The 57,671-nt window shown below is 73.1% G+C and carries 36 protein-coding genes (1 of these 36 running past the window's edge); 24 read left to right on the top strand and 12 right to left on the bottom strand.

From position 1 onward, the window contains the following. The 3 genes in view from ABH927_RS22965 to ABH927_RS22955 are tightly spaced (at most 12 nt apart) and all read right to left on the bottom strand, a layout consistent with a single transcriptional unit that may run on beyond the window. On the bottom strand, positions 1-552 hold the 5' portion of the coding sequence (locus ABH927_RS22965) for an SIS domain-containing protein (RefSeq protein ID WP_370024338.1). It extends 237 nt beyond the left edge of the window; only the first 552 of its 789 coding nucleotides appear in the window; it begins with the start codon at positions 550-552; its stop codon lies off the left edge, out of view. A 12-nt stretch (positions 553-564) separates the two neighbouring features. Next, positions 565-843, bottom strand: a complete 279-nt coding sequence (locus tag ABH927_RS22960) for a HypC/HybG/HupF family hydrogenase formation chaperone (protein ID WP_370024336.1) — start codon at positions 841-843, stop codon at positions 565-567. Beyond that, on the bottom strand, positions 840-1,454 hold the full coding sequence (locus tag ABH927_RS22955) for an SIS domain-containing protein (protein WP_370024334.1): 615 nt from the start codon (positions 1,452-1,454) through the stop codon (positions 840-842). The genes ABH927_RS22960 and ABH927_RS22955 overlap by 4 nt, the downstream gene beginning before the upstream one ends. Before the next feature lie 224 nt (positions 1,455-1,678). Between ABH927_RS22955 and ABH927_RS22950 the strand changes: the two genes are divergently transcribed. After that, on the top strand, positions 1,679-2,299 hold the full coding sequence (locus tag ABH927_RS22950; protein ID WP_370024332.1) for a hemerythrin domain-containing protein: 621 nt from the start codon (positions 1,679-1,681) through the stop codon (positions 2,297-2,299). Positions 2,300-2,524: 225 nt separating this feature from the next. Here ABH927_RS22950 and ABH927_RS22945 read toward each other — a convergent pair whose 3' ends face one another. Beyond that, entirely contained in the window at positions 2,525-3,415 is an 891-nt protein-coding gene (locus ABH927_RS22945) for a BTAD domain-containing putative transcriptional regulator (RefSeq protein ID WP_370024330.1), read from the bottom strand. A 208-nt stretch (positions 3,416-3,623) separates the two neighbouring features. Between ABH927_RS22945 and ABH927_RS22940 the strand changes: the two genes are divergently transcribed. Continuing rightward, on the top strand, positions 3,624-3,941 hold the full coding sequence (locus ABH927_RS22940) for a hypothetical protein (protein WP_370024329.1): 318 nt from the start codon (positions 3,624-3,626) through the stop codon (positions 3,939-3,941). 25 nt (positions 3,942-3,966) lie between these two features. Here ABH927_RS22940 and ABH927_RS22935 read toward each other — a convergent pair whose 3' ends face one another. Next, positions 3,967-4,770: an alpha/beta fold hydrolase gene (locus tag ABH927_RS22935; protein WP_370024327.1), complete on the bottom strand. Its 804-nt coding sequence runs from the start codon at positions 4,768-4,770 to the stop codon at positions 3,967-3,969. 110 nt (positions 4,771-4,880) lie between these two features. Here ABH927_RS22935 and ABH927_RS22930 point away from each other — a divergent pair, with 110 nt between their 5' ends. Genes ABH927_RS22930 through ABH927_RS22900 form a run of 7 tightly spaced genes read left to right on the top strand, consistent with a single transcriptional unit; the run spans position 4,881 to position 21,313 of the window. Then, a complete protein-coding gene (locus ABH927_RS22930; RefSeq protein WP_370024325.1) occupies positions 4,881-5,810 on the top strand; it encodes an ornithine carbamoyltransferase in 930 nt (309 codons plus the stop codon). Next, entirely contained in the window at positions 5,807-11,062 is a 5,256-nt protein-coding gene (locus ABH927_RS22925; protein WP_370024323.1) for an amino acid adenylation domain-containing protein, read from the top strand. Before ABH927_RS22930 ends, ABH927_RS22925 begins: the two co-directional genes overlap by 4 nt. A gap of 10 nt (positions 11,063-11,072) precedes the next feature. Then, positions 11,073-16,538: an SDR family NAD(P)-dependent oxidoreductase gene (locus ABH927_RS22920; protein ID WP_370024321.1), complete on the top strand. Its 5,466-nt coding sequence runs from the start codon at positions 11,073-11,075 to the stop codon at positions 16,536-16,538. Then, positions 16,535-18,769: a lantibiotic dehydratase gene (locus ABH927_RS22915; protein ID WP_370024320.1), complete on the top strand. Its 2,235-nt coding sequence runs from the start codon at positions 16,535-16,537 to the stop codon at positions 18,767-18,769. The genes ABH927_RS22920 and ABH927_RS22915 overlap by 4 nt, the downstream gene beginning before the upstream one ends. Then, the gene (locus ABH927_RS22910) at positions 18,766-19,749 is read left to right on the top strand and encodes an ABC transporter ATP-binding protein (RefSeq protein ID WP_370024318.1); all 984 of its coding nucleotides are present in this window, start codon (positions 18,766-18,768) and stop codon (positions 19,747-19,749) included. Before ABH927_RS22915 ends, ABH927_RS22910 begins: the two co-directional genes overlap by 4 nt. Next, positions 19,746-20,513 carry an ABC transporter permease gene (locus tag ABH927_RS22905; protein ID WP_370024317.1) on the top strand — a complete coding sequence of 256 codons (768 nt, stop codon included), beginning with the start codon at positions 19,746-19,748 and terminating at the stop codon, positions 20,511-20,513. The genes ABH927_RS22910 and ABH927_RS22905 overlap by 4 nt, the downstream gene beginning before the upstream one ends. Continuing rightward, positions 20,510-21,313 (top strand): ABC transporter permease, encoded by an 804-nt coding sequence (locus tag ABH927_RS22900; RefSeq protein WP_370024316.1) that lies wholly within the window; start codon positions 20,510-20,512, stop codon positions 21,311-21,313. Before ABH927_RS22905 ends, ABH927_RS22900 begins: the two co-directional genes overlap by 4 nt. Positions 21,314-21,348: 35 nt before the next feature. On the opposite strand, the gene ABH927_RS22895 is transcribed toward ABH927_RS22900, so the two are convergent. After that, positions 21,349-22,419, bottom strand: a complete 1,071-nt coding sequence (locus ABH927_RS22895; protein ID WP_370024315.1) for an ornithine cyclodeaminase family protein — start codon at positions 22,417-22,419, stop codon at positions 21,349-21,351. A gap of 34 nt (positions 22,420-22,453) precedes the next feature. Further along, on the bottom strand, positions 22,454-23,530 hold the full coding sequence (locus ABH927_RS22890) for a pyridoxal-phosphate dependent enzyme (RefSeq protein ID WP_370024314.1): 1,077 nt from the start codon (positions 23,528-23,530) through the stop codon (positions 22,454-22,456). A 101-nt stretch (positions 23,531-23,631) separates the two neighbouring features. Here ABH927_RS22890 and ABH927_RS22885 point away from each other — a divergent pair, with 101 nt between their 5' ends. Genes ABH927_RS22885 through ABH927_RS22850 form a run of 8 tightly spaced genes read left to right on the top strand, consistent with a single transcriptional unit; the run spans position 23,632 to position 45,185 of the window. Continuing rightward, entirely contained in the window at positions 23,632-29,046 is a 5,415-nt protein-coding gene (locus ABH927_RS22885) for an SDR family oxidoreductase (protein WP_370024313.1), read from the top strand. Beyond that, complete coding sequence (locus tag ABH927_RS22880; RefSeq protein WP_370024312.1) at positions 29,043-29,252, top strand: MbtH family protein; 210 nt, start codon at positions 29,043-29,045, stop codon at positions 29,250-29,252. Before ABH927_RS22885 ends, ABH927_RS22880 begins: the two co-directional genes overlap by 4 nt. After that, positions 29,249-30,229: an LLM class flavin-dependent oxidoreductase gene (locus ABH927_RS22875; RefSeq protein ID WP_370024311.1), complete on the top strand. Its 981-nt coding sequence runs from the start codon at positions 29,249-29,251 to the stop codon at positions 30,227-30,229. The genes ABH927_RS22880 and ABH927_RS22875 overlap by 4 nt, the downstream gene beginning before the upstream one ends. Further along, positions 30,226-30,978, top strand: coding sequence for a thioesterase II family protein (locus tag ABH927_RS22870; RefSeq protein ID WP_370024310.1), 753 nt, complete (start codon positions 30,226-30,228; stop codon positions 30,976-30,978). The genes ABH927_RS22875 and ABH927_RS22870 overlap by 4 nt, the downstream gene beginning before the upstream one ends. A gap of 2 nt (positions 30,979-30,980) precedes the next feature. Continuing rightward, entirely contained in the window at positions 30,981-37,535 is a 6,555-nt protein-coding gene (locus tag ABH927_RS22865) for an amino acid adenylation domain-containing protein (protein WP_370024309.1), read from the top strand. Next, on the top strand, positions 37,532-43,447 hold the full coding sequence (locus ABH927_RS22860; RefSeq protein ID WP_370024308.1) for an amino acid adenylation domain-containing protein: 5,916 nt from the start codon (positions 37,532-37,534) through the stop codon (positions 43,445-43,447). Before ABH927_RS22865 ends, ABH927_RS22860 begins: the two co-directional genes overlap by 4 nt. A 20-nt stretch (positions 43,448-43,467) precedes the next feature. After that, positions 43,468-44,757, top strand: coding sequence for a diaminobutyrate--2-oxoglutarate transaminase (locus ABH927_RS22855; protein WP_370024307.1), 1,290 nt, complete (start codon positions 43,468-43,470; stop codon positions 44,755-44,757). A 32-nt stretch (positions 44,758-44,789) separates the two neighbouring features. After that, positions 44,790-45,185, top strand: a complete 396-nt coding sequence (locus ABH927_RS22850; RefSeq protein WP_370024306.1) for a DUF2809 domain-containing protein — start codon at positions 44,790-44,792, stop codon at positions 45,183-45,185. A 36-nt stretch (positions 45,186-45,221) separates the two neighbouring features. Here the strand turns inward: ABH927_RS22850 and ABH927_RS22845 are convergent, their stop codons facing one another. Beyond that, the gene (locus tag ABH927_RS22845) at positions 45,222-45,575 is read right to left on the bottom strand and encodes a substrate-binding domain-containing protein (RefSeq protein ID WP_370024305.1); all 354 of its coding nucleotides are present in this window, start codon (positions 45,573-45,575) and stop codon (positions 45,222-45,224) included. 108 nt (positions 45,576-45,683) lie between these two features. Here ABH927_RS22845 and ABH927_RS22840 point away from each other — a divergent pair, with 108 nt between their 5' ends. Together ABH927_RS22840 and ABH927_RS22835 are read left to right on the top strand one after the other, a co-directional pair. Continuing rightward, the gene (locus ABH927_RS22840) at positions 45,684-46,112 is read left to right on the top strand and encodes a DUF4342 domain-containing protein (RefSeq protein WP_370024304.1); all 429 of its coding nucleotides are present in this window, start codon (positions 45,684-45,686) and stop codon (positions 46,110-46,112) included. Positions 46,113-46,243: 131 nt separating this feature from the next. Next, positions 46,244-46,738: an HPP family protein gene (locus ABH927_RS22835; RefSeq protein ID WP_370024303.1), complete on the top strand. Its 495-nt coding sequence runs from the start codon at positions 46,244-46,246 to the stop codon at positions 46,736-46,738. A 341-nt stretch (positions 46,739-47,079) separates the two neighbouring features. Here the strand turns inward: ABH927_RS22835 and ABH927_RS22830 are convergent, their stop codons facing one another. The 3 genes from ABH927_RS22830 to ABH927_RS22820 all read right to left on the bottom strand — a co-directional run bounded on the left by ABH927_RS22830 (position 47,080) and on the right by ABH927_RS22820 (position 48,626). Beyond that, positions 47,080-47,664: a hypothetical protein gene (locus tag ABH927_RS22830; protein WP_370024302.1), complete on the bottom strand. Its 585-nt coding sequence runs from the start codon at positions 47,662-47,664 to the stop codon at positions 47,080-47,082. Positions 47,665-47,835: 171 nt separating this feature from the next. Beyond that, on the bottom strand, positions 47,836-48,318 hold the full coding sequence (locus tag ABH927_RS22825) for a hypothetical protein (protein WP_370024301.1): 483 nt from the start codon (positions 48,316-48,318) through the stop codon (positions 47,836-47,838). Continuing rightward, positions 48,294-48,626 (bottom strand): hypothetical protein, encoded by a 333-nt coding sequence (locus ABH927_RS22820; RefSeq protein WP_370024300.1) that lies wholly within the window; start codon positions 48,624-48,626, stop codon positions 48,294-48,296. Before ABH927_RS22820 ends, ABH927_RS22825 begins: the two co-directional genes overlap by 25 nt. 352 nt (positions 48,627-48,978) lie before the next feature. On the opposite strand from ABH927_RS22820, the gene ABH927_RS22815 reads away from it, so the two are divergent. The 3 genes from ABH927_RS22815 (at position 48,979) to ABH927_RS22805 (ending at position 53,010) form a co-directional block, all read left to right on the top strand. Then, entirely contained in the window at positions 48,979-49,638 is a 660-nt protein-coding gene (locus ABH927_RS22815) for a CBS domain-containing protein (protein WP_370024299.1), read from the top strand. Between the two features lie 130 nt (positions 49,639-49,768). Next, positions 49,769-50,767, top strand: coding sequence for an Acg family FMN-binding oxidoreductase (locus ABH927_RS22810; RefSeq protein WP_370024298.1), 999 nt, complete (start codon positions 49,769-49,771; stop codon positions 50,765-50,767). 110 nt (positions 50,768-50,877) lie between these two features. Next, complete coding sequence (locus tag ABH927_RS22805) at positions 50,878-53,010, top strand: NACHT domain-containing NTPase (RefSeq protein ID WP_370024297.1); 2,133 nt, start codon at positions 50,878-50,880, stop codon at positions 53,008-53,010. A gap of 26 nt (positions 53,011-53,036) precedes the next feature. On the opposite strand, the gene ABH927_RS22800 is transcribed toward ABH927_RS22805, so the two are convergent. Further along, positions 53,037-55,553, bottom strand: coding sequence for a GNAT family N-acetyltransferase (locus tag ABH927_RS22800; RefSeq protein WP_370024296.1), 2,517 nt, complete (start codon positions 55,551-55,553; stop codon positions 53,037-53,039). A 131-nt stretch (positions 55,554-55,684) separates the two neighbouring features. On the opposite strand from ABH927_RS22800, the gene ABH927_RS22795 reads away from it, so the two are divergent. Then, the gene (locus ABH927_RS22795) at positions 55,685-57,403 is read left to right on the top strand and encodes a GAF domain-containing protein (protein WP_370024295.1); all 1,719 of its coding nucleotides are present in this window, start codon (positions 55,685-55,687) and stop codon (positions 57,401-57,403) included. A gap of 143 nt (positions 57,404-57,546) precedes the next feature. Further along, positions 57,547-57,671: hypothetical protein (locus ABH927_RS22790; RefSeq protein ID WP_370024540.1), on the top strand; the 125-nt coding region annotated here is incomplete at its 3' end.

Genomic DNA, 57,671 nt, shown 5'->3' with positions numbered 1-57,671 from the left:
CAGCCCGACCGTGATCATGCCGCGCCTGTCGGCCTCCTCGAAGGCGGCGATGAGGTTGCGCGAGTTCCCGCTCGTCGACAGCCCGAACGCGATGTCCCCCGCGCGGCCGGACGCCGCGAGCTGACGGGCGAACACCACCTCGAACCCGATGTCGTTCGACAGGGCCGTCACCACCGCGATGTCCGCGGTCAGGGCGAACGCCGGCAGCGGCCGGGCCGCAGACCCCGCAGACCCCGCAGCCCCCGTGCTACCCGCGCTCCCCGGGTCTCCCGGGTGCAGGTACAGGGCGGCCACGTCCTGCGCATCGGTCGAGCTGCCGCCGTTGCCGAACGCGAACAACCGCGCGCCCCGGCTGAAGGCGGCGGCCATGGCCTCGGCGCAGGCGGCCATCCGGGCGCCGTCACGGTCGAGCACGGTCTGGCGCAGCGCGACGATCTCGTTCGCCTTGTCGACGGTGGACTGACGGACCGCCGTGAGAACGCGGTCGAGGTCGGCGGAGGCCGAGTAGAGGAACGGGTACAGCGACTCCATCGAGTCATCGGGCCTGCTCACTTGGTCACCTCCTCACCGTGGCGTCTCAGCAGGCATCTCGGCTGGCTTCTCAGCCGGCGATCCGAGCACGGCGATCGCCTCCTTGGCGTGGACGAGGACCGTGTCCCCGACCCGGGCCTCCACCAGGGCGACGCTCACCTCTTCCCGGCCCCGCCCGGTGTCCACGACCGCGAGATCCGCCCCCAGCAGGCTGACCACCGTCACCGGCACCGCCTCATCCGAGCAGGTCACGCAGACCTCGGCGTGGCACATCACGTTCGGGTCCGTCCTGGTGGGGTCATGAGCGGTCATGCCACCACCTGGGGATCCAGCACGCCGGGCTGCTCGAAGAACACGTGCACCAGCTCCCACAGGATGTGGTAGGTGGTGACGTGCACCTCCTTGGTGACACGAGGGTCGCCGGAGGGGGCGGTGAGGACGTGGTCGAGGGCCGGGCTCCGCGCGATCTCCCCGCCGTCCCCGCCCACGAGCGCGATCGTCAGCAGGCCCAGCCCCTTGGCCGTCTCCAGCGCTCTGAGCACGTTCACGCAGTTGCCGTACGGTGAGACGCCCAGGGCGATGTCGGCCGGTGCGGCGAGATGGCGGAGCTGGTGGGCGAAGACGTCGCCGAAATCGGTCTCGGCGGCGACCCCTGTGATCGTCGCCACGTCGCTCGTCAGGGAGAACGAGGGCAGTGCCCGCTTCCCGACGATCACCGGATGGACGAACTCCACCGAGATGTGCTGGGCGTCGGTGGCCGCCTCTCCGTTGCCGAAGACGATGAGCCGCCCTCCGCGGTGGAACCGCGTCGCCATGGCGTGACAGGCCCGGGCCACCCGATCGGCCTCGGCGGCGAGGCTGCGGGCCGGCCCCACGCGGCGTGCGAAGATCTCCGGAACAGAAGCCAGGACTGCCTGGTCCATCACGGACCACTTCCCCAGGTGATGCCCCCGTTGGTTCCCCTTTCGGGGAGACTTCCCTGCTATCGACCGTACATACGGGCAAGACGGTAAAGGGCAACTGATGTCCGTAATTTCGCAAAGATCGTCTTGTGGAGGCCGAGACGACGTACGCAGCGTAACGGCATGTTTTATACGTGTATGTCTCCTTTGGCCGGGTACGGCCTGCCGACGAGGGGGAAAGCGCCATGACAGACGTCATCAGCATGATCAAGACCGACCACCGTGAGGTCGAGGCCCTGTTCGACAGGCTCAGGAAGGACATGGACAACCGTCCGGCGCTCCTCGCGGAGCTGGCGGCCAAGTTCGTCGCCCATTCGCGGGCGGAGGAGGACCTGGTCTATCCCGAGATCGCCAAGGCCGTCCCGGCGGAGAAGGGCGAGGTCCGCGAGGGGGCGAAAGAGCACCACCAGGCCGAGCAGTTGCTGCTTCGGCTGCTCGACGCCAAGGCGGACGACAAGAACTTCGACACGCTCCTGCACGAGTGTCTCCAGGCGATCAACCACCACGTCCAGGAGGAGGAGAACGCGATCCTGCCGGGATTCGCGAAGGCCGTCCCAGCGCAGCGCCTCACCGAGCTCGGCCGGGCCTTCAGCGAGCACAAGGCGCGGGACCTGGTCATCAGCGTGATATCCACCGGCGGCCCGATGAAGGGAAAGGCGAAGTCGTCCGGGCGCGGCGGGCAGGACGTCTCCGAGATGAGCAGGGAAGAGCTCTACCAGCGCGCCCAGGAGGCGGACATCCCCGGTCGCTCGGGAATGTCGAAGAAGCAGCTCGCCGAGGCTCTCCAGAAGAGCGGCAAGCGCTGACGGCGAAGACGAAGACCGAAGGCCGCGACCCACTCAAGGGGCTCGCGGCCTTCACACGTGCGCGATTGAAGCCGGCGCGGCGTCACCTCGTCGTTTCCGACGGGAAACGATCGTCGTCAATAGTGCCGGTATTCCTCCAGCGAAACGCGGAGGGTGTCGGCGAAATGTGACGAGAACGTCATTCGGCTTCCGGGAGAATTGATCGTCCTGGAATGGCGCTCGTTTTCATCGAACGAAAGTCCGGGCATCCGGGCCGGCGTCCATGGCCATCCGGGTGAATGCCGGGACGGGGGATACGCCTCGCCCGCCGTCGCTCGCCAGGATCAGCTGGTGGAGACGGCGGAGCTCGGGCCCCGGCTCCACGCCGGCGTGCTCCACGAGGCAGGCCCGGGCCCTCGCGTAGGCGGCGAGGGCGTCCGCCCGCCGCCCCGACTCGTGCAGCGCGATGAGCAGCCGGGACCACATGCGCTCGTGCAGCGGAAACTCGCCCACCAGGCGCCGCAGCTCGGCGACGGCCTTGGAATGCAGGCCGGCGGCCAGCAGGATGTCCAGTGCCTGCTCGGTCCCCATCAGGCGGCGTTCTTCGAGCCAGGCGATGCTCGCGTCGAGCAAGGCGCCCCCGGACACGTTCTCCAGCGGTCGTCCTCGCCACATCCGCAACGCCTCGTCGTAACGGGCGCTCGCCTCCGCCAGGCGGCCCTGGGCGTGCAGGAGCTCGCCCTCGGCCGTGAGCGCCTCGAACTGGAGGAGATCCAGCTCCTCGGGCCCGACGATCAGGCGGTAGCCGGACGGCACCGTCTCCAGCCGGTCGCCGGAGCCGGGCTCCGCCTCGTCGAGGCGGCGCCGGAGATGCGTGGCGTACGTGCGCAGGTTGGCCGTCGCCGAGGCGGGCGGCTCCGTCCACAATGACTCGGCGAGGCGGGTAAGGGTAACCGGCTGTCCCGCGTGGAGCAATAGCGCGGCCAGGAAACTGCGGGTCCTGAGTCCGCCGAGATTGGCGCGGCGGTCTCCCACCTGCGCTTCGAGATTACCCAATATGCGGAACTTCATCTCGGCGTCCTCCTTGAACGTATGCCGCGCGGACCAGCGGGGAGGCGAGATTTCCCGATGCGACATGTTGTTGGTAGTAGGTCGAGTTACCCTTGTCAACCCTTTAGTAACAATTGTTCCGGCAGTCCGAGTCTCGCTCACGTTTCTTACTCGGGGTGTTTATGCGAAATCTATGCGGCAGCCGATGCGCGTTTGCCACGCGAGCGTGTAGAGGTCCGCGGCTAGCGTCGGGCGCAGCGGTTGGAGGCGCGTGTCCGGCGGAAGGGGAAGCACGGTGGCCCTGCCCTCGCCCCACGACCTGGGTCGTGCCCCGGCCCCCGACCTGTCCGCGCCGCCGCGGCTACGTCCGATCCTGGAGGAGTTGCTCTCCGGCGTGCCGGACACGACCGCGAGCCGTCGGCTCAACATGTCGGCTCGCACCTACAGCAGGCGGGTGGCCGAGCTGCTCGACTATCTCGGGGTGGACACCCGTTTCCAGGCGGGCGTGGAGATCGTCCGGCGCCGGTGGGTGGCCGCGGCGGCCGGACCCGTCTCCCACCGGACGACCCCGCTCAGGACGGCCCAGCCCCCCGATCACATGCCGTTCCGCTGAGACCGGCCCCCCGGGTGCCCTCTCTTCACTCCATCTCCGCCAGGAAGTCGAGGAGCACGCCGTTCACCTCGTCCGGCGCCTCCAGGAACCCGAAGTGCCCGGCCCCCGAGATCTCGGCGTACCGGCAGTACGGGACGGCCTTGGCGACCTCCCGGCACATCGCGGGAGGGGTCACCACATCCTCCCCGAATGCGACGACGAGGCAGGGGCGCGTGATGCCGGCCAGCGCCGGCGCCCGATCCGGGAACACGGTCGCCTCGTACTGCGCCGCGGCCCCGGCCCCCCGCATCGGGAACCGGCGCAGCACGGCGAACCAGTCGGCGGCGGCCCGGTCGTCGGCGAGCGTGGCGGAGCCGAACAGCTGAGTCATGTGCGCCACCGTCTCGAAGTCGCCGCCCACGGACGGCTCCCGCATGCGGGCCGCCGCGGCCCGCGCGGAGGACTGCCGGAAGAAGTCGGTGCGGCACCGCGTGCCGAGCATCACGGCCGCCCGGACCAGATCCGGCCTGGCCAGGGCGAGCTCCTGGGCGGTCATGGCGCCGAGCGACGCCCCGGCGACCGCGCAGGGCCCCAGCCCCAGCTCCGTGATCAGCCCGGCGGCGTCCGCGGCCAGGTCGGCCAGCCGGTACGGCCCCGGCGGCACCGACGACGGTGACGTGCCGCGGGCGTCGAACGTCACCACCTGATAGCCGGCCGCGGTCAACGCCGTGACCTGGTGCATGGACCAGATCGCGGCCCGGGTGCCGGCCGGGGGGATCAGCACCACGGGCCGGCCGGTCCCGTGGATCTCGTACGAGAACGACAGCGCGCCTACTCGGGCAATGGGCATGGACTGGAGGGAAATTGCCGGGCGTTCCCCCGGTCAAGCGGGGTGACGACTTCTCGCCAACCTCCGCCGCCCGCATTGTTGCGCGAGCCACCGGTGGACACCATGGCCCCGTGCACTCACATATGACCTCGCTTCGGCATTTGCCGGACAGTGACGTGGACTATCTGGTACGGCGGGGCGCCTGGTTCGCCGGTCCGGAGTCCCGTGGGCACCGGCCACTGGCCGACCTGGTCGTGGGTGGCTTCTTCCGGGCGACCTCCACGAGGACGCGCACCGCGTTCGCCTCCGCCGCGCTGCGCCTCGGCGCGGGTCATGTCGCGTACGGCCCGGGGGACCTGCAACTCAACACCGGCGAGTCGATGGAGGACACCGCGCGGGTGCTGGCCCGGATGCTCGACGCGCTGGTCGTGCGGACCGCGGGGGATCCCCGGGAGGTCGAGGCGCTCGCCGGGCAGGAGAGGATGGCCGTCGTCAACGCGATGAGCGCCGACGAGCATCCGACCCAGGCCCTGGCCGATCTGACCACCATGTGGCGGCATTTCGGGCGGATCGCCGGCCTGCGGATCCTGTATGTGGGGGAGGGGAACAACACCGCCGCCGCGCTGGCGCTGGCGCTGCCCCGGTACGCCGGTGTCTCGCTGTGCCTCGCCACTCCGCCGGGCTACGGCCTGGACGCGGAGATCCTCGCGGAAGCCGTACGGCTGGCGAAGGAGCACGACGCCTCGGTCTGGGAGACACACGACCTGGCGGACGCCCCCGGCGGGGTGGACGTCGTCTACACCACCCGGTGGCAGACGACCGGCACGTCGAAGCCCGATCCGGACTGGCGGGCGGCGTTCGCCCCCTTCCAGGTGAACCGGGCGCTCATGGCCCGGCACCCGGAGGCCGTGTTCATGCACGACCTGCCCGCCCATCGGGGCGAGGACGTGACGGCCGAGGTGCTGGACGGGGCCGCCAGCATCGCCTTCGACCAGGCGGAGAACAAGACGCACAGCGCCAAGGCCGTGCTGGAGTGGTGCATCCTGGGGCGGAACGAGTGAGCGGCGGCGATCCCGCCTCGTCCCCGGACCAGCGGTTCGCCGAGGTCGTCCAGCGCATGCCGGACGCGCCGGCCGTCGAGGACGGGGACCGGGTCCTCACCTACCGCGAGCTCGACGCCCGGGCCGCCGCCATAGCCCGCTGGCTGCGCGCGCGGGGAGCAGGGCCGGAGCGGACCGTCGCGATCCTCGTGGACCGCACCGCCGACCTGCCGGCCTGCGTCCTCGCCACCTGGCGGGCCGGGGCCGCGCATCTCGCGCTGGACCCGCAGACTCCCCGAGCCCGGCTCAGGGCCGTCCTCGCCGAGGCCGGGCCGGTCGCCGTCCTGACCCACGGCCGGTTGCGCCACCGGCTCGCCGGGATCCCGATCCCGCAGCTCGCGGTCGACCGTGACGCCCTCGACCACGGCGCCCTCGACCACGGCGCCCTCGACCACGGCGCTCTTCCCGAGCCGGACGAGCGGGATCGGCGCCCGGCCGATCCCGACGTCCTCGCCTACCTGATCTACACCTCCGGCTCGACCGGCGCTCCCAAGGGTGTCGGGGTCAGCCGGCGGGCGCTCCTGGCCACCCTCGACGACTGGATCCGGCTCTACGGTCTCGGGACGGATGTCACGAGCGTCCTTCAGGTCGCCGGCTTCGGCTTCGACGTCGCCACCGGCGACGTGGCGCGTGCGCTGCTCACCGGCTGCCGCCTGGTGATGTGCCCGGGGGAGACACTGCTGAGCCCGCCCGCCCTGCACGCGTTCATGCGGCGCGTCCGGCCCGATCTCGCCGAGTTCACCCCTTCGCTGCTGCGGCCGCTGGTGAGCCACCTGCTCCAGACCGGCCGGCGCCTCGGCTCCGCCCGGTGCCTGGTGGTCGGCGGTGAGAACTGGACGGCCGCGGACTACCGGTCGCTGCGCACGGTCGCCGGCCCGGACGTGCGGATCTTCAACACGTACGGCCTGACCGAGACGACGATCGACTGCACCCATCACGAGACGGGAGCCGGGCCGTACGAGGAGACGGGCGTGCCCATCGGCCGCCCGTTCGCGGCGACGGAGCTGCACGTGCTGGACGACGACCTGCGGCCGGCCCGGGAAGGCGAGCTGTACGTGGGCGGCGCGCGGCTCGCCCGGGGCTACCAGGCCGATCCCGCCACCACCGCGCAGCGCTTCGTGCCCTCTCCCGAGGGCCCGCCGGGCGCCCGGCTCTACCGCACGGGCGACAGAGTGAGGTGGCTGCCGGGAGGCGAGCTGATTTACCTCGGCCGGAGGGACGACCAGGTCAAGGTGCGTGGGGTGCGCGTCCACCTGGCCGAGGTGGAGACGGCGCTGGCCGCCCATCCCGGAGTGCGGGCAGCCGTCGTCGTCCCGCACGAGGTGACGGCCGACGGCGCCGCCCGCACCGAGCTGGCCGCGTACGTGATCCCGGACACCGACCGGCTCGACCCCGGCGAGCTGCGCCGCCATGCCGCCCGGCAGCTCCCGCCCGGGATGGTGCCCGCCTTCGTCACCGTGCTGGACCGCTTCCCGGTCACCCCCAACGGCAAGGTGGACCGCGACCGCCTGCCCCCGCTGCGGGAGTGGCCGTCCGCCCAGCCGCTCGCCCCGGAGCCGTCCGCCCCCGGAGCGTCCGGCATGGGAGCGTCCGGCATCGCGGCGGGTACGGCCGAGGCGGCCGTGGCGGGGATCTGGGCCCGCGTCCTCGGCCGCGCCGTCCCGGCCGCCGGAGCCGACTTCTTCGAGCTGGGCGGCAACTCGCTGCTCGCCGCCCAGGTCACGGGGCTGATCCGGGCGGAGCTCGGCGCCGAGCTGCCGCCCGGGGCGCTGCTGGAGCATCCGACCGTCGCCGAGCTGGCCGGGCTGGTGGCCGGGGCCGTCACCGGGGAGCCGATCGCGGCCGACCCCGCCCGCGCCGAGGGGCCGCTCTCCCCGGCCCAGAACCGGCTGTGGCTGCTGGACCGGCTTGCGGGCGGCCTGGCCGCCTACAACATCCCCGCGGTCATCCGCGTCACCGGCCCGCTGGACGTGCCCGTCCTGCGGGCGGCCCTGCGGCTCCTGTTGGACAGGCACGCCGCCCTCCGGACCGCCTTCGTGATGACCCCGGACGGCCCCATCCAGAGAGTTCAGCAGGGCCGGCGGGCCGCGGCGGCGGGGGAGGACCCCCTCGAGATCGCGGAGCCGGGAGCCGCCGGCATTGATGCGTGGATCCGTGAGTTCGCCCGCCGGCCGTTCGACCTGTCGAGGCCGCCGCTGCTGAGAGCGGCGCTGCTGACCGACGGCCCGGTCCGCGTGCTCGCGCTCTCCACCCACCACATCGTCTCCGACGGCTGGACATCGCGGATCCTGCTGCGCGACCTCGGGATCGTCTACTCGGCGCTGCTCCACGGGGCCGAGCCGGTGCTTCCCCCGCTGCCCTTCAGCTACCTGGACCACTCCGCGTGGTACGCCGCGCGGCTGGAGCGGGGCGACTTCGACCATCAGTTCGCCTACTGGCGGGAACAGCTCGCGGGCGTGCCTCCGGCCCCTGCCCTGCCGCCTCCCACCGGCCCCGCGGACGGCGGGCCGCGGCGGACGGCCGCCACCCTCGGCCCCGACCTGACAGAGGCCGTGCGAGGCCTGGCCCGAGAGCAGCGGACCACGGTGTTCGTGACGCTGCTCACCGCCTTCAGCACGGTCCTGCGCCGCTGGTCGGGCGAGGAGGACCTCGTGGTCGGCGTCCCGTTCGGCGACCGGACCGCCCCGGGCACCGAGGACCTGGCGGGCTTCTTCGTCAGCACGGTTCCGCTGCGGGTCAGCGTGCCGGGAGACGCGGCGTTCAGCGACGCCGTACGGCTGACCCGCGCGGCCGTGGCGGGCTCGGCCCGCGCTCAGGACGTCCCCTTCGACCTGGTGCAGCGCGAACTGCGGCGCTCCGGCGCGGGAGTTCCGTTCCGGGCGTGGTTCAACTTCCTCGGTGCTCCCGACCAGGCCCCCGGCATGGCCGGCCTGGTCACCGAGATGCTCCCGCCGCCGGTCGTGGGAGCGCTGTTCGACCTCAACGCGTACGTCACGGAGCGGCCGGACGACCTGGAGGTCGAGCTGATCTTCGACGGCGGCCGCTGCGACGAGGAGCACATGTCCGCGTTCCTGGAGCAGTTCGTCGTGCTCCTCCGGCGGGTCGCCGCCGACCCGGACGCGCCGCTCGACCGGCACCCCCTGACCGCTGATCCCGCCGATCCCGCTGATCGGGGTGACGAGACCCGAGCCGTTCACAGCGGAGCCGGGGGCGGGCCGTCCGCGCTCCCGTCGCTTCGGTCGCTCCCGTCGCTCCCGTCGCTTCCGTCGCTTCCGTCCGCCGTGGCCGCCATGGCGGGCCGCACGCCCGACGCGGTCGCGGTGCGCGCCCCCACCGGAGCCGTCACCTATCGCGAGCTGTCCGGCTGGGCGGGCGCGCTGGCAAGGCGCCTGGCAGGCCGCGACACAGGACGAAACGCGGGACGGCGCACGGGAGGAGACGCGGCAGGAGACGCGGGACGGGACGCGGGACACGGCGGGGGCGCGGACGACGTCGTCGCGATCTACGCCCACCGGGGGGCCTCTCTGGTCGCGGCACTGCTGGGGGTGCTGGAGGCGGGCGCGGCCTTCCTCGTGCTCGACCCGGCCTACCCGCCTGCCCGCCTGGCCGCCCAGATGGAGGAGGCACGTCCGGTCGCGCTGCTCCACCTGACCGAGGCCGGCCCGCTTCCCGGGGAGCTGGCGCGGCGGGTGCCGGCCGTACTGGCGGTGCCCGGGACGCCGGAGGACGGGCCGCCCCTGCGTGGAACCCCCGCGCGCGGCCTCTCCTACGTCGCGTTCACGTCGGGGACCACCGGGCGTCCGCGGGCCGTACACGGAGGCCAGGGGCCGGTCGCCCACTTCCTGGAGGTGTACGCGAGAACGTTCGCGATAGGCCCAGGAGATCGGTTCGCGATGCTGTCCGGTCTGGCTCACGACCCGTTGCTGCGTGACGTGTTCGCCCCCCTGTGGACCGGGGCGGCGATCTCCGCGCCCCCGCCGGACCTGATCCGGGCCCCCCGCGAGCTGCTCGCCTGGCTCGCCGGCGAACGGGTCACGATCGCTCAAGTCACCCCGGCCCTCGTCCGGTCACTGGCCGGCGTCGGCGGCGACCTCCGGCTGCCCGGTCCGCCACTGCCCGGTCCGCCACTGCCCGATCCGCCACTGCCCCATCCGCCACTGCCCCATCTGCGGCTGGCCGTCTGCGGCGGCGACCAGCTCCGATGGGCCGACGTAGCCACGCTGCGCCGTCTCGCGCCCGGCGTCGTGGTGGTCAACGCGTACGGCACGACCGAGACCCCGCAGGTGGCGGGCTGGCACGTCGTCGTCCCCGGGGAGCCGGGCGGGGCGGGCGAGCAGCCGGTGCCGATCGGACACGGCGTCGAAGGGGCCGAGCTGCTCGTGGAGGGCGCGGGCGGGCTCGCGGCGGCGGTCGGGGAGACGGGGCGGATCGTCGTGCGCACGCCGCACCTCACTCACGGACACCACGGCCGCTACGACACCGGCGATCTGGGCCGCAGGCAGCCCGACGGGTCCGTCGTCCTGACAGGGCGGGCCGACGACCAGGTGATGATCGCGGGGTATCGGGCCGAGCCCGCCGAGATCGACCTGCGCGCCGTGCGCCTGCCGTACGTGCGGGACTGTGTCACGGTCGCGCGCCGGGGACCGGACGGTGAGTCGCGCCTGGTGAGTTACGTCGTCCCGGCCGGGGCGGAGCCCCTCGGGCTGGCCCGGCTCAGGGCCGACCTGCGCCGGGAGCTCCCCGGCCATCTGCTTCCCGCCGGGATCGTCGTGCTGGACGGCCTGCCCATGACCCCGAACGGAAAGGTCGACCGGGCCGGGCTGCCCGAGTGGACGGCCGGGAACGGGCTCGAAACCGGCGGCGGGGCCCCGCGGACGCTTCTCGAACGGCGCGTCGCGGAGGCGTGGGGCGAGACCCTCCGGCTGCGGGGGGTCGGCGCCGACGTCAACTTCTTCGACCTGGGCGGCACCTCGCTGCTCATGGCCCAGGTCCAGCAGGCGCTGCGGCGGCGGCTCGGGAGGGAGATCCCGATCGTGACGCTGTTCGCCCATCCCACCGTGCGCTCGCTCGCCGCGCACCTGTCCGGGTCGGCGGACGGGCGTGCCCCGGCCCGGGCGGGGCGGCTGAACCCGGTGACGTCCGACGCGGCCCAGCGCCGCGCCATCCGGCGGGAGCTGCGGGACAAGGCAGGCGGGAACCTCGGTACGAGATGAGGACATCCAAATGAGCACTGAGCACAGCACTGAGCATCATGTCGCGATCATCGGTGTCGCGGGGCGGTTTCCGGGCGCGGGCGACGCCGAGCAGTACTGGGCCAACCTGCGTGACGGCGTGGAGTCCATCGCCTTCCCCACGGACGACGAGCTGTGGGCGGCCGGGGTGCCGCGGGACCTGCTGAACCAGAGGGGCTACGTCAAGGCCGTCGCCTCGGCGCCCGACGTGGAGAACTTCGACGCGGCCTTCTTCGGGTACACCCCGAGGGAGGCCGCCCACAGCGACCCGCAGATCCGGATGTTCCTTGAGGTCGCGCACTCCGCCCTGGAGAACGCCGGATTCAACCCCTACGCGATCGACGGCGACGTCGGCGTCTACGCCACCTCGGGCACCAACCGGTACATCGACCTCCACCTGCGGTACATGGGCGACGTGTCGGCCACGAGCAGCTTCATGCTCAGCTCACTGAACAACATCGACTACGTGGCGAGCACGGTCGCCTACAAGTTCGCCCTGCGGGGCCCGGCGATCACGCTGTCGACCGCCTGCTCCAGTTCGCTGGTCGCCGTCCATCTGGCGGCCCAGGCGCTGCGCAACGGCGAGTGCGACGTCGCCCTGGCCGGCGGGGTGGACGTGGAGTTCCCCGTGGCGCACGGATACCTGTGGGAGGAGGGAGGGCCGGTCTCCAGGGACGGGCACGTGCGCCCCTTCGACGTCAAGGCCAACGGCACGCTGTTCGGCACGGGCTGCGGCGCGGTGGTGCTCAAGCGGCTGGATGACGCGCTCGCGGACGGGGACTCGATCCTGGCCGTGATCCGCGGCAGCGCGGTGAACAACGACGGCTCCGACAAGGCCGGGTTCAGCGCCCCCTCGCTGAACGGCCAGGCGGCGGCGGTGGCCCAGGCGCTGGGCATGGCCGGCGTCTCTCCCGCCGACGTCTCCTACGTCGAGGCGCACGCGACGGGCACGCCGCTCGGCGATCCGATCGAGGTGGCGGCGCTCGACCGGGCGTTCCGCACGGTGGCGGGCAGCCTGGCGGGCAGCACAGGGGGAAGCACAGGGGGAAGCACGGATCCGGCTCCGGGATCGTGCGCGCTCAGCTCGGTCAAGGGCAACGTCGGCCACCTCGGCCACGCGGCCGGCATCGCCTCGCTGATCAAGGCGGCGTACGCGCTGAGGCACGAGCAGATCCCGGCGACGGCCAACTTCACCGAGCCCAACCCCAAGCTGCGGATCCAGGAGACCCCGTTCTACGTGGCCGACCGTCTGGTGCCCTGGCCCAGGAGGCCGGACCGGCCCCGCTTCGCCGGGGTCAGCTCCTTCGGGGTGGGCGGAACGAACTGCCACGTCGTGCTGGCCGAGGGGCCGTCGCCCGCCCCGGCGCGATGCGACGAGCGGCCCAGGATCGTCGTGTGGTCCGCCAAGGCGGAGGAGGCCGAGCTGGCCTACCGCGACAAGCTCGCGGCCCACCTGCGGGGGAAGGACGAGGAGATCTTCCCGGCGGTCGTGTCCACCCTCCAGGAGGGGCGCCGCGCCTACCCGATCCGGCGGGCGATCGTCGCGGGCTCGGCCGCCGAGGCCGTCGGCGCTCTGACCGGTTCCGGGCCCGCTTCGGGGGTCGCTTCGGGGGTCGTGGAAGGGGCGGCCGGGCGCCGTGACGTCGTGTTCGCGTTCCCCGGGCAGGGCGCGCAGCAGGTCGCCATGGCCGCCGGCCTGTACGGCTCGGACGACGCGTTCACCCGCGCCTTCGACGACGTCCTGCGGCTCTTCGCCGGGCACGGCCTGGAGCTCGCGGGTCCGTGGCGCGAGGCGGACGCGGCTCGGCTGGCGGAGGCCACCCTGGCCCAGCCGCTGCTGTTCGCCGTCGAGTACGCGCTGGCGCGGTCGCTGATGGCCAAGGGCGTCCACCCCTCGGCGCTCGTCGGGCACAGCGTCGGCGAACTCGCCGCCGCTGCCGTCGCCGAGGTCTTCACCCTTGAGGACGCGGTGGGCCTCGTGACGGCGCGGGCACGGGCCATGGCTCTCGCGCCGCCCGGAGCCATGATCGCCGTGGCCGCGCCCGCCGGGGAGGTGAGCGCCGCCGTGCCCGCGGGACTGACCGTCGCGGTGGTCAACGGCCCCCGCCAGACGGTGCTCGCCGGGACGCCGGAAGACGTCGACGCCGCGGTCTCCGTGCTGGCCGAGCGGAAGATCGCGTGCACCCGGCTGGCCACCTCCGGCGCCTTCCACACCCCGCTCATGGCGGGCGCGGCGGCGGTCTTCGCGGAGGCCTTCGACGACGTACGGCTGTCGCCTCCCCGCCTCCCGCTTTACTCCGCCGCCGCCGGCCGCCGTGTCTCGGACGAGGAGGCGACCGACCCGTCGTTCTGGGCCGACCAGGTCGCCGCCCCGGTGCGGTTCGACCGGGCGCTGGACGCGCTGTTCGGCGACGGGCGGCGGCTCCTCGTCGAGAGCGGGCCCGGCCAGACCCTCACCACTCTGGCCCGCCGCCACCCCGCCGTGAGGGACGGCGCGAGCGCCGCCGTGCCGCTCCTGCCACGCGAGGCGGGCGATCCAGCCGCGGACGCGCGCCAGACGCTCACGGCCGTGGCGCGGGTCTGGACCGAAGGCCATGACGTGCTGTGGGCCGAGGTGCGGCAGGGCGAGCCGCTGCGCCGGGTGCCGCTGCCCGGGCGAATCTACCAGCGCCGCCGCCACTGGGTGGACGCCTCCTATCAGCGGCCCGGCGAGGCGGAAACGGCTTCGGTGGTCGTCCCGAGCCTTGCCCCGGCCGACAGCCTGACGGACGCCGCCGATCCGGCGCCCGCGCGGGCCGGGGAGACGGAGGAGGCCGAGGAGACCCCGTTCTCCACGCTGTCCTGGGTGGAGTCGCACGACCGGGAGCCGTTCGTCCCGGTCGAGGGCACCTGCCTGGCGCTGCTACCCGGGGACCCGGGCCAGAGTCTCCGGCAGGTGCTCGCGATGCAGCAGGCCGGCCTGCGGCCGGTGATCGTCCGGCCCGGGACCGCCTACGCCGAGGTGGCCGGGGAGTTCCGGGTGCGCCCGGACAGCCGCGACGATCTGGCCCGGGTCCTGTCGGCCCTGGCCGCGAGGGGAACCGCCCCCCGGCTGCTCGTCCACGCGGTGGCCGTCGCGGAGGGCGAGCCGGTGACGGCCGCGACCGTGGACGCCCGGCTGAACGAGGTGTTCATGAGCCTTCTCGCGCTGGTGCAGGCGGGCACGCGCGGTCAGGGCCGCCCGCCGGGGCTGCTCGTGCTCGTCGCCGGCTCCCTGGACGTCACCGGCGCCGAACCGATCGACCCGGTCCACGCCGCTCTGCATGGCTTCGTGCGGTCGCTGGTCAAGGAGGCGCCCCAGCTCGGATGCCGCCTCGTCGACGTCGGCCCCGGCACGGACGAGCACGAGCTGGCCGCCGAGATCGCCCTGTGGGAACGGCACGACGTCGTCGCGCTGCGCGGCCCGCGCCGGTGGGTGCGGGCAGAGGTGCCGTTCACGGCGGGCGTCGCCGTCCCCTCTCCGATCCGCAGGAGCGGCGTCTACCTGATCACCGGCGGGCTGGGCGGCCTCGGCCTGGCCGTCGCCCGGGCGCTCGCCGGCACCGGCCTCCGGCCCCGCCTGGTGCTGCTCGGCCGTACAGGCGTCCCCGAGGGCGACGGCGACCGGGCCGCGCGGCTGCGCGCCCAGGTGAGCGAGCTGGAGTCGCTGGGCGCCGAGGTGCGAACGATCTCCTGCGACGTCACCGACCGGCGGGCGCTGCGCCGCGCCATCGACTCCGTCACGGCGCGATACGGCCCGGTCAACGGCGTGTTGCACCTGGCCGGGATCGCCGGCGACGGCCTCGCGCAGCTCCGTGAACAGCAGGACGCGAGGGCCGTCCTGGCTCCGAAGGCGCATGGCACGCTGCACCTGACGGAGGCGTTCGCGGACCGGCCGGCGCTCGATTTCTTCGTCTGCTTCTCCAGCCGCGCCGCGACCGACGGCCTGGTGGGCAGCGCCGACTACGCGGCGGCCAACGCGTTCCAGGACGCCTGCGCCCAGGTGCTGCGCCGCTCGGGCGTGGCCGCACTGTCGATCAACTGGCCGTCGTGGGCACGGGTCGGAATGGCCGCCGAGCACGGCGTGCGGACCTGGTCGGCGGAGCTGTCCGCCGAGGACTGCCCCCTGCTCGACGAGCACCGCGTCGACGGAGTGCCGGTGCTGCCCGGAACGGGCCACATCGACATGGTGCTGCGGGCGCATCGCTCGATCAGCGGGAACGAGGGCCCCGTCCGGCTCAAGGACATCCTCTTCCACCAGGTCATGGCGGCGAGGGAGGCCCGCCGGGTGGAGATCCGGCTGTATCCCGACGGCCGCTTCGAGTCATGGTCACGCCCCGCGGCCGACCCGTCGGCGGAGCCGGTGAAGCACGCGAGCGGCACGGTGGCCGCCGGCCGCCCGGCGGCCGGGCAGGTCGATCTGGACGCCCTGCGCCGCCGCCTGTCGCACTACCTCGACGAGGACGAGGATGACATCCCACGCCTGTTCACACTGGGACCGCGCTGGCACAACAACCCCCACACCTGGACGCTGCCGGGCGGCGACACCAGCGAGATGCTGCTCCATCTCGAACTGGAGGGCGGGCTCGCCGCGGAGGTCGCCGGCCACGTCGCGCATCCCACGCTGCTCGACTCCGCCACCGGATCGGTGCGCCGTCCGGAGGACGGCCTCTACCTGCCGTTCCTCTACAACGAGCTGGTCGTCCACGACACGCTCCCCGCGCACCTGTTCGCCCACATCCGGCGCCTGCCCGGCACGGGCGGCGTCATCAGCGCCGACGTGGACCTGATCGCGCCCGACGGCCGCCTCCTCGGGAAGGCCACCGGCTACACCATGCGGAAGGTGGACGGCCGGGGCTTCCTGCGGGAACCGGACACGACGTCCGGCCCCGCGCCGGTTTCCGCGTCCGGCGAGGACGGCATCGAGCCTCACGAGGGGGCGAGACTCCTCATGACCCTGCTGCGCGCCCGCCACCCCGGCCAGGTCGTCGTCGAGCCCGGTGCCCGGCCGGTGCGGCGCGCCGCGGTGGGTCCCAGCGGAGAAAGGGCTCCACGGGAAGCGGCCACCCGCGTTCCGGCGGAGCCCGCGCCGTCCGCGATGGCGGGCTCGCCCGCGACGCAGGCCCCGCGGGCGATGCTGGCCCCCGTCTCCGCGGCCCCTGCGGCCCCCGTCTCCGCGGCGCCTGTCTCCTCGGGCGGCGGAGCGGAGCCGGGCTCGATCGAGGCGCGGCTCATTTCGGTCTGGGCGGAGGCGCTGGGCGAGCCGGAGATCGCGCTCGACGCGGACTTCTTCGAGCTGGGCGGGAACTCGCTGAGCGCGGTCGAGCTGATGACGAGGATACGGTCGGTGTTCGCCGTCGACCTGTCGATCGCGGCGCTGTTCGACTACCCCACGATCAACAGCCTCGCCGGAGTCCTGCGGGAGCAGGGGGCCCGATGATGGGGGGCGCGGTGAACGGCCGCCTGGTCGAGCTGCCGGACGACTGGGCCCTCTGGCGGGTGGCCGCCGTCCGCGGCGCCGGGCTTCCGGCCGGCTGGCTGGAACGGCTGGCCGGGCCCGGCCACGAGGGTCCCGCCGGGCTGCTCGGCGAGCCCCTGTTCGCCGCGGCGCTCACGTGGCAGAACCCGGGCGCGGTGGCCGCCTGGATGGCCCCTCTGATCGCCTCGGGCGGCACGGGGCCGGAGGTGAAGAAGGTCACGACCCTCCGGGCCGGCCTGCTCGCGCGCTACGCCCAGCGATACTGCGCCAAGAACGACAGCATCGGCTTCTTCGGGCCGGTGGGGTGGGCCACGCTGACCGGCGACGACCAGGTGGAGCCGGGCGTGCGGGGCGGAGGCGGCATCCGGCACGGCGAGGTCTTCTTCGAGCACTGGGCGGTGGAGCTGCTCGCCCGCGCCTTCGAGTCCGACGAGCGGGTGCGGCCCCACCTGCCCGTCCGCCGCCATCCCGCGGTGTCGGTCGAGGGCCGCCTGGCCCGCAGGCCGTTCCGGCCGCCCGTCGATCTCGACGACGCCGCGCTCGCCGTCCTCGGCCAGGTGGCGGCGGGCCGTACGGCGGGGCTCATCGAGCCGGAGGCGGCGCTGCTGGCGCTGCGGGACGCGGGGGTCGTGCGGATCGGCTTCACGGTGCCCGTGGGGGAGCGGCCGGAGCACGCGCTGCGCGACCAGGTCGCCCGGATCCCCGAGCCCGCGCTGCGGGAAGAGCTGCTCGGCTGCCTGGACGAGCTGGACGAGGCCCGGCGGGCGGCCGCCAAGGCCATGACCGACCCCGTGCCGCTCGCCGAGGCTCTCCGCGGGCTGGAGGAGGCGTTCACCCGGCGGACCCGGCGTGCCCCGCGCCGGGGGAAGCCGGACGCCGACGCGGGGCGGACACTGGTGTATCCGGACTGCCGCCGCGACCTGGACGTCACGATCGGCGCCCCGCTCATCGACCGGCTCGCCCCGCCGCTCACGCTGCTGCTGCGCTCCGCCCGCTGGCTCACCGCGCAGGCGGCCGAGGCGGTCCAGGAGGCACTGGCCGGCGTGTACGGCCGGCTGCGCGCCCGCAGCGACGAGGTCACTCTGGCCGACCTTCATTTCGCCGCCGCGGAGCCGCTGTCAGGTGGTCCGGGCAGCCCGGTGCATGAGGTGGCGCACGACTTCCGGCTGCGCTGGGCCGAGATCGTCGAACTGGCGGCCGGGACCGGGAAGGCGCCGGGGGCGGAGCCCGAGGAGGTGCGGCTGGACGCGGCGGACATCGCGGACCGGGTGGCGATGATGTTCCCCGATCCCGGCACGGCGCCGCCCTGGGCCGCCGCCCGGCACCACAGCCCGGACCTGCTGCTCGCCCGCACGGCGTCCGGGCTGACCTGGGTGCTCGGTGAGCTGCACGTGGCGATGAACACGCTGGAGAGCCGGTTCTTCCACACGCTGAGCGACGACCGGGGCGAGCTGGCCGCGGCGACCGCGGCCGACATGGCGGGTGGCCGGGTCGTGCCGTGCTACCCCAACGGACCCACGGTGGACTCGCGGCGTTACCCGCCGCTGGCCGTCCACGTGCCGGGCCGCTACCTCTACTGGTCGTTCGGCGACGACACCGGGGCTCCCGCCGGGGCTCCGTCCCTGCCCGCCACCGGCCTGGTCGTGACGGAGGACGGCGGCGCTCTGCTGGCCGGGCCGCGTGACGGGTCCTGGCGGCTGCCGGTGCTGGAGTTCTTCGGCGAGTTCCTCAGCGCCCTCGTGGTCAACACGTTCCGGATCCGCACCGACGATCCGTACGAGCCCCGGCTGGTCGTCGACGACCTCGTGGTGCGGCGGCGCGGCTGGCGGTTCACCGCCGGAGAGTTCCCCACGGGGCTGCTGACGCGGGGCGGCTACCGCTGGGAGGTGCTGGCCGACCGGCTCGCCGGGGCGGGGCTGCCACGCCACCTCTTCGCCACCAGTCCGCTCGAACCCAAACCGTTCTACGTCGACCTGCGCTCGCCGTCTCTGGTCACGAACCTGGCGAGGAGCTGGCGGCGGCTCCCGGAGGGCGGCCGCGTCGAGTTGCGCGAGATGCTGCCCGGCCCCGGTGAGCTCTGGCTGGCCGACGCGGACGGGCGGCGACACACGACGGAGATCCGCATGGTCGCGGTGGACACGAGGCCGTCCGCCCGCATCGTTCCCCCCAACGGACAGGAGGCCCCGGTGTGATCGAGATCAGTGACCTCGGCCGGGTCTACACGCCGAGACGCACGCTCTTCAGGCGCGCCAGTGGCGGATCGGAGGTCGTGGCCCTCGACGACTTCTCGCTGCGGGTCGAGGTGGGCCGGACGCACGGCCTGCTCGGCCCGAACGGCGCCGGGAAGACCACGCTCGTCAAGATCCTGTGCACCGTGCTGCTGCCCACGTCGGGCCGCGCCGCCGTCGCCGGGTTCGACGTCGTCCGCGACGCCGCGCGGGTGCGCCGCGAGATAGGCATCGTCTTCGGCGGCGACCGGGGTCTGTACGGCAGGCTCACCCCCCGGCAGAACCTCCGCTTCTGGGGCGCCGTCGCGGGGCTGGACACAGCCGGGGCCCGCAGACGCGCCGACGCCCTGCTGGAGCGGGTCGGACTGGCAGAGAGGGCCGGCGAGCGGGTGGAGACCTTCTCCCGTGGCATGAAGCAGCGTCTGCACCTGGCACGGGGGCTCATCGGCGACCCCTCGGTGATCGTGCTGGACGAGCCGACCGTCGGCATGGACCCCGTCGCCGCGCGCGAGGTGCGGGCTCTGGTGGGGGAGTTGCGGGCGGAGCGCAAGACCATCCTGCTGACCACGCATGACATGGTCGAAGCCGAGCAGCTGTGCGACCAGGTCACGCTGATCGACCACGGGCGGGCGCTGTTCACCGAGGATCCCCAGCGGATCGGCCGGTTGGTGGCCGGCCACGACCGGGTGGAGTTCGGCGCGCCGGACGCGGCCCTCGCGGGCCTGGTGAGCGCCGAGCTCGCCGACCTGCCCGGCGTGATCGCGGTCGAGCCGGGCGAGGCCGTGGACGGCGGGACGACCTGGCGGGTGCACGCGACGAACGAGGGGCTACGCCTGGTCCTGGGACGGCTGGTGCAGCACGGGATCACCGACATCTCCACCCAGAAGCCGACCCTGGAGCAGGTCTACCTGCACTTCATCGGCGACCGGGGGCTGAAGGTATGACGGCCGTCCTCGCCGCCACCCGGATGCACCTGGCCATGGTCGCCAGCCGGCCGATCGACGCCATCGCCCTGATGACGACGCCGCTCCTGTCGGTGGTCTTCGCCTCCGTCGGGCGGGCGGCGGGCCGGGAGGACTTCCTGGTCACCGCCATCACGGGCGCCGGGCTGATCGGGCTGTGGGTGCTCACCGTCAACCAGACCGGCGACCTCATCTCCACGGACCGATGGCAGGGGACTCTGGAGCTGCTGCTCGCCGTGCCCGCCTCGTTGTCGTCGATCGTCCTCGGGCGGCTGTCGGCGGTCGTGGCCATCGGCACGCTCGCGTTCGCGGAGTCCTACCTGGTCGCGACCGTGGTCTTCGGCGCCTCGATCGAGATCCACCACCCGGTGATCTTCGCGGTCACCCTGCTGGTCACCCTGGTCGCGATCGCGGGAACGGCCTGCCTGCTCGCCCCGCTGTTCGTGCTCAGCCGGAACACCGTGCTGTTCGAGGTGGTGCTGACCTATCCCTTCTACATCCTCGGGGCGGTGCTGTTCCCGGTCGAGCTGCTGCCGGAGTGGCTGCGGCCGGTGAGCGACGTCGTGTTCCTGAGCTGGAGCTCGCAGCTGCTGCGGGACGCCGCCGGCGCGGCCCCCGTGGCGGCGCTGCCGTACAGGCTGGGGGCTCTTCTCGTGCTCGGGCTCGCGGCCTACGTGACGGGGCACCTGCTGACGAACCTGGTCGTCCGGCGGATCAGGCGGGACGGGACGGTGGGACACGCATGACGGCGATCGCCGCGCGGGCCCGGATCGCCGGGTACGCCGTAGCGCTCGGCTTCGCGGAGCTGCGCGCGCTGTTCACACCCGGCGAGTGGCTGACGGGCTGGCTGCTGCGGGTGCTGTGCCAGGTCATCTTCTTCGGCCTCGTCGGGCGCTCCGTCGGGGGCGGCGACACGGCGCGGTACATGGTCATCGGCAACGCGGTCCTGCTCGTCGGGTTCGAGGCGATGTTCGTCGTCCTCTCCACGGTCATGGAGCGCGCCCAGGGCACCCTTGTCCTGCTGGTGGCCTCCCCGACAGGACCGGCCAACGTCTATATGGCGCGCGGCCTGCAATGGGTGTGCACCGGCACGTTCACCTCGACGGTGGCCCTGGTGGCCGTGCCGCTGGTGGTGGGCGTCCCCCTCGACCTGTCCCGCGTGCCGCTCGTGCTGCCGCTGCTCGTGCTGACCGCCCTGTCCTGCTACGCCTACGGCTGCGTCCTCGCGACGGTCGCCCTGCGCGCCCCTTCGGTGATGTGGGTGCTGCTCAACCTGGGCTACCTGGTCCTGGCGATGCTGTGCGGGGTGAACGTGCCGACGTCGTTCTGGCCGGGGTGGCTGGAGCACGCCGTGGGCTTCCTGCCGCTGACGCACGGGCTGTCGGCGATCCGGGACGTGCTGGACGGCGCCTCCCTGGCCGCCGTGCTCCCGGCGGCCGCCCTGGAGCTCGCGGTGGCGGCCGGCTGGTTCGCCCTCGCGTTGCTGCTGACCCGTGACGTCATGGCGCGCTCCCGGGCGGACGGCACGCTGGACCTGTTCGGATAGTGATCAGCTGGTCGTCCGGATGGTCGCCGGGATGGTCAGAGGGTGAGCGGGCGGCCGAGGGCGCCGCTCGCGGCTGACACCACCTCGTGGGCCACCGCGACATCGAGGAGGGCCATTCCGAAGGGGTTGCTCACCACGATGTCCTCCGCTGAACGGCGGCCCGGGTGGACCCCGGCGAGCACCTCTCCGAGATGGCCGTCCACCCTGCGGATCCCCGCCTTCGCTTGGGCGTCGTGAAAGCGGGCCCCGTCGGGGGCGAGGAGCTCTCCTGAGCGGTACATCCTGCCCAGCAGGCGCCGTGAGTCCGCGGCGACCAGCCCCCAGTCGTCGACCAGGACGAGATCCGCCCGCCGGACCACCTCGGGCAGCAGGTCGTCCAGGGAGACGTGGGCGATCAGCGCTCCGGGCGCGAGCCAGTCGAAGGCGATATACCCGGACGTGGTGGTGGTGACCGGGACGACGAGCTGGGCGCCGGCCACGCACTCGCGCGGCCCGGCGGCCTCGACCACCTTCAGATCCGGATGGCCGGCGCGCAGGTCGTCGGCCAGCCGTCGGCACGCGGACGGGTCGAGGTCGAACAGGCGGACCTCCCGGAGATCGGGCAGCACGGCGGGAAGCAGCCTGAGGTGGGCGCGCGCGAGCGTCCCGCAACCGAGGACGGCCACGCGCGCGAGCCGGGGCACCCCGAGCCGGGCGGCCGTGACGGCGGTCACGGCCGCCGTCCGCATGGCGCTGATGTAGGCGGCCTCCAGCAGCGCCACCGGGCGGGCCGTCTGCGGATCGAACAGCATGATCACACCCTGGGCCCGCGCCAGCCCCCGGGAGGGGTTGGACAGGCAGCCGTTGATGATCTTTATGCCGTAGGTCCAGCCGTCCTCGTCGTCCCGCAGCGCACCCGGCATGGCCAGGCAGCGGGCCGGGGCGCCGTCGGGGGCCGTCCAGGGGAGGTAGGCCTCTTCGGGAAGCGTGGTCTCCCCGCGAGTGTGGCGGACCAGGGCTCGGCCGACCACGGCGGGGAGATCCATGCCGCGGCAGGCATCCTCGACCTCGTGGCGGTTCAGGAACAGGATCTCGGTGCCGTCGTGGCCGGGCATGGGCAGCGACATGTCAGCTCTCCAGGGTGTCAGCTCTCCAGGAATGTCAGCTCTCCAGGGCGAAACGCAGGCCGTCGATTCTGTAGCGGTCGAAGGCGTGCTTGACCGCGCTGTACACCCCGCTCGCGATGAGCCAGCCGTCGTCGTAGACGGTGGTGGCGTACTTCGCGCCGTGGTCGGCGGCGAGGCAGAGGGCGAGCCGCGGCGGGTCCGGCCCGCCCAGCTCCTCGACGCACGCTGTCAGCACGGAGCCGCTCGACCCTCCCAGGGCGACGCCGGTGTCCTCCAGGAACATGCGGCACATGGCCAGCGCGGCCGGGTCCGGGACGGCGACCGCCCGGTCGTACGACGCCGGGCCGAGGAAGGACGACGGGCGGCCGGCGCCGATGCCGGGGACGAGGCGTGCCGACGGCGAGCTCGGCCCGGCGGGATGGGCCCCCGCCCCCGCCGCCGCGGATGACGCCGTCGCCGCCGATGACGCCGGGAACGACGTCGCCGCCGATGATTGGGCGTCCACGGCGACGAGCCTGATCGGCCGGCCGAGCGGCCGGATGTGGGCGGAGATCCCGGCGAGCGTTCCGCCGGTCGACACGGCCACGTAGACGGCGTCGAGCTCCGGCCCGCCCTGCGCGGTGATCTCGGGGCCGGTCGTCCGCTGGTGCACGAGCGGGTTGAACGGGCTGGCGTACTGATCGGGCCAGCGGTAATGGGGATGCGCGGCGCACAGCCCTCGCACGACGCGGAGCCGGCTCAGCAGGTAGCCGCCGTGCCCGTCCGGCTCGTCGACCAGGTGCAGCTCGGCTCCCGCCGCCCGCAGCAGCCGGCGGCTCTCCTCCGGAGTCTTGGGGTCGATCACCGCGATGAACCGGCAGCCCGCCGCGGTCAGAAATCGTGCCAGCGCGATGCCGAGGTTGCCGGACGTCGACTCGATGACCGTCGTGCCCGGCCGCAGCGGCTCCGCCGCGTGCATGGCCCGCAGCAGCCCCGCCGCGGTCCGGTCCTTGACCGAGCCGCTCGGGTTGGCCCACTCCCGTTTGAGGAGGACGCGGTGTTCGCGGCCGTGGAAGGCGACGGTGACCTCCGATACGGGAGTGCCGCCTATCGCGTCCCAGTCCGGTAGCACGCTCAGCAGCATCGGACGGCGCCGGACCCGCGCGGAAGGGGTATGGCGACTACTCGCCACTTCCCTTGTCCGGCGGAGTCGGGCGGCTGAACATGACCGGCATGGCTGACCTATCGCGCGGTCTCGTCCGCCCATCCCAGACGCCGGAGCCCGTCGCCATCGTGGGCTTGGCGGGGCGCTTCCCGGGCGCGCGGAACGCCGACGAGTTCTGGCAGAACCTCCTGGACGGCGTGGAGTCCATCGCGTTCTTCGACGAGGACGCGCTGCGCGCCGGCGGCGTTCCCGAGAAGGATCTCCGGGACCCCAACTACGTGCGGGCCGCGCCGGTCATCGAGGACTTCGACCGGTTCGACGCCGAGTTCTTCGGCGTCAGCGCGCGCGAGGCGCAGATCCTCGACCCCCAGTTCCGGCTGTTCCTGGAGACGTGCGGTACGGCGCTGCAGCACGCGGGCCTCGACCCGCGGCGGTTCGGCGGCCGCGTCGGGGTGTACGCGGGCTCCCGGCACAACGCCTATCTGGAGGACAACGTCACACGGAACGCCGCGGTGTGGCGGGCCACGGGTGTCCTGATGGCCATCATCAACAACCACACGGACTATCTGTCCACCGGAGTGGCCTACCGCCTGGGCCTGACCGGACCCGCGATCAGCATGGTCACCGCGTGCTCCACGTCGCTGGTCGCCATTCACACCGCGGTCCGCGCGCTGCGCGCGGGGGAGTGCGACGCCGCCCTCGCCGGCGGGGTCGAGCTGGCGCTGCCCATGATCAGCGGCTACACGTACTCGGAGGGCGGCATCTTCTCGCCCGACGGGCACGTGCGGACCTTCGACGCCAGGGCCCGCGGCACGGTGTTCGGCAGCGGAGCCGGGGCGATCGTGCTCAAGCGGCTGGCCGACGCGCTCGCCGACCGTGACACGATCCACGCGGTCATCCGTGGCTCGGCCGTGAACAACGACGGTGGGGACAAGCTCGCCTTCGCCGCGCCTAGCAAGAACGGTCAGGTGGCCGTGGTCGGCGCGGCGCTTCGGGACGCCGGTGTGGACCCGGCCGGCATCGGCTACGTGGAGGCGCACGGCACCGGCACCGCCGTCGGCGATCCGATCGAGGTCGGCGCGCTGGCCGAGGCGTTCGGCCCCCGCCCGGAGCACGCGCCGCGCTGCGCCATCTCCTCGGTGAAGTCCAACGTGGGTCACCTGGGCGCCGCCGCCGGCGTGGCCGGGCTCATCAAGGCGGTCTACTGCCTGAAGGAGGGCCTGCTGCCGCCGGCCATCAACTTCAACGAGCCCAACCCCCGCATCGACTTCGACAGCAGCCCGTTCCACGTGCCGACGACCCTGATGAGCTGGGATCCCGGCGCGGGGAGCCGCCTCGCTTCCGTCAGCTCCTTCGGCATCGGCGGCACCAACGCCCACGTAATCCTGGAGCAGGCCCCGGCGCCCGCCCCCACCCGGCCGGTCCGCCGGCCGTACCAGCTCCTGACCGTGTCGGCGCGGACCGAGGAGGCGCTCGACGAGGCGGCCGAACAGCTCGGCGCGCATCTGGCCGAGCGGTCCGAGCCGCCGGAAGAGCTGGCCGACATCGCCTCCACGCTGTCGCGCGGCCGGGCCGCGCTGCGGGTCCGGCGCTTCGCCGTGGCCGCCGACCACGCGGAGGCGGCCCGGGGCCTCGGCTCGGGGGCGCCGGCGGTGAGCGGCGACCGGACCGTGACGTTCCTGTTCCCCGGCCAGGGGGCGCAGCACCCCGGGATGGCGCGGGACCTCTACGACGCCGAGCCGGTGTTCCGCCAGGTGATCGACGACTGCGCGGCGACCCTGCGCGACTCCCACGGCCTGGACCTGCACGGCCTGCTCTTCGACTCCGGTGAGGACGCGGCGCGGCGGCTCGGCCGGACCGCCAACACCCAGCCCGCGCTGTTCGCGGTCGAGTACGCCCTGGCCCGGCTGCTGCGGTCCTACGGCCTGGAACCGGCCGCGATGGCTGGGCACAGCATCGGCGAGTACGTCGCCGCCGCCCTGGCCGGGGTCTTCGACCCCGACGACGCGCTCCGCCTGGTCGCCGAGCGCGGCGCGCTGATGCAGTCGCTCGACGAGGGGGCGATGGCCGCGGTCACCCTGCCCGAGGAGCTGCTCTGGCCGATACTGGGCGACGCGGCCGACATCGCCGCCGTCAACGCCCCAGGGGTGTGCGTGATCTCCGGCACCCATGAGGCCGTCGCGGACGTGACGGAGGCCCTCGCCGTGGAGGGAGTCGTCGCGCGGCCGCTTCACACCTCCCACGCCTTCCACTCCCGCATGATGGATCCGATCCTCGACCGCTTCCGTGAGCGGGTCGCCGAGGTGAAGCTGTCCCCTCCCGCCATTCCGTACGTGTCGAACGTGACCGGCACGTGGGTCGGCGACGCCGAGGCCACCGATCCGGACTACTGGGTGCGCCACCTGCGCGGCTGCGTCCGCTTCTCCGACTCGCTGCGGCTCCTGACGACCGACGGCGACCGGGCGCTCGTCGAGGTCGGGCCGGGCCGTACGCTGAGCGCCCTGGTGGCCGCGCACAGCCAGGAGGCCGTCGTGGTCACGGCCATGCGCCATCCCCAGCAGGACCGCGACGACGTCAGGGTGGCGCTGGAGGCCGTGGGCCAGGTGTGGGCGGCGGGCGCGCCGGTGGACTGGGACGCCTTCTGGTCCGCCGAGGAGCGCCGCACGGTCCCGCTGCCGACCTACCCCTACCAGCGCCGGCGCTACTGGGTCGACCCGGACGAGGAGGCCGCGGCCACCCCGGCCGGCGTCGGCACCTTCACCGGCCCCTTCACCGTGCCCGTGTGGCGGGAGACGCCGCCGCCGTCGGCAGGCTCGGTAGACCCGGACGTCCCCTGGGTCGTCTTCGCCCCGGATGCCGATCCGGCGGCGGCGGAGTTCGCCCGGCTGGCCCGCGCCGCCGGTGCCGACGTGCTGGTCGCCGGGGCCCTCGATGACCAGACTGAGGTGTTCGGCCGCCTGGCCGCGCGAGCCCCCGAGCGGGTGCGCGTCGTCCACGCGCTGGCCGCGGCCCCGCGTCCCGGCGACGTCTCCGAGGCCGATCACGCCGCCCGCTGGCTGGACTTGGGATTCCACAGCGCGCTCACCGCGCTCCAGACGGCGGCGCGGCTGCTGCCGGGAACCGCGGTGGACCTGGTCGTCGTGACCCGCGACATGCAGGACGTGACCGGCGACGGCGCGGTGGAGCCGGCCAAGGCCGCCGTGCTCGGCCTGGTCAAGCTGGCCCCCAAGGAGTTCGACGCGGTGACCTGCCGGAGCGTGGACTTCGGCGCCGCGCCGCCGTCCACGGCCGCCGCCCAGCTGCTGGCCGAGGTGACGGGGAACGCGGCCGAGGAGCAGGTGGCCTACCGGGGGCGCAAGCGCTGGGTGTGGAGCTTCGCGGGCGTGGAGCTGTCCGGCCCCGGCGGCGTGCCGTCCCTCCTCAAGGAGCGCGGCGTCTATGTCGTCACCGGCGGCCTGGGCGGACTCGGCCTGCTGGTGGCCGGGCAGCTCGCCTCCCTCGTCTCGGCCCGGCTGGTGCTGGTGGGCCGTACCGGCCTGCCGCCCCGGGAGGAGTGGCCGGCGATCCTGGACGGCGCGGACGAGAAGGACAGAGTGGCCGCGCGGATCCGGGGCGTGCTCGACGTCGAGGCGGCGGGGGGCGAGGTTCTCGCCGTCTCCGGCGACGTCACCGACGAGGCGTCGATGGACGCGGTCAAGCGGGCGGCGGGAGAGCGGTTCGGGCCTGTCGACGGGGTGTTCCACCTGGCCGCCGTGGCCGGAGGCGGCATGCTGGAGACGCGGTCCCGCGCCGACGCCGCCCGGGTCCTCGCCCCGAAGGTGCTGGGCGCCTACGTCGTGGAGCGGGTCTTCGAGCCGGAGCTCCTCGTGCTCTACTCCTCGATCGCGGCGGTCTCCGGCGACTTCGGCCTCGGCGACTACGCCGGCGCCAACGCCGTGCTGGACGCCTTCGCCCAGTCCCGATGGGCGCGGGGGCGGCACACCGTGTCGGTCAACTGGCCGCCCTTCGCCGAGGCCGGGATGGCGTTCGAGATCGACGCGCCCTCGATCCTGGGCAGCCTGCGCAAGGACGAGGGGGAGCCCGGCGCCGCGACGCCGGTGGCCCACCCGCTGCTGCGCGACCGGCGAGACGTCGCGGACGGCTCGATCCGGTTCGAGCTCGAATTCACCCCCGATGTGTGGGTGCTCGACGAGCATCGCCTGGCCGGCGTCCCCACGATGCCGGGCACCGGGATCGTCGAGCTCGTCCGTGCCGCGTTCGCCGAGGTGACCGGGCAGCCGAGGGCGCGCATCGGCAAGCTGCTCTTCCTCGCGCCGCTGATGGTCGCCGAGGGCCTGGTGGTACGGCTCACGCTGACGCCCGCCGGGCGGGGCTACGACGTGGCGATCACCGGCAGCGACGGCGTGGAGTACTCGCGCGGACACGTGGAGGATGCCCCTGAGGGCGCTCCCGCCGTCCACGACCTCGCCGCGCTCCGGGACCGGTGCCCGGACGACACCACCCCCGGGTTCGAGGGGCTGATCGGCGAGCTCCGGTTCGGCCCGCGCTGGCACATCGTGAGCGCGCGGCACTCCGGGGGGCCGCTGGAGCTGATCGACGTGCGCCTGCCCGAGGAGTACGCCGCGGACCTCGCCGGCTACTACCTGCACCCGTCGGTGCTGGACGCCTGCGTCGCCGTTGGCCAGAACGTCGCCGGGGACGGCTCCTACCTGCCGTTCGGCTACGACACCATCACCGTCCACGGGCCGCTGCCGGCGCGTGTCACGAGCGTGCTGCGCCACCTGGACGACACCACGGGCGACGTGACCACCGCGGACATCAGCGTGGTGGACGAGAGCGGTCGCGAGCTGGTGACCGTTGAGGGGTTCTCGCTCCTTCGGGTGGACGGAAGGACCGGCGTGTCGGCCGCGGAGGCGGCCGGCCAGACCGTCGGCCAGGCGGCGGTCGCCCGGCCCCCGGCCGTGGATCCCTCCGTGTCGGAGGACGGCGTCCGCAACGCGGAGGCCGCGGAGACGCTGCGCCTCGTCCTGGCCTCCGGGTTCGGACCGCAGCTGATCTGGTGCCCCGAAGGGCTGGGCGAGCGGCTGCGCCGTACGGCCAGGGTCACCAGGGCCGCGCTCGCCGAGAAGCTCACCGCGGACACGGCCGGCGGGGGAGGCACGCGCGACCTCGACACGCCGTACGTGGAACCCGGCACCGAGCCGGAGCGGGCGCTGGCCGTCCTGTGGACCGAGGCGCTCGGGATCGACCAGGTCGGCGCGGAGGACGACTTCTTCGACCTCGGCGGCAACTCCCTGGTAGCGGTGCAACTGGTCGCCCGCATCACCCAGCGGTTCCGGAGCGACGTCTCCGTGGCCCGGCTGTTCGACACGCGGACCGTCCGCGGCCTCGCCACGGCGATAGAGGAGGACCTCCTGGCCAAGGTGGCCGCCATGTCGGACGAAGAGGCGATCGAGGCCCTGAAGGTACTCGAAGGGGAATGATGTTCGAGGACGACGACGACCGCCAGTACAGCGTGGTGGTCAACGACGAGGAGCAGTACTCTCTCTGGCCCGCCGACCGGGAGGCCCCGGCCGGCTGGCGCGAGGCCGGGATGCGGGGGACCAAGGCCGAGTGCCTGTCGCACATTACCGAGGTGTGGCAGGACATGCGGCCGAGGAGCCTGCGCGAGCGGATGGAAGGCCCGTGAGCCAGCCCGCGAGGCACCGGGTCGGAGTGCTCCTGGAGCAGCGGAACCTCTCGCCGGCGGAGACGCTCGCGCGGGCCGGTCTCGCCGACGAGCTGGGCGTGGACTCGCAGTGGCTGGTGCAGCTGCCCAACCAGCGGGACAGCGTGGTCCTGCTGGCCGCCATGGCGGCGCGGACCGGGCGGTCGGGCATCGGCAGCGCGATACTCCCGCTGTACTCCAGGCCGCCGGTGGTGATGGCGCACACCGCGCTCACCCTCGACGAGCTGTCCGGCGGGCGCTTCACGCTGGGCCTCGGCCTCGGCCACCGCGGCGTCGGCGAGTGGATGGTGGGAGCCGGCACGACACCGCCCGCCGTGGCCGGCACGCGGGAGTACCTCCAGATCACCACCTCCCTCATCCGCGACGGAGAGGTGAGCCACGACGGCAAGTGGTTCAGCGGGCACGCGTCCTACACCGGGCCACGCCGCGACGGCCTGGCCGTACACGTGGGGGCCTTCGGCCCGAAGCTCCTGGAGCTGGCCGGAGAGCTGGCCGACGGCGCGATCCTGTGGATGTGCACGCCCGGATACGTCCGGGAGCACGCCGTCCCCGCGCTGCGAAGGGGGCTGGGACGCCGCGCCGACGGCCGCTACCCGGGCGGCGCCGGATTCGAGGTGGCCGTCGTCCTCAACGCGGCCGTCACCCCCGAGCCCGAGGCCGACAGGGCCGGATTCCACCGCTATCTGTCGGCCTACCTCCGGGTGCCGACCTACCGGCGGCTGTTCACCGCCAGCGGGTTCGGCGCGCAGGTCGGCGCCGGGCGGCCCGACGACGAGATGGTCCGGGCGCTCACCGCGATCGGCGCGGCCGAGAACCTGCGTTCCAGGATGGACGACTACGCCGCCGCCGGGGCGACCCGGATGCTGATCTCGCCGACGGTCAGCGCCCACTTCGACACAGACCGGTTCGCCGGCACCTTGCGAGGAGGACTCGGGTGACCAGCCCCTGGGTGGCCCGGCTCGGCCCGGTCGCGGACCCCCGCGTGCGGGTGGTGTGCGTTCCCCAGGCCGGCGGCGGCACCGCCACCTTCCGGCCGCTCTCCGGCGAGCTTCCCCGCGACATCGACCTGCTCGCCCTCCGGCTGCCCGGCCGGGAGACCCGGCGGCGGGAGGCGCCGCTCCGGCGGATGGACGATCTCGTCGACACCCTGCTCCTGGAGCTCGACCGTTACAAGGACCTGCCGCTGGCCCTCTTCGGGTACTGCTCCGGCGCCTACCTCATGATCGAGCTCGCCCGCGCGATGGTCCGCACGGGCCGCCCGGCGCCCGCCAGGCTGTTCGCCTGCGGCGCGTGCGGGCCCGCGACCGTGGACCGGGGGCGCGGTGTCCACGCCATGCCGGACGCCGAGTTCAAGGACTATCTGGGCCAGTTCAACGTCACGCCGCCCGCCATCCTCGGCGACCCGGCCCTGTTCGGCATGTTCGAGCCGGCGATCAGGGCCGACTTCGAGGTCTTCGAGACCGCGCCGTTCGCACCGGGGCCGCCGCTGGACGTGCCCGTCACGGCGATCGCCGGGCGGGACGACGCCGGCGTGCCGTTCGAGGAGGTGCTGGAGTGGCGGGAGCACACCTCCCGCGCCTTCACGCTGCGGGTCCTCCCGGGAAGCCACGACTTCTTCACCGCGAACCTGCGGGCGCTCGGCGCCGCCATGGCCAGTGATCTCAAGTGTGATCTCAAGGAGGGGTGACGATGGGCGGACCAGCCGGAGCCGGCGACCTGTCTCCGGCCAAGCGGGCGCTACTGGCCCGCCTGCGCGGCGGTGGCGCGAAGGAGGCGGATCCGATCCCGCCGCTCGCCGGGGACGGTCCGTTTTCGCTGTCTTACGCGCAGGAGCGCGTCTGGTTCACCGATCGGCTCGCCCCCTCCGGCATGCCGCTGTTCCACCTGGTCATGGCCGCCCGCTGCCCGTTCGACGTCGACGCCGCCTTCATCGAGGAACGGCTGGCCGGCGTCGTGCCCCGATACGACGCGCTGCGCGCCTCGATCGGCACCGAGGGCGGCGAGCCCCGGCTGCGCGTCGCCCGTTCGGTGCCCATCGAGGTCCCGGTCACCGACCTGTCGGACCGCACGGCGGTCACCGACGCCGAGATCGCCGCGCTGGCCCGGGACGCGGCCCTGGAGATCGCCAAGCGTCCCTACGACCTCACGCGGGCCCCGCTGTGGCGGGTCGAGCTCGTACGGCTGCCGCGCGGCGAGCCCATGCTGGTCCTCGCCGCCCACCACCTCGTGCTGGACGGCACCTCACTGGCGCTCCTCGCCGCCGAGGTCGGCGGGATGTCCTCGCCTCCGGCGCCGGTGGGTTTCGCGGACTTCGCCGCCTGGCAGCGGGCCCAGGTCGAAGGCGGTGCGTTCGCGGAGGAGCTCGCCTACTGGACCGAGCGCCTCACCGATCTCCCGCCGCCGCTGGAACTGCCCGCCGACAGGTCCCGCACCGGCGAGCCGACGCTGCGCGGCGCGACCGTCAGCGCCGTCGTCCCGGACTCGGTCGTCGCCCGGCTTCGTGACGTGTCCCGTGCTGAGGGCGCCACGCCGTACATCACCATGCTCGCCGGGTTCAAGACCCTCCTGCACCGCTGGACGGGCGAGCGGGACATCGTCGTCGGCGCCTCCGTCTCCGGCCGGACCCGGCCCGAGCTGCGGTTCCTTCTCGGCATGTTCGTGAACATGGTGGTCCTGCGCACGCCTCTCGGCGGCCGCCCGACCTTCCGCGAGGTGCTGGCCCGGACCCGGCGCACCGCCTCTGACGCGTTCGGCCGCCAGAACGTCCCCTACGAGCGGCTCGTGCGCGAGCTGCGCGGGCCGGGCCGGGGCGGGGCGACGGCCCCGCCGGTCACCGTGTGCTTCAACATGCCGGCTCAGGACCTGGTCCTGCCGGTCACGCCCGTCGACCTGCCCATCGCCCCGGAGGGGTCCCAGTTCGACCTGACCGTACACGTCATGCCGGAGGCGGGAGAGGGGCTCCGGGTCCAGTTCGAGTACTCGGCCGACCTGTTCGAGGAGGCCACCGCCCGGCGCCTGCTCGGCCAGTACCTCGTCCTCCTGGAGGGCCTGGTCAGCGCGCCCGACGCCCCCGTGGCCCGCGCGCGCCTGCTCCGTCCCGCGGAGCGGGCGGCGCTGCTCGGCATGGCGGACGGAAGCGCCGCCGGCGTAAGCCCAGCGGATGGGAGTGTGGCCGGCTTAAGCGCGGCGGATGGGATCGCGGGGGAGGCGGGGGACGGGGGCCTGCCGGCGACGCTTCCCGAGCTGGTCCTCGCCCAGGCGGCCGCCACCCCCGAGGCCGTGGCGGTCGCCGGCCACGGGGGCACGGTCACCTACGCGGAGCTGGTCAGGCGGGCCGACGCCCTCGCGGCCTGGCTTCGCGCGCGAGGGGTGCGCGCGGGCGATCCCGTCGGCGTACGGCTCGCCCGGGGGCCCGACCTCCCGGCGGCGGTGCTCGCGATCTGGCGCAGCGGCGCCGTCTACGTGCCCCTTGATCCCGGCTTGCCGCCCGCCCGTGCCGACGCGATCGCCGCCGACGTCGGCGCGCGGCTCGTGCTCGACCCGGACACGATCGAGGCGGCGCCGGTCTCCGGCGCGCGCCCCGCCGATCGCGTCCACCCCGCCGATCCCGTCGACCCCGCTGATCCCGTCCATCAGGCTCATCCCCTCACGGCCGATCCCGGAGGTCCGGCGTACATCATCTACACGTCGGGCTCGACGGGCCGGCCCAAGGGCGCCGTCGTCACCCACGCCGGCATCGCCAACCGGGTGCGGTGGGCCGTGCGGCGGTACGGCTTCGCGCCCGATGACCGGATGCTGCACAAGACGCGGATCAGCTTCGACGCCCACGTCTGGGAGCTCTTCGCGCCTCTGGTCGGCGGCGGAGCGGTGGTGATGGCGCCTCCCGGCGTGGAGGAGGATCCGGCGGCCATGCTCCGGGCGGTCGCCGCGGAGCGCGTCACCGTGCTCCAGGTCGTCCCGTCCGTGCTCCGGCTGCTGGCCGAGGCCGGTCCCGAGTGGGCCGGCTGCGGCCGGCTGCGCCTGCTGTTCTCGGCGGGGGAGCCGCTGCACGCCGAGCTGTGCGGGCGCGTCCGCGCGCTCCACCCCGGACTCCAGGCAGGCCTCCAGATCGTCAACACCTACGGCCCGACCGAATGCGCGATCGACGTGACCGCCCACGACGCCGATCCGGCGCAGGAGGGCGGTCAGATCCCCATCGGCCGGCCGATCGACGGCATCCGCGCCCACGTGCTCGACGGGGAGGGCGAGCCGGTGCCCGACGGCGTGCCGGGAGAGCTGTACGTCGGCGGCGTCGGCGTCGGCCTCGGCTACCACGGCCGCCCCGCTCTGACCGCGGAGGCGTTCCTTCCCGACCCGTTCGGGCCGCCCGGCTCGCGTCTCTACCGGACCGGAGACCGCGCCCGCAGGCGCCCCGACGGCACGCTGGAGTTCCTCGGCCGCCGCGACCGGCAGGTCAAGGTCAACGGTGTCCGCGTCGAGCCGGGTGAGGTCGAGAGCGCGCTCGCCGCCCACCCTGGCGTCAGGGGAGCCGCCGTCGTCGCGGCCCCTGACGGTAACGGCGCCACCCGGCTGGTCGCGTACGTCACGGGCGAGGCCGCCCAGGACGAGCTCCGGGCCCACCTCCGCGAGCGCCTGCCCGCGCCGATGGTGCCCGCGTTCATCGTCCGGCTGGACGCCCTGCCGCTCAACGCCAGCGGCAAGGTGGACAGGGCCGCCCTCGACGCGCTGGCCGCCCCCGACGCCGCCCCCGGCTCCTCCGCCGCCCCCGGCTCCTCCGCCGCGCCGGGCTCCTACACCGCGCCCCGGACCACGGCCGAACAGGTGGTCGCCGGGATCTGGTGCGAGATCCTCGGGGTGGACCGGGTGGGGACGACGGACGACTTCTTCGCGGTCGGCGGCCACTCGTTGCTGGTCACCCGCCTGGCGGGCCGGCTGCGCGAGCGGTTCGGCACGGACGTCGCCCTGCGCGAGCTGCTCACGGCCACCACGGTCGCCGAGCAGGCCCGCCTGGTGGCCAGGTCACGGGAGATCTCGCCGATCACCCGAATGCCCGGGGACGGGCCGATGCCGCTGTCCTCCGGCCAGCGCCGCCTGTGGTTCCTCGACCGCCTGGATCCGGGAAGCTCGCAGTACGTCCTGCCCCACGTAACCCGGCTGAGGGGGACGGTCGACCCGCGCGCGCTGCCCGAGGCGCTCACCAGGGTGGTCGCGCGCCACGCGATCCTGCGCACCCGCTACGTCGTGGTGGACGGCGAGCCGGCGCAGGTCGTCGATCCTCCCGGCGACGTGGACCTGCCTGTGGCAGACGCGACGCCCGCCACTGTGGAGAAGGCGGTGGCCGCCGAGATCAACCGCCCGTTCGACCTCTCGGCGGGTCCCGTGCTCCGGGCCCTGCTGCTGCGTCTCGCACACGACGACCACGTGCTCGTCCTGTCCGTTCACCACATCGCCGCCGACGGGTGGTCGATGGAGATCCTCTGCCGTGACCTGTGGGACGCGTACGCGGGCGCCGATCTCCCCGCTCCGGAGGTGCGCTACGGCGACTACGCCGCGTGGGAGCAGGCCCGCCTCGGCACTCCGGAGATCGCGGAGCAGCTGGCCTACTGGCAGGACCGGCTGACGGGGGCCGTGCCGACGGAGCTGCCCGCCGACCGGCCGCGCCCCCGGACCTGGAGCGGCCGTGGCGCCATCCGGACCTTCACCGTGCCCACCGAGCTCGTCGCGCGGCTGGTACGGCTCGGCCGGGACGCGGGCGCCACGCCGTTCATGACGTTCCTCGCCGCGTTCAAGGTGTTGCTCGCCCGCTACACCGGAGGCGGCGACCTCGTCATCGGCACCCCGGTGGCGGGGCGCACCCACCCCGCGACCGAGGAGCTCGTCGGCTTCTTCGTCAACACGCTGGTGCTCCGCACCGACGTTTCGGGGGACCCCGCGTTCGGGGAGCTGCTGCGCCGGGTGCGCGGCGTGTGCCTCGACGCGTACGGCCGGCAGGACCTGCCGTTCGAGCGCCTGGTGGAGGTGCTGCAGCCCGGCCGTGACACCTCCAGGAACCCGCTGTTCCAGCTCATGTTCGAGTTCGGCCCGGGCCAGGCGGGACAGATGGGCGGGGTGGGCCAGGCCCCGGGCGCGGACGCCGCCGTGCCGGGGGTGGAGGCGATGGGGGAGGAGATGCCGTGGCGCACGGCGAAGTTCGACCTCACCCTGGGGCTCGCCGAGCGGGCCGGCGGCTCCCTGCTCGGCTATGTGGAGTACGCCACGGACATAGTGGACGAGGCCACCGTCGATCAGCTCATCGCGCACTACCTGCGCGTCCTGGAGGCGGTGGCCGCCGATCCGTCCGCGCCGCTGAGCCGGCTGGAGCTGCTGACCCCGGCCGAGCGGCGGCGGCTTCTCGAGGACCCGCCGACGCTGCCCGGCACGCCGCCGCCTTCCACCGAAGCCTGCGTTCACGAGGTTTTCGCGGCGATGGCGGCCGTCATGCCCGACGCGCCCGCCGTGGTCCAGGGCGGCCTCCGGCTGAGCTACGCCGAGCTCGACCGGCGCGCGAACGCCCTGGCGGCCCGGCTGCGCGGGCGCGGCGTGACGGCCGAGACACGCGTCGCGGTGTGCGCCCGGCGCGGCGCCGGAGTGGTCGTCGCCCTGCTGGCCATCCTGAAGGCCGGTGGCGTGTACGTGCCGATCGACCCGGAGGCCCCGGACGAGCGCCGCCGCTCGCTGCTCGCCGACGCCGGCGCCGCCGTGGTCCTCGGGGACGGTGACCTGGACGGCGACCTGGACGGCGACCTGGACGGATGGTCACCCGGCGTCGCCGGCGCGCCCGACCAGGCGACGACCTCCGGCAACCTCGCGTACGTCATCTACACGTCCGGGTCCACCGGGAAGCCCAAGGGCGTGATGATCGACCACCGGGCCTATCTGCACCACTGCCGGGCCATCGCCGAGGCGTACGGCATCCGCGAACGGGACCGGGTGGCGCTGCTCTCGTCCCTGGTCTTCGACGTGGCGATGGACCAGATGATGGCCACCCTGCTCGCGGGCGCGACAGTGGTCGTGGCGGAGCCGGGGCTGAACGAGCCCGCCGAGCTCCTCGGCTGGCTGGAGCGGGAGCGGATCACCCACATCGAGATCACTCCCGCGCACTATCGCGAGGTGATGGCCGTCGTCACGCCGGGCGACCCGCGCCTGGCCGCGCTGCGCCTGATGAACGTCGGCAGCGACGTCGTCACCTACGACGACGCGCGCCGCTGGTACGCCGCCGGGCTTCCCGGGGCCTTCCTGTGCAACTACGGGCCCACGGAGTGCACCGTCACGTGCACACTGCACCCGGTGGACCCGGCGGAGGCCGCCGCCCGCCGGCCGGAGCAGTCCATCCCGATCGGCCGCCCGGTCGCCGGCACCCGCGCCTACGTGCTCGACGGCTGGCTCAACCCGGTGCCGCCCGGAGTGCCGGGCGAGCTCTACCTGGGCGGCGTCCGGCTCGCCCGCGGCTACCTCGACCGGCCGGCGCTCACCGCCGAGCGGTTCGTGCCCGACCCGTTCGGCGCCGGCCCCGGAGGGCGCCTCTACCGGACGGGCGACCTCGTCCGCTATCGCGCCGACGGGGCCGTGGAGTTCCTCGGACGGCTCGACACCCAGGTCAAGATCCGGGGGTTCCGCATCGAACTGGGGGAGATCGAGGCGACGCTGGCGGCGCATCCCTGCGTCAGGGCCACGGCGGTGGTGGCCCACCGGGACGGCGGCGAGCCGGAGCTGGCCGCCTACGTGGTGCTCAAGGAGGAGATCGACCCGCACGCCCTGCGGGACCATCTCGCCGAGCGCCTGCCGGGTTACATGATCCCCGCCTACTGGACGGTCCTGGGCGAGCTGCCGCTCACCCCCAGCGCCAAGGTGGACCGGCGTGCCCTGCCCGCTCCGCGGCGGCTGCACGCGCGGTACGCGCCGCCGGCCACCCCCGCCGAGGAGCGGATCCGCGCGATCTGGGCGGAAGTGATCGGTTGCGACCCGGACGGCATCGGGCGGCACGACGACTTCTTCGCCGTCGGCGGCCACTCGCTCCGGGCCACCCGGGTGCACACCCGCATCCGGGAGCTGTTCGCGGTCGAGCTGCCCCTGCGGACGCTGTTCGACGCCACCACGGTCGAGACCCTGGCCGCCGCCGTGGCGCGGGCGGTCGAGGACGAGGTCGCGGCGCTGTCCGACGAGGAGGTCGCGGCGCTGCTGGCGGAGATGGGAGAGGGACAGTGACCGGGACCCTGGACGCCGCCCGCCGGACCCTCCTCGCGCGGCGGCTGCGGGGCGAGTCCCCCCGCGCCGACGGCATCCCTGCGGCCGACCCCGCCGCGCCGCTTCCGCTGTCCTTCGGGCAGCAGCGGATGTGGGTGCTGGACCAGCTCGCGCCCGGGAGCGCGGAGTACGTCGTCCCGGTCGTGCTGCGCCTGACCGGGCCGCTCGACCCGGCCGCCCTCCGGGGGGCCCTGACCGCCGTCGTCGCCCGCCACGAGGCCCTGCGAACCCGATACGTGATCGAGGACGGGGAGCCGGTCCAGGTGGTCGGTCCGCCCGCGGAGGTCCCGCTCCGGGTCGTCGAGGCGGCCGAGGACCACCTGCCCCGCCTCGTCGCCGAGGCCGTGGCGACCGGGTTCGACCTCGCCCGCGGTCCCGTCCTCAGGGCGGCGCTGGCCCGCCTCGGCGCCGGCGACCATGTGCCTCTCGACGCGCCTCCCCAAGCGCCCGACCATGTGCCTCCCCAAGCGCCCGTCCATGTGCTCGTCCTGACTTTCCACCACATCGCGTGCGACGGCTGGTCGGTCGACATCATCGGCCGCGAGCTCGCCCTCTGCTATGACGCCCTGGCCGCCGGGCGCGATCCGGAGCTTCCCCCGCCCGCTGTGCGGTACGCCGACTTCGCCACCTGGCAGCGGAGCCGGCTGTCCGGAGAGCCGCTGGAGCGGCGCCTGACGCACTGGAGAGCGGCGCTCGACGGGCTGGCGCCCCTCGAACTGCCCCTGGACCGGCCACGCGTCACTCCACGGGACCCGCGGGGTGGGCGGGTGTCGTTCGGCGTCCCGGCCGAGACCGGCGACGCCCTCACCCGCATCGGCCGGAGCCGCGACGCCACGCCGTACATGGTGCTGCTCGCGGCGTTCGCCGCGCTGCTGGCCCGGCTCTCCGGGCAGCGCGACCTGGCCGTCGGGACCCCCATGGCGGGCCGCCCGCTGTCCCAGGTGGAGAACACCGTCGGCTTCTTCGTCAACACGGTGGTCCTCCGCTGCGACCTGTCCGGTGATCCGAGCTTCACCGAGCTGGTCGGCAGGGTCAGGGAGGCCGTTCTGGCCGCCGCGGAACACCAGGACCTGCCGTTCGAACGGCTCGTCTCCGCACTCGACCTGGAGCGGGACCTGTCGAGGAACCCCCTGGTCGACGCGCTGTTCCTGGTGGAGGACGCGGCGGCGGCGCCGCCCCAGGCGATGGGGGGCGTCCTGGTGGAGGAGATCCCCGTCGACTCGCCCGCCGTCAAGACCGACCTGCTGCTCGGGCTGCGGCAGCTCGGAGACGGCTCCCTCTTCGGCGCGCTGGAGTACGCCACGGCGCTGTTCGACCGCGCCACCGCCGAACGGTGGGCCGGCTACTACCGGCACATCCTCGCCGCCGTGGCGGCCGACCCGGAGCTGCGGCTCGGCGAGCTTCCGGTGCCTCCGGCCGAGGAGATCGCCGCGTCGGCCGCCTGGAACGACACCGCCGCCGAGTTCCCCCATAGCACGCTTCCCGATCTGATCGAGGAGACCGTACGGCGCAGCCCCGGCGCCGTCGCGGTCACCACGGAGACGGAAGAGCTGACCTATGCCGAGCTCGACGCGCGGGCGAACAGGCTGGGCCACGAGCTGCTGGCGCGCGGCGTCCGCCGGGGCGACCTGGTGGCCGTCTGCCTCAAGAGGTCGGCCGACTTGGTCGTCACGTTGCTGGCGATCCTCAAGACCGGCGCGGCCTACCTGCCGGTGGATCCCGACCACCCCGCTTCACGGGTGGGCTACATCCTGGCCGACGCGCGAGTGGCCGCCGTCGTGAGCGTGTCCGCCCACGCCGAGGTCCTGCCCGGAGAGGGCGTGAAGACCGTGCCGGAGCCGGTGCCGGGGCCGGAAACGGCGCCCGAGACGGTGCCCGAGACCGCGCCCGAGACCGCGCCCGAGACCGCGCCCGAGACGGTGCTCCTGGACCGCGACGCCGCCTCCATCGTCCGCCGCCCGGCGACGGCCCCCTTGAGCGAGGAGGGCGGACGCCCGTCACCGGAGGACCTGGCCTACGTCATCTACACCTCCGGCTCCACCGGTCATCCCAAAGGGGTGATGATCCAGCACCGGGGCATCGTCAACCGCCTGCACTGGATGCGGAAGGAGTATGGGCTCACCCCCGGCGGGCGCGTCATCCAGAAGACGCCGTACACCTTCGACGTGTCGGTATGGGAGTTCTTCTGGCCGCTGATCGCCGGGGCCCGCCTCGTGGTCGCGCCGCCGGACCTGCACCTCGACCCTCCCGCGCTCTCCGCCTTCGTCGCCGGGCACGGGGTCACCCACCTGCATTTCGTGCCCTCGATGCTCGACGTCTTCCTCGACCTCGCGGACGGCTTCCCCGAGTGCGTGGAGAAGGTGTTCTGCAGCGGTGAGGCGCTGCGGCCGGTCACCGCCCGCCGCCTCCACGACCGCGCGCCCGGCGTTGAGCTGCACAACCTGTACGGCCCGACCGAGGCGAGCGTCGACGTGACCGCCTGCCCGGTGGGGCCGGACCCCGGCGACCCGGTGCCCATCGGACGGGCGATCGACAACATCGTCGTGCACGTGCTGGACGACGATCTGCGTCCCGCCGCGCTCGGCGTCGCGGGCGAGATCCACCTCGGCGGAGCCGGCCTGGCCGTGGGCTACGCCGGACGGCCCGCGCTCACCGCGGACCGTTTCGTGCCCGCTCCCGAGGGGCTGGGGCTGCCGCCCGGAGCGCGCCTCTACCGGACGGGCGACCTGGGCCGCCGCCGCTCCGACGGCCAGATCGAGTTTCTCGGCCGCGCCGACCACCAGGTGAAGCTGCGCGGCCTGCGGATCGAGCCAGGCGAGATCGAGGCGGTGCTGGGCGACCATCCCGGCGTCGCCGCAGCCGTGGTCACCGTCCACCGGCCGCCCGGCGCCGATCCTCAGCTCGTCGCCCATGTCGTCCCCGTGGACGCGCACGACCCCGGTGAGCTGCGCGCCTACCTGGCGGGCAGGCTGCCCGCCTACATGGTGCCCGCGCACTTCGTCATGCTGACCGCCCTGCCGTACACCACGAGCGGGAAGGTGGACCGCAAGGCGCTGCCCGCCCCCGCCGCGGAACCGGCGGACCCCGCGCGGACCCCGCCGAGGGGCCCCGTGGAGGAGGTGATCGCCGGCGTGTGGGCCGAGGTGCTCGACCTTCCCGGCGGCGACCTCGGCCGGGACGACGGGTTCTTCGAGCGAGGGGGCGACTCCATGCGGGCCGTCCGGGCCGTGGGGCGGCTTCGCGAGCGCGGCATCGAGGTGACCGTTCAGGACCTGTTCCGGCACCGCACCCCGATGGACCTCGCGTCGGTCGCCCGAGCGCCGTCGCGCCGCGCCGACGACCGCAGGGCCGAGCCGTTCTCCCTGATCTCCGATGCCGACCGGGACCTGCTCGCGGCCCGTGACGATCTCGTGGACGCCTACCCCCTCTCCCGGATCCAGGCCGGCATGCTCTTTGAGATGCTCGGCGACGGCGACGTGCGGCCGTATCACAACGTCACGTGCTACGCCGTCCGCGGGGAGGGCGCCTTCGACCCCGACGCGCTGCGCGCCGCCGCCCGGGCGGTCGTGGACCGGCACGAGGTCCTGCGCACCGGCTTCGACCTGACGTCGTACGGCGAGCCGATGCAGCTCGTCCACCGGCGGGCGGACCCCGACGTCGTGATCGACGACCTGCGCGGCATGCCGGAGGACGAGCAGCGGGACGCCGTCACCCGGGCCGCCGCCGCCGAGCGCCGGGTGCTGTTCGACCTGGAACGGCCCCCGCTGTGGCGCCTGCGGGTCGACGTGGTCGCCGACGACCAGTGGTGGCTGTCCGTGGTGGAATGCCACGCCATCCTGGACGGCTGGAGTCACAACTCGCTGCTGAGCGAGCTCATCGCGTGCTATCGGGAGGCGGCATCGGGCCTCCCCCCGGTCCAGCGCCCGCTTCCCGGTGTGCGCTTCGCGGACTTCGTGGCCGCCGAGGGGGAGTCGCTGCGGTCGCCGGAGAGCCGGGAGTTCTGGCGGAGCCGCCTGGCCGGGCGCCTCAGGTTCGCCGTGCCGTACGGCTGGGGCGGTCCGGACGATCGGATGGTCACCGTGCAGATCCCCCTCGGCGGCCACGCCGCGCTGAGGGCCCGGGCGGCCGCCGCCGGGGTGCCGGTGAAGACCGTCTTCCTGACCGCTTACCTCAAGACGCTGGCCGCGTTCGCCTCCGCTCCCCGCTTCTTCGCGGGCCTGGTCGTGAACGGCCGGCTGGAGACGCGCGGCGGGGACGAGATCGCCGGCATGCACCTCAACACGGTGCCGTTCGCCGTGCCGGACCTCCCCGCCACCGCCGGCTGGGATGAACTTCTGGCCGCCGTCTTCGCCGAGGAGACGGCGCTGCAGCCGCATCGCAGGTATCCGCTGACCGAGCTGCAGCGGGGCTCCACCGAGCCGCTGATCGAGGCCACCTTCAACTACCTCGACTTCTACACCGTCGACCAGAAGGCGGTGGACCTCGCTCAAACCGTGGACGACAGCCCCAACGAGTTCCCGCTCGTCGTGACCGTGGTCCCGGGCGCCGTGCAGGTGACCGTCCGGACGAGCCGGGTGGGGGAGGGGTGGGCGCGGGCCGTCGGGGAGACGTTCGCGGCGATCGCGGCGACCATGGCCGGCGCCCCGGCCGAAACCGTAACCAGCCCCCCGACCGCCCCCCCGACCGAGACCTTGGCCACGAGCATGGCCGAGGCCAGGACCGGAACCGTGGCCGCGAGCATGGCCGCGAGCATGGCCGCGAGCATGGCCGTGGCGGACCACGCCGCGCCGACGGCCGCCCGTCTGGCCGGGCTGTTGAAGGGCGACGCCGCAACCGCCGCCGGTACCGCACCGGCCACCGACGTGGAGCGCGCCGTCGCGGCCCTCTGGGCGGACCTTCTCGGCGTCGAACGGATCGGTCGCCACGACGACTTCCTCGCGCTGGGCGGCCACTCGCTGACGGCCATGCGGGCCTCCGCGCGGCTCGGCAGGGAGCACGGCATCGAGGTCTCGCCCCGGGAGATCCTGCGCCGCCGCACCGTCGCCGCCGTGGCGGCCGGGACCCTCCGGCGCTCCGAAGGCGGGTCGCTGGTCTGGCTGCGCGCGGACGGCCGCGGCAGGCCGCTCGTCGTCGTCCATCCGGGCGGCGGCGGCGTCCACTGGTACCGGGAGCTGGCCGACGCGATCGACGCGCCGGTCGCGGCTCTCCAGCATCCCGCCGTGGCCGACCCGGACCTGGCCGGCCTGACCGTCGAAGAGCTCTCGGGCCGCTACCTGGAGGAGATCGGCGCCGCCCTGCCCCGAGGAGACTGGGCGCTGCTCGGCTGGTGCGGCGGCTCGCCGGTCACCTGGGAGCTCGCCCGGCGCCGCGGCCCCGGCCACGGACCCGTGATCCTCCTGGACCCCGCGCTTGAGGGCATCGCCGGAGCCGCGACCAGCCCGCAGCTCCCCGTGCTGCGCCGGTGCGAGGAGCTTCTGGCACGGCTCGCCGCCGGGGACACCTCGGTGCGGGACGAGGCGGCGGCGCTGCTCCGGGCGGTGGTCGACGACGAACGGGCGCACGCGCTGATCGGCCAGGAGCCGGATCCCGGATGGGCCGCCACCGTGACCGTGTGGCGGCGCCTCGCCGAGACGCGGCTGGCCTACCGCTTCACACCGCTCGGCCGTCCGGTCCACCTGGTCGCCGGGGACGAGCTCGTGGAGGGCGATCACGTCGCCCTGAGCGCCCGGGACTACGACGACTACCTGAGCAGATGGCGGGCGCTCGCGCCGATCGAGGTGCGCCGGGTCTCCGGCGGCCATGTCGGCGTGCTGAGGCCGCCGCACGTGGCCGAGCTCGTGAAGATCATCCAATCCATCCCCGGAACGGCCTGACCGATCTCACCGGAGGACTCATGCTCGACATCGTCCCGCCGCAGCAGGGCCACACCGTCTTCGAGGCGATGGAATCGCGGGTGCGCCTCTATTCGCGGAGCTTTCCCACCGTCTTCAGCCGGGCCAGGGGGGCCGAGCTCGTCACCGAGGACGGGCGGGTGTTCCTGGACTTCCTGTGCGGGGCGGGGGCGCTCAACTACGGGCACAACCACGACCACATCAAGCGCCGCCTGCTCGACTACCTGACCGACGACGGCGTCGTGCACGGGCTCGACCTGTTCACCACGGCGAAGCGGGACTTCCTCGAGCGGTTCCGGGAGGTCGTCATGCGCCCGCGCGGCCTCGACCACCATGTGCAGTTCACCGGGCCGACCGGCGCCAACGCCGTGGAGGCCGCGCTCAAGCTGGCGCGCAAGGCCACCGGCAGGCCCGGCGTGGTGGCGTTCGGCGGGGCCTTCCACGGCATGTCGCAGGGCGCGCTGTCGGTGAGCGGCGCCCTCGCCGCGCGCCGCTCGGCCGGGGTCTCCCCGCAGGATGTGACGTTCGTGCCCTACGAGGACGGCCCGGCAGGCCCGTTCGACTCGATCGGCTACCTCCGCAGGGTCCTGGACGACCCCGGCTCCGGGGTCGGCCTGCCCGCCGCGGTCATCGTCGAGCCCGTCCAGATGGACGGCGGCGTCTATCTCGCCTCCGGCCCCTGGCTCAGGGCGCTGCGCGATCTCACGGAGCGCCGCGGGATCCTGCTGATCCTGGACGAGATCCAGACCGCCTGCGGGCGCACGGGCAGCTTCTTCTGCTTCGAACAGGCCGGCATCACGCCGGACCTGGTGACGGTCTCCAAGTCGCTCAGCGGGTACGGCCTGCCGCTGTCGATCCTGCTGATGCGGCCGGAGATCGACGTGTGGGAGCCGGGCGAGCACACGGGCACCTTCCGCGGGAACCAGCTCGCCCTCATCGGGGCCACCGCCGCTCTCGACCTGTGGGAGAGCGCCGAGTTCCAGGCCGGCCTGCGGGCCCTTGCGGCCAGGCTGGCCGAGTTCGGAGCCGAGACGGCCCGCGCCGAGCCCGGAGTGCGGGTCCGGGTCAGGGGGGCCGTGCTCGCCGTCGACCTCTCCGAGGCCGGGGGCGGCCCGCGCGCGCGGGAGGTCCAGCGTCACTGTTACGACGGCGGCCTCGTCCTGGAGCGGTGCGGACGGGAGGAGTCCGTCATCAAGGTGATGCCGCCGCTCACCATCGACTCCTCCCGCCTGTCGGCCGGCCTGGCGATCCTGCGGCAGGCCGTCGACGCCACCGCCAAGGCGGCCTCCTGACCTCCCGCGCGGCGGCGCGGTATCGTCTCCGGGTGCCGCCTCCCCGACTCGCCGCCGCTGCCGCCGCCGTGGCGACCGTCGCCTTGGGGCTGGGGATCCGGGCGGCGTTCGAGGGGCCGGTGGCCAAGTACACGGGGGACCTGCTCTACACGGTTCTCGTCTATGCCCTGATCATCGTGGTGGCGCCGCGAACACGTCCGGTCACGGCCGCGGCAGTCGCGCTCGGTATCAGCTGGCTCGTCGAGTTCGCCCAGCTCACGCCGATCCCGGCGGAGCTGTCCGCGCGGAGCACGGTGGCCCGGCTGGTGCTCGGATCGACCTTCAACGCGCCTGACCTGTTCTGGTACGCCGTGGGGGCCTGCCTGGGGTGGGCCCTACACCGCGCGGCTTCGCCGTACTTCAGAACGGGACGCCGCAGCGGAGACTGACATTGGCGTACGGCCGTGCCTCGCCGGTGCGGGCGATCAGCCTACGGAGTGGCTCCGCCGCTTGAGACGCTCGTGGGGGACGTAGGCCAGGTCTCCGAGGCGGTCCCTGAGCTTCCGCACGGTCGCCGCGCCGCCCCTGACCGCGAAGCCGACGGCCGGGCTCGGCAGGCGGGCGGTGCGCGCCATCGGCGACGACCTGGCCGACGTGATCGCCGTGATCGGCGGGTTGACGTGGGCGAACCACGGCACGTCGTCGAACGAGGCCAGGGCGATGTCGTCAGGGATCCGGAACCCCCGCTTCCGGATCTCATCGAGCGCGCCCAGGGCCATCAGGTTGTCACTCAGGAAGGTCGCTTCCGGCGGAACGTCCGACGCCGGCCGGACGGTCACCGCGCGACGGAAAAGGGTCTTCTGCGGCGTACGGCGGGACCTTCGGCGGGCCCTTCCCGAGCGAGGGCCCGGCATGCTGGAAGCACGATCAGAGAAGGGATCAGCGTGATGGCCGTCACCAGGGAAGAAGTGCGGGTTCACGGGACCGAACTCGCCGACAGGATCAAGCAGCTCATCCACGAGGGCAATGTCCGCCGGATCATCGTCAAGAACTCCCACGGGCACACCGTGATGGAGATCCCTGTGACCGTGGGGGTGGTCGCGTTCATCGCGGCGCCCGTCGCCACCGCAGCGGCCGCCCTTGCCGCCCTTGCCGCGGAGTGGTCGATCCAGGTCGAGCGCGAAGAGCCGCAGGCCGGCCCTGCGGCACTGGACGGCATCGAGGTGCTGCGCGGCGCCGAAGAGGTGCCCACGGCCGCAGAAGTGGCCGGCGCTGGAGAGGTGGCCAGTGCTGGAGAGGTGCCCGGCGCTGAAGCGGTGCGGCCCGAAGCGCTGCCCAGCGCCGAAGACGGGCAGCAGGCTCCTCCGGCCGGATGACTCCTGTGACAGCGGTGACCGGTCTCCGCCGAGCCGCACTTATGCCCGCGTCCCGGCCGGTGCCGCCGTCTGCCCCGCCGTTCGTTGTCACCCGTCTCATGGAGGTCGGGCGAGAACCAGAGGAGAGACCAATGAATATCGAGACTCTGACCGCGGCCGACGTCATGACGCGGGTGATCGTCACCGTGAAGCCGGACGAGTCGCCTCTCATGGCCTGGGAGCTCATGCGGCGGGGAGGCGTCCATCACCTCCCGGTGGTCGACGACAAGTCCCGCGTGCTCGGTGTCCTGAGGCGCGAGGACGTCGCCGTGCACTGGTCGGGCGGGCCCGCCGATCAGTCCAGCGGAGAGGTCCAGAAGCTGCTGGGCGGGCGGAGATGCCCGCATGTGGCCGCTGACATGCCGGTCGCCGGCATCGCCGCCGTGATGATCGACTCCGATGTCGACGTGGTCCCGGTCATCGGCCCTTCCAAGATGCTGCAAGGCCTCGTCACTGCCACCGATGTGCTTCGCGCGGTGGCCGGGCGTTGCACGCCGTCGACCGGGGACACCGAGGTGACGACGGGGCTCTTCCGGCTGGAGCCGGTCCTCCCGCCGAAGCCTTTCCGCCCCTTCGACGACGTCTGAGCAGGCACCCGTCGCAGACGCCGCATGCCCATCGCGCGACCGTGCAGGAAAGCGGTACGTGCTCCGGCCGCGTAGGCATCGCGCAGGGCGGCGGTCGTCGCCGCCCCGCCGTACCCACGCCGCCGGTGCAGCGGAGAGACAGCGATGTTGAACGCCGAAGGAAGTGGCCACCGGTACGCCATCGTGCTCGGCCACGTATCCCCGCATGGAGGTGTGGCCGATGACGGCAGGAGCGCTGAAGGCCGCGAAGCTCTCCGGTGGGTCTTCGAATCCAGTGGCCGGGACCACTGCCGGCAGATCGGCACCGGCCCCCTAGCGAAGCGCGGAGGAGGCTGGGGCGTTTATCCCCCGAGAAGGCCGGCACCCGCGTTGACGGTCGCGTTCAGATCCAGGAACGCACCCAGGCCCAGCGTGGGGACGGCACAGTCTGTCGGGGTGGGGGCGGCGGCAGGAGTCGCGCTCGCCGTCGGCGTGGGGGCGGCGACGGCGGGTGTCGCACTCGCCACCGGTGCGGGAGCATCGACCTTCTGCGGGGTGCTCGCCGTCTGCTGCGCGGGCTTGTCCGCCGTCACGACCGTGACCTTCTGGGTGATGTTGCACACCCTGGTGTGCCTGCACAGAGCGTTCTGCACGGTGGTCGCGCCGTCCTCGGAAGTGGTCGACGTGTGCTGATAGCCGTGATTGTCGGTGGCGCCCCCACCGACGTACGTCGCGCGGTCACGTGCGCCCTTTCCGCCAGGAGCGGGATCCCGGTCAGCCGTGTGAACGAGGCTCGATTCTTTCCGGTGCTTCTGGGGGCGCTCCGCGGCGCTTGCCGCGGACGGTGTGACGGCCCCGAAGAACGCGGCCGAAGCGGAAGCGCCGACGAGAAGGCACACGGCCAGGTTCTTTCCGCTGACCGTTCTGCCGTCATGCTGACAAATCATTCTCTGCCGCCCCCTGCTGGATCGATCTCCGGGCAGAAGGTCCCCCTATCTGGACCCCTTTGTCAGGATAGTGTCCATCAGGGTGGCGATCGGGTTCACGGTCGGCGTGGCGCACGTCATTACCACATCATTGCCGTGGGTGTCGATTAAGAGCGCCAATTCCACGATAATTCAGGCAAATCGGTGCGGCGGCTGTTTGTCGCCTTTTCGGTAGTCAGCGTCAGTTGAGAGTATCCGCCCGCATGTTCTGGGAGACCCCGCAACATGCTTGTCCTTGCAGACGCCTGACTGCGTGCTCGTGTTCTGGCTGGCGCTGTTGACGTGCCACATGCCCTCGACGACGGTGGCGCTGTCCACGATGTTGACCGGCGCGTAGCTCCCGATCTTCTTGTTGTTGTTCAGCACCAGAACGTTGTGGCCGTGGCCGTCGCGGTGACCATGGTGCCCCTGGCGCACGGCCGTCCACTGGATCCCGGTCGCGTTCGCGCTCGACGGGTGTGCGATCATCCCGGACAGGGCGATCGGGAGCATGGTCAGTGCCAGCCGGCGCATGGTGACGACCACACCGGCCCGCGTGCCCTCCTCACGTTGACGAAACATTGGGTCGCGCACCTGCTCTTGGCCTTCTGTTAGTTGTTGTTGGCCTTCGCCCACATGTTCTGGGAGATCTTGCAGATGCGCTTCTTCTTGCAGGAAGCCGACTGCGTGCTCGTGTTCTGGCTGACGCTGTTCACGTGCTGGGTGCCCTTGATGATGGTGGGGCTGTCCACGATGTTCGACGGCGCGTAGTTTCCAATCTTCTTGTTATTGTTTCCCTTCAAGACGTTATGTCCGTGGTCGCCACCGTGACCCGCGCGCACCCACGATCCCGGGTGAATGACCGCCGCGTTCGCGCTTGACGGAAGCGACGCGATCGCCCCCGACATGACGATCGCGAGCGTGGTCAGTGCCAGCCGGCGCATGGTGGCGACCGTACTGACGTGCGGATTCTCCGCACAGTGACGAAACATTTGGTTGCGCACCCGCCCTTCGGCTCATTTGGTGGCGGCACTTCTGTTTGTTGACATAACCGACGTCAGCCTCCATACCCCGTGATCGGGCGTGGCTCCCATTCCCGGCCATCTGCGGCGAAGACGATTACCGGCACTTTGTCATCGCGCCGCCGACGTGGGGGCGAGCACGCTTTGCACCGCCCGGCCGGCCGATCGGCGGGAAAGTTCCGGCCGAAAGTCCCCCGGCAGTCAGGACCTTCACCGCTGACCAGGCAAGACGGCCACCGGGCACGCTGGTGTTGAGGCAGACAGGAGGGTCGTCATGGCGACGCAGGTGAAGGATGTCATGGGGAAGGTGGCCATCGCGGCCCGGATGGACGCGTCGTTCGCCGACCTCGTCGACATCATGCGGCGGTTCAAGGTGGGCGCGGTCACCGTGATCGACGCCGACCGGCGGCCGGTGGGAGTGGTGTCCGAGGACGACATGCTCCTCAGGGAGACCGACGCGGGCAGGCGCATCTTCGAGAGCCGGAGGAAGCGGGAGGAGCACCGCAAGGCGGCGGGCACTACCGCAGGCGAGATCATGACCACTCCCGCGATCACCGTGACCGGGGCCACCCCGGTGAGTGACGCGGCCAGGCTCATGCACCGGAACAGGATCAAGCAGCTCCCCGTGATCGACCCCGCGACGGGCCGCATCATCGGGTCCGTCCATCAGGGCGACCTGCTGAGGGTCTTCACGCGGCCCGCGACGGACATCCGGGACGAGATCGAGGAGACCGCCGAGCGGTTCGGCGTCGACATGGCCCAGCTCCGGGTCGCCGTCGAGGAGGGCGTGGTCACGCTCCGGGGCCGGGTCCCGCGGCGTTCGCAGGTCAGGCCGTTCCTCCATGCCGTCCGGGGCGTCGACGGCGTCGTCGAGGTCGAGGCGGATCTGGGCTTCGTGGTCGACGACCTGCTCGTTCCGCCGCCGCTGCTGTGAGCCGTACACGGGGGCCCGGACGGGCGACGCCGGTCACGGTCATGGACGGCCTGGAACCCCCTACGGAGCTGGAACCCCCTACGGAGCTGGAATCCCTACAGAGCTGGAATCGCGACGGAGAGGGAAGACGATGAACACTCGCGTATCCGGAGCGGTCGCCGGCGCGGTGCACGCCGCAGTCGAGGCCGCCGTCTTGGCGCCCTCGCTGCACAACACCCAGCCCTGGTCCTTCGCCGTGTCCGGCGACGAGATCGCCCTGCGCGCGGATCCGGACAGGAGACTGCACGTCGCCGATCCCGAGGGGCGGCAGATGCTGATCAGCTGTGGCGCGGCCCTCTTCAACGTACGGCTCACGCTGAGCGCGCTCGGATACGAGCCCCAGGTGCGGGTGCTGCCGGACGCCGACCGCCCGCTGCTGCTCGCCACCATCCGGCCGGGAGCGCGAGTGGAGCCCGACGAGCACACCCGGCTGCTGCACGCCGAGATCGAACGCCGACGCACCCATCGCGCGGGCTTCACCGGACTGCCCGTGCCGGAGCATGTGATCGAGGCGCTTACCGCCCAGGCCGGCTCCGAGCGGGCCGATCTCGTGACGGTCGAGTCCGAGGCCGGCGTGCGCGTGCTCGCGGCGCTCACCAACGCGGCGCAGGACGTCCAGTCCCAGGACCGCGCGTTCACCCTGGAGGTGATGCGCTGGAGCAGGCCTCCCGGCAGTGCCCGGCGCGACGGCGTGCCGGCCCGCAGCTACCCGGCCGCCCCGAGGCGCACCTCCCCGCAGCACTTCGCGCAGCGGGACTACGCCCGGGGCCAGGCGTGGGGCAGCCAGGCCGACGACCTGCCGGTGTCCACCGCCACGGGCCTCGTCGCCGTGCTCACCACGCTCGGCGACTGCCGCGAGGACTGGCTGGCGGCGGGCCAGGCGCTGCAGCGCGTCCTCCTCCACGCCTCCGCGTACGGCTTGAGCGCGGCCTTCCACACCCAGGCGCTGGAGATGCACGACCTGCGGGAGTTCATCAGGCGGCACCTGTGCGCGGGCGCATACCCGCAGATGATCATGAGGCTGGGCTTCGCCCTCGACGAGTCCGGCAGTGTCCGCCGCGCGTCTTCCGACGTGCTGGAGGAGAGCTGACCACGGCGTGCTGGAGGACGCCCCCGATCTCACCGGGTTGAGGTCGCGGCTCCGTCACGACTACGGGAAATTCGCATGGCGTCGTCCGGGTTGCTGGAACGCTTGTGTTTGTGCGGAAACGTCGTGCGTTCTGGCAGCCGTCCGGCGCGCTGCTCGCGATCGTCTCCATCGCGATCGGAGTGGTCAGTGGGTACTTCCCCAATCTGATCCCGTTGCAGGGCGGAGCGTTGCCGTGGGTGAGCGGAGCCTTCGTCGTTCTCAGCGTGATCGCCCTTTGGGGCGCCCGCGGCGGGAGCCGTACCAACGGACCGATCACGCCGGATCAGCGGGCCGCGAAGCGGGAGACGCTGGCCGGGCTGGTGGCCCGGCAGTGGCGTGAGGAACTGGCGATCCGCCGGCTCGACAAGCCGCATCCGATGCCCGTGGGCTGGCGGCTGACCGCTGACGAGCGGGTCATGGACCATCGGGAGAACGTCTCCCGCGATCTCCTGGGACCGGTGTGGGAAGGGTCCGCGGACCACGTCAAGGGGCTCGCCGCGCAGTTCCTCGATCTGCCCCGCCGGCGGTTGGTGATCTGCGGTGATTCGGGGATGGGCAAGACCACGCTGGCCGTCCAGTTGATTCTGGAACTCATCGATTCTCGCGCCGCCGACGATCCGGTGCCTGTGCTGCTGCCGGTGGCGGGCTGGGACACGGAGAGGTTCGAGCGCTTCCAGGACTGGGTGGCCGACCGGCTGAGCGACGACTACCGCTCGGTGCTGACGCGCCGGGAGGCCGCCGACCTCGTGGCAGACGGCGACATTCTGCCTGTCCTCGACGGCATGGACGAGGTGTCGCCGAGTGTCCTCGAGGCGATGCTGCTCGCCCTGAACAAATTCATGACGGCCGTGGACGGTCTGATCGTCACCAGCCGCTCCGGGGAGTACGCCGAGGCGGTGCTCGCCTCTGAGGCGCTGACCGCCGCGGCCGTCGTCGAGCCCGACCCGCTGCCGCCCGGAGCGGCCGCCGAGTATCTGGCGCGATCGATCTCTCCCGCCGACGTCCCTCGCTGGAGCCGCGTCCTGGCTCACCTGCGCCTCGCCAAACCGGACACGCGGAGCCCGCTCACCACGATCGCGGCCACGCCGTTCGGCCTGTGGCTCCTCCGCAGGGCGCACAGCGGCAAGGACGCCGACATCGACGCCGTCCTCAAGCACCGCACGGTCGAGGAGCTCCGCACCCACCTGTTCGACGCGCTGCCGGCCGCGCTGATCGCCGACCGGCGGCCGACCAGAGGCCCCATGATGCCGTTCCGTCCCCGCCACCGATGGGACCCCGTACGGCTCACCGAGATGTTGGGACGTCTCGCGTCGATCATGGAGGATGCCGCCGCGCGGGACGGCACGCGCGGCCGCGACCTCGCCTGGTGGCAGCTCGCACGGCACACGATCCCGTCGTGGACGGTGGGCGAAGTGGCGGCGCTCGCGGTATCCCTGATCGGCGAAGGCGTGTCGCGGCTCGTCGCGGTCATGGAGGGGGCGTCCGGAGAGGCCGCCGAGAACCTCCGCATCGTCGGCGCCTCCATGGTGGCCCTGGCGGCCGTTACGATGGCGGCCGCGCGCAGGTGGCCCGAGAACGCCCCAGGGTTCGCCGCCCTGGCCGTCCGCGGGCGTCTGGGCAATCTCGGCGCCGAGGTCGCGCGCGGGTTCGTCTCCTTTCCTTCCGTCCTGGTCAGCACCTGGCTGGTCCTGATCTCCGGTCTCGGCGTGGGCCAACGCACCGATCCCGGTACGGGGCTGATCGTGGCGCTGCTCAGCGGGACGATGTTCTGGCTCGTAGCGAGCCTGGTCTTCTGGGCCGAGACGCCCAACCCCGCGACCCGGGCCAGCACTCCGCTTACGTCACTGCGCGACGACCGCAGGCTCAACGTATTGCGTGTGTTCATGACCGGCATGCTGCCGGGCCTCGTCCTCGGCCTCGTGGTGGCGCGCATCACGGACCCGTCCTGGGGACTCACCCTTGGGATGCTCGCGGCGGTCGGCGGAAGCTGCTTTCTCGGCAACCATCACGCCTGGTTCGCCTACCAGGTCGCAGCAATCGGCCTTGGGTTGGTCCGCCGCGAACTGCCGTGGCGTCTCATGCCTTTCCTCGACGACTGCCACCGGCTGGGCCTGCTCCGCGCCGTCGGGCCGGTCTACCAGTTCCGCCACGCCGACCTCCATGACCACTTCGCCGGCCGTGCCGGGAGTGGCACCGCGACGTAGGAGGCGCCTGGACGCGCGGTCGCCGGTCAGCGGAGGCGGCGGCGGAACGGGGACGGGCCCGGTGAGGCGGGCGCGAGCCGTACGCGGACGTCCACGGCGACCGCGGCGGACGGCGTGACGACGACGGGGTTGAGGTCGAGCTCGGCGACCTCCGGCAGGTCGTCCATGAGACGGCCCACCCGGACGATCTGGTCTTCCAGCTCGCCGGCGTTCATCCGCGGCCCTCCCCGGTAGCCGGTCAGGAGGGGAGCGGACCGGAGCTCCGCGAGCATCTCCGCGGCTTCCGCGCGGCTGATGGGCGGCACCCGGAAGGCCCGGTCGGCGACGAGGTCCGCGACGACCCCGCCGAGCCCGGCCATCATCAGCGGCCCGAACGCCTCGTGCGCGACGCCGCCGACGATCATCTCGACCCCGGCGGCGGGCTCGTGGCCGCTCAGGGGCTCCGCCACGTGGACGCCGTAGCACGAGAGCAGCGAGATCGCGGTGCGGGTGTCGAGCACGCGCCCCTCCGGGTGGGCGGCGAGGTCCCGTTCGACGAGCTCACGGGCTGCGCGCACGTCCACACCCGTCACCTCCTCGGGAGGGGCCACTGGTCGCTCCCGCCAGGACGCGTGGCCGGCGGCCCGGCTCAGGGCGTGTACGGCCTGCTCGGGAAAGGCGTAACTGGGCACCGCCCCACCGATGAGGCCGTCGTGTCCCGCGACGCAGGCGAGGACGGTCGTGGGGGAGCCCGCCGCGGCGGCCCCGATTGCCTCCCGGGTCGCGTCGAGCCCGGACCCGAACGGGGGCGTGTAGACGACGAGAACGGCGTCGACGCCCGGATCGGCGAGGACCGTCTCGATCGCGGACGCGAACCGCGCGGCGTCGCCCTCGGCGGTGAGGTCCACCGGATTCCGTACGGCGGCGGCCGTGTGGAGCCGGGACCGGAGGGCCCGCCGGGTGCCGGGGGAGAGCTCCGGGACGACGAGGCCGCGCCGCTCGCAGGCGTCGGCGGTGATGGCCCCCAGGCCGCCCGAGTTGCCCACGATCGCGACCCGGCGGCCGCGGGGCAACGGCTGGAAGGCGAGCAACCGGGCGGTGTCGAGCAGGTCCCGCACGCTGTCCTCCCGGATGACGCCCGACGCCCGCAGCAGGGTGTCCACGGCCACGTCCGGAGTCGCCGCCGCGGCGGTGTGGGACCGTACGGCGCGATCCCCCGAGGGACTGCGCCCGCTCTTCACCACGATGACCGGTTTGCGGGCGCTGATCCTGCGGGCGATGCGGCCGAACCGGCGCGGATTGCCGAACGACTCCAGATACAGCCCGATGACAGCGGTATCCGGGTCGTCCTCCCAGTATTCGAGCAGGTCGTTGCCGCTGACGTCGGCCTTGTTGCCGACCGAGGCGAACGACGAGACGCCCAGCCCCAGCTCGGCGGCCCGGTCGAGCAGGGCGACGGCGAGGGTTCCCGACTGTGACATGAGGCCCAGGGGGCCCGGGGACATGAGGCCCAGTGGGCCCCGGGACATCAGGCCGGGGGAATCGCGGTCCGGCCGGCTGGGGAGGAAGCTCGCGTTGAGCGACGCCCCGGTGTTGACGACGCCCAGGCAGTTGGGCCCGACAAGGCGCATGCCGGCGTCCCGGCAGATCCTCAGCAGCTCCTTCTCCTTCCGCTCCGCGCCGTCGTCTCCGGTCTCGGCGAACCCCGCGGTGAGGACCACCAGGCCGCGCACACCGTGGCGGGCGCAGTCCCTGGCGACGTCGAGGACCGTGGCGGCCGGAGAGGCGACAACGGCGAGCTCCGCGCGGCCGGGCAGGGCCGCGAGATCGGGGTACGCCGGCAGGCCGCACACCTCCACAGCGTGGGGATTGACGGGGTAGACGGGCCCGGGGAAGCCGCCGCCGACCAGGTTGCGCAGAACGCGATGCCCCACTTTCGCGGGGTCTCGGCTCGCCCCGAAGACGGCGACCGATCGAGGGTTGAGCACGTGGGCGAGCGAGTTGCGCTCCGCCTCGTGTTCCCGCGTTTCGATCTCCTTGAGGAGGTGGGCGGTCGGCTGGGGCGCGATGCGTATCTCCACCTCACCCGAGTCGTACCGCCGTCTGACCGGCAGGCCGAGGTCCTCGATGACCCGTAGCATCGGCCGGTTGTCGGCCAGCACGGTCGCGAGGAGCTCCTGGACGCCGTTGGCGGCGGCGTCAATGGCGATGTACTCCAGCAGAAGGGTGCCGAGCCCCAGGCCGTGCACCGCGTCGTCGAGCAGGATCCCAACGTCCGCCGAAGGCCGTTGACGGTCCGGGATGTATTCGGCCACGCCGGCCAGCGTCCCGCCGATCAGCGCGACCAGGGCGTGGCCCGGATAGCCCGGCTCGGTCAGGCGGTCCATGTACGCGTGGGCGGTGGCGGTGCCTCCGGCGAAGAACCGCAGGTAGGCCGACCGTTCCGACGACCTGGCGACGAGCGCGTGCAGGGCCTCGCGGTCGGAGGAGCGCAGGGGCCGGATGCGCGCGATGCCACCGTCACGCAGCAGGACGTCGTATTCCTCGGCGGCGCATGAAGCCATGACCCGAGCGTTCCCCTCCGGTCTCGCCCTATCCAGAGTCCTTGTCCCCAACTGGGTAGAGTCGCTCGTCCCGGCGTCACGTCCCCCGGGCCGGGTGGGCACGGAAGGGGCCGGAATGCGAAACTCCCGCTATGAGCGAGAACGAGCCCCGTCCGCTGATCCCGCAGATGCGCCTCGACGACCTGCTGTCGGAGCTGCAGACGCGGTTGGAAGCGGTGCTGGCCACCCGTGACCGCGTGCACGCGCTGCTGGAGGCGGTCGTCTCGGTCGGCAGCGACCTCGACCTGGAGACCGTGCTCCGCCGGATCGTCGAGACCGCGACCACTCTGGTCGACGCCAGCTACGGCGCCATGGGGCTGATCGGGGAGGAGAACACGCTCGTCCAGTTCGTCCCCGTGGGGCTGACCGAGGAGGAGATCGCCAAGATCGAGCACTGGCCGCACGGCCTCGGCCTGCTCGGGCTGCTCATCAAGGAACCCCAGACGCTGCGGCTCGCCCACATCTCCCAGCATCCCGAGTCGTACGGCTTCCCGCCCGGCCACCCGCCCATGGGGAGCTTCCTCGGCGTCCCGGTCCGGGTCAGGGACGAGGTGTTCGGCAACCTTTACCTCACGGAGAAGCGCGGGGGAGGGGAGTTCGACGAGGAGGACGAGGCGATCGTCGTCGCCCTGGCCACCGCGGCCGGCGTTGCCATCGAGAACGCCCGGCTGTACGAGGACACCCGGCGCCGCGAGACCTGGCTTCAGGCGTCGTCGGACATCACCACACGCCTGCTGTCCGGAGCGGAGCCGTTCGAGGTGCTCACGCTGATGGCGCGGCGGGCCCGGGAGATGGTCGACGCCGATGTCCTGGCGATCCTGCTTCCCGGTGACTCTGCTAAACCCGGTGAGCCCGGCGAGACCCTCCGGGTCGTGATCGAGGACGGTCAGGGGGACGAGCGCCTCTTCAGTGGCGAGGTGCCCGTCGCCGACTCGCTCACGGGCCGGGCCTTCCTGAGCGGCGAACCGCTCATGGTCAACGACCCCGCCGACATTGACGTCCTGCCGGAGTTCGCGGAGCACTTCCCCGTGGGGCCCCTGGCGGCCGTGCCGCTCGGTGCGGCGGGAGCCGTACGCGGCGTGTTTTCACTGGCGAAGCGCTCGGGCCGCCTCCCGTTCAGCAACTCGGAGCTTCGCACCCTGCACGCGTTCGCCGGGCAGGCCGCGGTCGCGCTGGAGCTGGCCGAGACCCGCAAGGACGCGGAGCGGCTGGGCCTGCTGGAGGACCGTGACCGCATCGCCAAGGACCTGCACGACGTCGTCATCCAGCGGCTCTTCGCCGTGGCCATGACCCTCATGAGTGTGGTCCGCCTCGTGGAGCGGCCGGAGGCCTCGTCGAGGCTGCAGAGCGCGATCGACGAGCTGGACGGCACCATCCGGCAGATCCGCTCGACCATCTTCGCCCTCCAGGCGCCGCGGGAGGCCAGCTCGCCCAGCCTGCGCGCCCAGCTGGTCGACCTGGTGGAGGGCGCCCGGGGGCACCTGGGATTCATGCCGGGGCTCAGCATGGAGGGCCAGCTCGACAACGAGGTCTCCCAGGAGACCGCCGAGCAACTGCTGGCCGTACTCCGCGAAGCCATGTCGAACCTGGTCCGCCATGCCAAGGCGTCGCGGGCCGATGTGACGGCGCGCATAGAGGACGGGTGGCTCACCCTGATTGTGGCGGACAACGGGGTCGGGATTCCGGAGAAGGGACGGCGCAGCGGCCTGCGCAACCTCGAAGAGCGCGCGGAGAGGCTCGGCGGCTCCTTCGAGCTCACCTCTCCCGAGTCCGGGGGCACCTGGCTGCGGTGGAGCGTGCCGCTCCGCTGACCGTTCCCGCTGTCCTCTCCCCTCCTTTCACGCTGCCTTTTCTAGCGGGCCGCCGGGCGGATCCCGCCGAGCACCTTGTGACCCGCCCGCCGGGGACCAAGGTCCCTAGCCGACGAAGCGCATCAGGAGGAAGGCTCAGCTGCATGGATGAACTCAAGAGTGTCGACGCGTACTGGCGGGCTGCGAACTATCTGGCGGTCGGGCAGATCTATCTCATGGCTAACCCGCTGCTGGCCGAGCCGCTGGCGCCTGAGCACATCAAGCCGAG

It is taken from the genome of Planotetraspora sp. GP83 (assembly GCF_041262585.1).
Classification (GTDB): Bacteria; Actinomycetota; Actinomycetes; order Streptosporangiales; family Streptosporangiaceae; genus JAOEGB01.
This window is presented reverse-complemented; position numbering and strand designations above follow the sequence as displayed.

What these genes read in the sequence shown, in the direction of transcription:
- ABH927_RS22960 (WP_370024336.1), bottom strand. Translation starts at nt 843, where the DNA reads ATGACCGCTCATGACCCCACCAGGACGGACCCGAACGTGATGTGCCAC.
- ABH927_RS22955 (WP_370024334.1), bottom strand. Translation starts at nt 1,454, where the DNA reads ATGGACCAGGCAGTCCTGGCTTCTGTTCCGGAGATCTTCGCACGCCGC.
- ABH927_RS22950 (WP_370024332.1), top strand. Translation starts at nt 1,679, where the DNA reads ATGACAGACGTCATCAGCATGATCAAGACCGACCACCGTGAGGTCGAG.
- ABH927_RS22945 (WP_370024330.1), bottom strand. Translation starts at nt 3,415, where the DNA reads ATGTCGCATCGGGAAATCTCGCCTCCCCGCTGGTCCGCGCGGCATACG.
- ABH927_RS22935 (WP_370024327.1), bottom strand. Translation starts at nt 4,770, where the DNA reads ATGCCCATTGCCCGAGTAGGCGCGCTGTCGTTCTCGTACGAGATCCAC.
- ABH927_RS22920 (WP_370024321.1), top strand. Translation starts at nt 11,073, where the DNA reads ATGAGCACTGAGCACAGCACTGAGCATCATGTCGCGATCATCGGTGTC.
- ABH927_RS22915 (WP_370024320.1), top strand. Translation starts at nt 16,535, where the DNA reads ATGATGGGGGGCGCGGTGAACGGCCGCCTGGTCGAGCTGCCGGACGAC.
- ABH927_RS22905 (WP_370024317.1), top strand. Translation starts at nt 19,746, where the DNA reads ATGACGGCCGTCCTCGCCGCCACCCGGATGCACCTGGCCATGGTCGCC.
- ABH927_RS22900 (WP_370024316.1), top strand. Translation starts at nt 20,510, where the DNA reads ATGACGGCGATCGCCGCGCGGGCCCGGATCGCCGGGTACGCCGTAGCG.
- ABH927_RS22895 (WP_370024315.1), bottom strand. Translation starts at nt 22,419, where the DNA reads ATGTCGCTGCCCATGCCCGGCCACGACGGCACCGAGATCCTGTTCCTG.
- ABH927_RS22885 (WP_370024313.1), top strand. Translation starts at nt 23,632, where the DNA reads ATGGCTGACCTATCGCGCGGTCTCGTCCGCCCATCCCAGACGCCGGAG.
- ABH927_RS22880 (WP_370024312.1), top strand. Translation starts at nt 29,043, where the DNA reads ATGATGTTCGAGGACGACGACGACCGCCAGTACAGCGTGGTGGTCAAC.
- ABH927_RS22865 (WP_370024309.1), top strand. Translation starts at nt 30,981, where the DNA reads ATGGGCGGACCAGCCGGAGCCGGCGACCTGTCTCCGGCCAAGCGGGCG.
- ABH927_RS22855 (WP_370024307.1), top strand. Translation starts at nt 43,468, where the DNA reads ATGCTCGACATCGTCCCGCCGCAGCAGGGCCACACCGTCTTCGAGGCG.
- ABH927_RS22840 (WP_370024304.1), top strand. Translation starts at nt 45,684, where the DNA reads ATGGCCGTCACCAGGGAAGAAGTGCGGGTTCACGGGACCGAACTCGCC.
- ABH927_RS22835 (WP_370024303.1), top strand. Translation starts at nt 46,244, where the DNA reads ATGAATATCGAGACTCTGACCGCGGCCGACGTCATGACGCGGGTGATC.
- ABH927_RS22830 (WP_370024302.1), bottom strand. Translation starts at nt 47,664, where the DNA reads ATGATTTGTCAGCATGACGGCAGAACGGTCAGCGGAAAGAACCTGGCC.
- ABH927_RS22820 (WP_370024300.1), bottom strand. Translation starts at nt 48,626, where the DNA reads ATGCGCCGGCTGGCACTGACCACGCTCGCGATCGTCATGTCGGGGGCG.
- ABH927_RS22815 (WP_370024299.1), top strand. Translation starts at nt 48,979, where the DNA reads ATGGCGACGCAGGTGAAGGATGTCATGGGGAAGGTGGCCATCGCGGCC.
- ABH927_RS22810 (WP_370024298.1), top strand. Translation starts at nt 49,769, where the DNA reads ATGAACACTCGCGTATCCGGAGCGGTCGCCGGCGCGGTGCACGCCGCA.
- ABH927_RS22800 (WP_370024296.1), bottom strand. Translation starts at nt 55,553, where the DNA reads ATGGCTTCATGCGCCGCCGAGGAATACGACGTCCTGCTGCGTGACGGT.
- ABH927_RS22795 (WP_370024295.1), top strand. Translation starts at nt 55,685, where the DNA reads ATGAGCGAGAACGAGCCCCGTCCGCTGATCCCGCAGATGCGCCTCGAC.